Source organism: Agrobacterium salinitolerans (genome assembly GCF_027498475.1).
Taxonomy (GTDB): domain Bacteria; phylum Pseudomonadota; class Alphaproteobacteria; order Rhizobiales; family Rhizobiaceae; genus Agrobacterium; species Agrobacterium salinitolerans.
In genome coordinates, this window is the sequence record NZ_JAPZLN010000001.1 from 57,672 (window position 1) to 113,608 (window position 55,937).

General features: G+C 60.3%; 58 protein-coding genes and 1 pseudogene (2 of these 59 cut by a window edge). 30 read left to right on the forward strand and 29 right to left on the reverse strand.

The genetic code is table 11. The features are described 5' to 3' along the window. From O9X91_RS00250 to coxB, 6 genes are all read right to left on the reverse strand, one after another. Positions 1-659, reverse strand: partial view of a cytochrome c oxidase subunit 3 gene (locus O9X91_RS00250; RefSeq protein WP_077982808.1) — the 5' portion only. Its footprint begins 217 nt before the window's first position; only the first 659 of its 876 coding nucleotides appear in the window; it begins with the start codon at positions 657-659; its stop codon lies off the left edge, out of view. Positions 660-720: 61 nt separating this feature from the next. Beyond that, complete coding sequence (locus tag O9X91_RS00255) at positions 721-1,338, reverse strand: cytochrome c oxidase assembly protein (RefSeq protein ID WP_137409883.1); 618 nt, start codon at positions 1,336-1,338, stop codon at positions 721-723. A gap of 29 nt (positions 1,339-1,367) precedes the next feature. Further along, the gene (locus O9X91_RS00260) at positions 1,368-1,499 is read right to left on the reverse strand and encodes a hypothetical protein (protein ID WP_077982810.1); all 132 of its coding nucleotides are present in this window, start codon (positions 1,497-1,499) and stop codon (positions 1,368-1,370) included. Beyond that, positions 1,499-2,452 (reverse strand): heme o synthase, encoded by a 954-nt coding sequence (locus O9X91_RS00265; RefSeq protein WP_077982811.1) that lies wholly within the window; start codon positions 2,450-2,452, stop codon positions 1,499-1,501. Before O9X91_RS00265 ends, O9X91_RS00260 begins: the two co-directional genes overlap by 1 nt. A gap of 498 nt (positions 2,453-2,950) precedes the next feature. After that, positions 2,951-4,651: a cytochrome c oxidase subunit I gene (ctaD, locus tag O9X91_RS00270; RefSeq protein WP_142914139.1), complete on the reverse strand. Its 1,701-nt coding sequence runs from the start codon at positions 4,649-4,651 to the stop codon at positions 2,951-2,953. A gap of 14 nt (positions 4,652-4,665) precedes the next feature. After that, positions 4,666-5,529 carry a cytochrome c oxidase subunit II gene (gene coxB, locus O9X91_RS00275; RefSeq protein WP_278002264.1) on the reverse strand — a complete coding sequence of 288 codons (864 nt, stop codon included), beginning with the start codon at positions 5,527-5,529 and terminating at the stop codon, positions 4,666-4,668. Positions 5,530-5,961: 432 nt separating this feature from the next. On the opposite strand from coxB, the gene O9X91_RS00280 reads away from it, so the two are divergent. The 4 genes from O9X91_RS00280 (at position 5,962) to O9X91_RS00295 (ending at position 9,302) form a co-directional block, all read left to right on the forward strand. After that, positions 5,962-6,486, forward strand: a complete 525-nt coding sequence (locus O9X91_RS00280) for an invasion associated locus B family protein (protein WP_003521101.1) — start codon at positions 5,962-5,964, stop codon at positions 6,484-6,486. Between the two features lie 82 nt (positions 6,487-6,568). Beyond that, positions 6,569-7,984 carry a metalloprotease TldD gene (gene tldD / locus O9X91_RS00285; protein ID WP_269834127.1) on the forward strand — a complete coding sequence of 472 codons (1,416 nt, stop codon included), beginning with the start codon at positions 6,569-6,571 and terminating at the stop codon, positions 7,982-7,984. 199 nt (positions 7,985-8,183) lie between these two features. Next, positions 8,184-8,621 carry a bleomycin resistance protein gene (locus O9X91_RS00290; protein WP_077982815.1) on the forward strand — a complete coding sequence of 146 codons (438 nt, stop codon included), beginning with the start codon at positions 8,184-8,186 and terminating at the stop codon, positions 8,619-8,621. Between the two features lie 6 nt (positions 8,622-8,627). Then, positions 8,628-9,302, forward strand: coding sequence for an HAD family hydrolase (locus O9X91_RS00295; protein WP_142914137.1), 675 nt, complete (start codon positions 8,628-8,630; stop codon positions 9,300-9,302). Here the strand turns inward: O9X91_RS00295 and O9X91_RS00300 are convergent. Further along, positions 9,291-9,599, reverse strand: coding sequence for a pyrophosphohydrolase domain-containing protein (locus tag O9X91_RS00300; protein WP_137409880.1), 309 nt, complete (start codon positions 9,597-9,599; stop codon positions 9,291-9,293). The two genes, O9X91_RS00295 and O9X91_RS00300, sit on opposite strands and share 12 nt — an antisense overlap. A 154-nt stretch (positions 9,600-9,753) precedes the next feature. On the opposite strand from O9X91_RS00300, the gene O9X91_RS00305 reads away from it, so the two are divergent. Further along, entirely contained in the window at positions 9,754-10,533 is a 780-nt protein-coding gene (locus O9X91_RS00305; RefSeq protein WP_162520616.1) for a sulfite exporter TauE/SafE family protein, read from the forward strand. A 29-nt stretch (positions 10,534-10,562) separates the two neighbouring features. On the opposite strand, the gene pdxH is transcribed toward O9X91_RS00305, so the two are convergent. Continuing rightward, the gene (gene pdxH / locus O9X91_RS00310; protein WP_142914136.1) at positions 10,563-11,183 is read right to left on the reverse strand and encodes a pyridoxamine 5'-phosphate oxidase; all 621 of its coding nucleotides are present in this window, start codon (positions 11,181-11,183) and stop codon (positions 10,563-10,565) included. Positions 11,184-11,239: 56 nt separating this feature from the next. On the opposite strand from pdxH, the gene O9X91_RS00315 reads away from it, so the two are divergent. The 4 genes from O9X91_RS00315 (at position 11,240) to O9X91_RS00330 (ending at position 14,576) form a co-directional block, all read left to right on the forward strand. Beyond that, positions 11,240-11,689, forward strand: a complete 450-nt coding sequence (locus O9X91_RS00315; RefSeq protein ID WP_077982819.1) for an RT0821/Lpp0805 family surface protein — start codon at positions 11,240-11,242, stop codon at positions 11,687-11,689. 212 nt (positions 11,690-11,901) lie between these two features. Beyond that, positions 11,902-13,002, forward strand: coding sequence for a DnaJ C-terminal domain-containing protein (locus O9X91_RS00320; protein ID WP_269823266.1), 1,101 nt, complete (start codon positions 11,902-11,904; stop codon positions 13,000-13,002). A 131-nt stretch (positions 13,003-13,133) separates the two neighbouring features. Continuing rightward, the gene (gene fabI, locus O9X91_RS00325) at positions 13,134-13,952 is read left to right on the forward strand and encodes an enoyl-ACP reductase FabI (protein ID WP_077982821.1); all 819 of its coding nucleotides are present in this window, start codon (positions 13,134-13,136) and stop codon (positions 13,950-13,952) included. 30 nt (positions 13,953-13,982) lie between these two features. Further along, positions 13,983-14,576, forward strand: coding sequence for a histidine phosphatase family protein (locus O9X91_RS00330; protein ID WP_269834126.1), 594 nt, complete (start codon positions 13,983-13,985; stop codon positions 14,574-14,576). Positions 14,577-14,794: 218 nt separating this feature from the next. On the opposite strand, the gene O9X91_RS00335 is transcribed toward O9X91_RS00330, so the two are convergent. Continuing rightward, the gene (locus tag O9X91_RS00335) at positions 14,795-15,055 is read right to left on the reverse strand and encodes a DUF1344 domain-containing protein (RefSeq protein WP_162520615.1); all 261 of its coding nucleotides are present in this window, start codon (positions 15,053-15,055) and stop codon (positions 14,795-14,797) included. 436 nt (positions 15,056-15,491) lie between these two features. Here O9X91_RS00335 and aroC point away from each other — a divergent pair, with 436 nt between their 5' ends. Continuing rightward, positions 15,492-16,589, forward strand: coding sequence for a chorismate synthase (aroC, locus tag O9X91_RS00340; protein WP_269834125.1), 1,098 nt, complete (start codon positions 15,492-15,494; stop codon positions 16,587-16,589). A gap of 11 nt (positions 16,590-16,600) precedes the next feature. Further along, positions 16,601-17,701, forward strand: coding sequence for a 3,4-dihydroxy-2-butanone-4-phosphate synthase (ribB, locus tag O9X91_RS00345; RefSeq protein ID WP_077982825.1), 1,101 nt, complete (start codon positions 16,601-16,603; stop codon positions 17,699-17,701). A 275-nt stretch (positions 17,702-17,976) separates the two neighbouring features. Here ribB and O9X91_RS00350 read toward each other — a convergent pair whose 3' ends face one another. Continuing rightward, positions 17,977-19,170 carry a winged helix-turn-helix domain-containing protein gene (locus O9X91_RS00350; protein WP_269834124.1) on the reverse strand — a complete coding sequence of 398 codons (1,194 nt, stop codon included), beginning with the start codon at positions 19,168-19,170 and terminating at the stop codon, positions 17,977-17,979. Between the two features lie 112 nt (positions 19,171-19,282). On the opposite strand from O9X91_RS00350, the gene O9X91_RS00355 reads away from it, so the two are divergent. The 7 genes from O9X91_RS00355 (at position 19,283) to dxs (ending at position 25,568) form a co-directional block, all read left to right on the forward strand. Beyond that, positions 19,283-19,963: an energy-coupling factor ABC transporter ATP-binding protein gene (locus O9X91_RS00355; RefSeq protein ID WP_269834123.1), complete on the forward strand. Its 681-nt coding sequence runs from the start codon at positions 19,283-19,285 to the stop codon at positions 19,961-19,963. Further along, positions 19,960-20,565, forward strand: coding sequence for an energy-coupling factor transporter transmembrane component T family protein (locus O9X91_RS00360; RefSeq protein ID WP_269834122.1), 606 nt, complete (start codon positions 19,960-19,962; stop codon positions 20,563-20,565). Before O9X91_RS00355 ends, O9X91_RS00360 begins: the two co-directional genes overlap by 4 nt. Before the next feature lie 31 nt (positions 20,566-20,596). After that, on the forward strand, positions 20,597-21,160 hold the full coding sequence (locus O9X91_RS00365; RefSeq protein ID WP_020010590.1) for a biotin transporter BioY: 564 nt from the start codon (positions 20,597-20,599) through the stop codon (positions 21,158-21,160). A 22-nt stretch (positions 21,161-21,182) separates the two neighbouring features. Beyond that, positions 21,183-22,118: a histone deacetylase family protein gene (locus tag O9X91_RS00370; protein ID WP_077982829.1), complete on the forward strand. Its 936-nt coding sequence runs from the start codon at positions 21,183-21,185 to the stop codon at positions 22,116-22,118. Positions 22,119-22,120: 2 nt separating this feature from the next. Next, entirely contained in the window at positions 22,121-22,375 is a 255-nt protein-coding gene (locus tag O9X91_RS00375; RefSeq protein ID WP_003503059.1) for an exodeoxyribonuclease VII small subunit, read from the forward strand. A 250-nt stretch (positions 22,376-22,625) separates the two neighbouring features. Further along, positions 22,626-23,549 carry a pirin family protein gene (locus O9X91_RS00380; RefSeq protein WP_269834121.1) on the forward strand — a complete coding sequence of 308 codons (924 nt, stop codon included), beginning with the start codon at positions 22,626-22,628 and terminating at the stop codon, positions 23,547-23,549. A 99-nt stretch (positions 23,550-23,648) separates the two neighbouring features. Then, complete coding sequence (dxs, locus tag O9X91_RS00385; protein WP_077982831.1) at positions 23,649-25,568, forward strand: 1-deoxy-D-xylulose-5-phosphate synthase; 1,920 nt, start codon at positions 23,649-23,651, stop codon at positions 25,566-25,568. Positions 25,569-25,623: 55 nt separating this feature from the next. Here the strand turns inward: dxs and O9X91_RS00390 are convergent, their stop codons facing one another. Beyond that, positions 25,624-25,986: a nuclear transport factor 2 family protein gene (locus O9X91_RS00390; protein WP_137409873.1), complete on the reverse strand. Its 363-nt coding sequence runs from the start codon at positions 25,984-25,986 to the stop codon at positions 25,624-25,626. Positions 25,987-26,093: 107 nt separating this feature from the next. Between O9X91_RS00390 and O9X91_RS00395 the strand changes: the two genes are divergently transcribed. Together O9X91_RS00395 and O9X91_RS00400 are read left to right on the forward strand one after the other, a co-directional pair. After that, complete coding sequence (locus tag O9X91_RS00395) at positions 26,094-26,888, forward strand: helix-turn-helix domain-containing protein (protein WP_142914127.1); 795 nt, start codon at positions 26,094-26,096, stop codon at positions 26,886-26,888. Positions 26,889-26,893: 5 nt separating this feature from the next. Then, positions 26,894-27,203, forward strand: a pseudogene (locus O9X91_RS00400) (putative quinol monooxygenase). A 20-nt stretch (positions 27,204-27,223) separates the two neighbouring features. On the opposite strand, the gene O9X91_RS00405 reads toward O9X91_RS00400, so the two are convergent. Further along, entirely contained in the window at positions 27,224-27,676 is a 453-nt protein-coding gene (locus O9X91_RS00405) for an Lrp/AsnC family transcriptional regulator (RefSeq protein ID WP_269834138.1), read from the reverse strand. A 121-nt stretch (positions 27,677-27,797) separates the two neighbouring features. On the opposite strand from O9X91_RS00405, the gene O9X91_RS00410 reads away from it, so the two are divergent. Next, positions 27,798-28,760, forward strand: coding sequence for a nucleoside recognition domain-containing protein (locus O9X91_RS00410; RefSeq protein ID WP_142914125.1), 963 nt, complete (start codon positions 27,798-27,800; stop codon positions 28,758-28,760). Between the two features lie 163 nt (positions 28,761-28,923). Here the strand turns inward: O9X91_RS00410 and O9X91_RS00415 are convergent, their stop codons facing one another. Both O9X91_RS00415 and O9X91_RS00420 read right to left on the reverse strand, forming a co-directional pair. Next, complete coding sequence (locus tag O9X91_RS00415) at positions 28,924-30,294, reverse strand: IS1182 family transposase (protein ID WP_269834264.1); 1,371 nt, start codon at positions 30,292-30,294, stop codon at positions 28,924-28,926. A 101-nt stretch (positions 30,295-30,395) separates the two neighbouring features. Beyond that, positions 30,396-32,417 (reverse strand): methyl-accepting chemotaxis protein, encoded by a 2,022-nt coding sequence (locus O9X91_RS00420; protein WP_142912842.1) that lies wholly within the window; start codon positions 32,415-32,417, stop codon positions 30,396-30,398. A gap of 268 nt (positions 32,418-32,685) precedes the next feature. Here O9X91_RS00420 and O9X91_RS00425 point away from each other — a divergent pair, with 268 nt between their 5' ends. After that, complete coding sequence (locus O9X91_RS00425; RefSeq protein WP_137409868.1) at positions 32,686-33,438, forward strand: TlyA family RNA methyltransferase; 753 nt, start codon at positions 32,686-32,688, stop codon at positions 33,436-33,438. Next, positions 33,435-34,685: a class I SAM-dependent RNA methyltransferase gene (locus O9X91_RS00430; protein ID WP_142912841.1), complete on the forward strand. Its 1,251-nt coding sequence runs from the start codon at positions 33,435-33,437 to the stop codon at positions 34,683-34,685. The genes O9X91_RS00425 and O9X91_RS00430 overlap by 4 nt, the downstream gene beginning before the upstream one ends. On the opposite strand, the gene O9X91_RS00435 is transcribed toward O9X91_RS00430, so the two are convergent. The 3 genes from O9X91_RS00435 to O9X91_RS00445 form a co-directional block, all read right to left on the reverse strand. Next, positions 34,686-35,009, reverse strand: a complete 324-nt coding sequence (locus tag O9X91_RS00435; RefSeq protein ID WP_142912840.1) for a hypothetical protein — start codon at positions 35,007-35,009, stop codon at positions 34,686-34,688. Between the two features lie 274 nt (positions 35,010-35,283). Further along, positions 35,284-36,042 (reverse strand): crotonase/enoyl-CoA hydratase family protein, encoded by a 759-nt coding sequence (locus O9X91_RS00440; protein ID WP_142912839.1) that lies wholly within the window; start codon positions 36,040-36,042, stop codon positions 35,284-35,286. A gap of 10 nt (positions 36,043-36,052) precedes the next feature. Beyond that, entirely contained in the window at positions 36,053-37,837 is a 1,785-nt protein-coding gene (locus O9X91_RS00445; protein ID WP_142912838.1) for an acyl-CoA dehydrogenase, read from the reverse strand. Between the two features lie 220 nt (positions 37,838-38,057). Between O9X91_RS00445 and O9X91_RS00450 the strand changes: the two genes are divergently transcribed. Next, positions 38,058-39,053, forward strand: a complete 996-nt coding sequence (locus tag O9X91_RS00450) for a transporter (protein ID WP_077982842.1) — start codon at positions 38,058-38,060, stop codon at positions 39,051-39,053. A gap of 57 nt (positions 39,054-39,110) precedes the next feature. Here the strand turns inward: O9X91_RS00450 and O9X91_RS00455 are convergent, their stop codons facing one another. The 4 genes from O9X91_RS00455 to O9X91_RS00470 form a co-directional block, all read right to left on the reverse strand. Continuing rightward, a complete protein-coding gene (locus tag O9X91_RS00455; RefSeq protein ID WP_142912837.1) occupies positions 39,111-39,626 on the reverse strand; it encodes a BA14K family protein in 516 nt (171 codons plus the stop codon). Between the two features lie 223 nt (positions 39,627-39,849). Beyond that, the gene (locus tag O9X91_RS00460; protein WP_137409862.1) at positions 39,850-40,311 is read right to left on the reverse strand and encodes a BA14K family protein; all 462 of its coding nucleotides are present in this window, start codon (positions 40,309-40,311) and stop codon (positions 39,850-39,852) included. 185 nt (positions 40,312-40,496) lie between these two features. After that, entirely contained in the window at positions 40,497-41,579 is a 1,083-nt protein-coding gene (locus tag O9X91_RS00465) for an FAD-binding oxidoreductase (protein WP_089153226.1), read from the reverse strand. A 7-nt stretch (positions 41,580-41,586) separates the two neighbouring features. Beyond that, the gene (locus O9X91_RS00470) at positions 41,587-42,831 is read right to left on the reverse strand and encodes an aromatic ring-hydroxylating oxygenase subunit alpha (protein WP_077983039.1); all 1,245 of its coding nucleotides are present in this window, start codon (positions 42,829-42,831) and stop codon (positions 41,587-41,589) included. Positions 42,832-43,162: 331 nt separating this feature from the next. On the opposite strand from O9X91_RS00470, the gene O9X91_RS00475 reads away from it, so the two are divergent. The 3 genes from O9X91_RS00475 to O9X91_RS00485 all read left to right on the forward strand — a co-directional run bounded on the left by O9X91_RS00475 (position 43,163) and on the right by O9X91_RS00485 (position 46,298). Continuing rightward, positions 43,163-43,771 (forward strand): DUF6656 family protein, encoded by a 609-nt coding sequence (locus O9X91_RS00475; protein WP_162520482.1) that lies wholly within the window; start codon positions 43,163-43,165, stop codon positions 43,769-43,771. A 65-nt stretch (positions 43,772-43,836) separates the two neighbouring features. After that, entirely contained in the window at positions 43,837-44,814 is a 978-nt protein-coding gene (locus O9X91_RS00480; protein ID WP_269833369.1) for an L-threonylcarbamoyladenylate synthase, read from the forward strand. A gap of 50 nt (positions 44,815-44,864) precedes the next feature. After that, entirely contained in the window at positions 44,865-46,298 is a 1,434-nt protein-coding gene (locus O9X91_RS00485) for an FAD-binding oxidoreductase (protein ID WP_269833328.1), read from the forward strand. A gap of 13 nt (positions 46,299-46,311) precedes the next feature. Here the strand turns inward: O9X91_RS00485 and O9X91_RS00490 are convergent, their stop codons facing one another. Beyond that, complete coding sequence (locus tag O9X91_RS00490; protein ID WP_191217025.1) at positions 46,312-46,830, reverse strand: glycosyltransferase family protein; 519 nt, start codon at positions 46,828-46,830, stop codon at positions 46,312-46,314. A 274-nt stretch (positions 46,831-47,104) separates the two neighbouring features. Between O9X91_RS00490 and O9X91_RS00495 the strand changes: the two genes are divergently transcribed. From O9X91_RS00495 to O9X91_RS00505, 3 genes are all read left to right on the forward strand, one after another. Then, on the forward strand, positions 47,105-48,262 hold the full coding sequence (locus tag O9X91_RS00495) for a PA0069 family radical SAM protein (protein ID WP_161987664.1): 1,158 nt from the start codon (positions 47,105-47,107) through the stop codon (positions 48,260-48,262). Between the two features lie 336 nt (positions 48,263-48,598). Further along, entirely contained in the window at positions 48,599-49,252 is a 654-nt protein-coding gene (locus O9X91_RS00500) for a ribonuclease HII (RefSeq protein WP_142912835.1), read from the forward strand. 82 nt (positions 49,253-49,334) lie between these two features. Continuing rightward, positions 49,335-50,510, forward strand: coding sequence for a S41 family peptidase (locus O9X91_RS00505; protein WP_142912834.1), 1,176 nt, complete (start codon positions 49,335-49,337; stop codon positions 50,508-50,510). Positions 50,511-50,838: 328 nt separating this feature from the next. Here O9X91_RS00505 and O9X91_RS00510 read toward each other — a convergent pair whose 3' ends face one another. The 7 genes from O9X91_RS00510 to O9X91_RS00540 all read right to left on the reverse strand — a co-directional run. Continuing rightward, positions 50,839-51,324, reverse strand: coding sequence for a F0F1 ATP synthase subunit B (locus O9X91_RS00510; RefSeq protein ID WP_142912833.1), 486 nt, complete (start codon positions 51,322-51,324; stop codon positions 50,839-50,841). Between the two features lies 1 nt (position 51,325). Further along, positions 51,326-51,967: a F0F1 ATP synthase subunit B gene (locus O9X91_RS00515; protein ID WP_077982849.1), complete on the reverse strand. Its 642-nt coding sequence runs from the start codon at positions 51,965-51,967 to the stop codon at positions 51,326-51,328. A gap of 79 nt (positions 51,968-52,046) precedes the next feature. Continuing rightward, a complete protein-coding gene (locus O9X91_RS00520) occupies positions 52,047-52,274 on the reverse strand; it encodes a F0F1 ATP synthase subunit C (RefSeq protein WP_003494147.1) in 228 nt (75 codons plus the stop codon). A 73-nt stretch (positions 52,275-52,347) separates the two neighbouring features. After that, entirely contained in the window at positions 52,348-53,097 is a 750-nt protein-coding gene (locus O9X91_RS00525) for a F0F1 ATP synthase subunit A (RefSeq protein WP_004440258.1), read from the reverse strand. 60 nt (positions 53,098-53,157) lie between these two features. Continuing rightward, complete coding sequence (locus tag O9X91_RS00530) at positions 53,158-53,523, reverse strand: AtpZ/AtpI family protein (protein WP_077982850.1); 366 nt, start codon at positions 53,521-53,523, stop codon at positions 53,158-53,160. 270 nt (positions 53,524-53,793) lie between these two features. Beyond that, a complete protein-coding gene (locus tag O9X91_RS00535; RefSeq protein ID WP_162520480.1) occupies positions 53,794-54,957 on the reverse strand; it encodes a cell wall hydrolase in 1,164 nt (387 codons plus the stop codon). Between the two features lie 146 nt (positions 54,958-55,103). Next, on the reverse strand, positions 55,104-55,937 hold the 3' end of the coding sequence (locus O9X91_RS00540; protein ID WP_269833329.1) for a potassium transporter Kup. 1,086 nt of this gene lie beyond the right edge of the window; only the last 834 of its 1,920 coding nucleotides appear in the window; its start codon lies off the right edge, out of view; its stop codon occupies positions 55,104-55,106.

A 55,937-nucleotide genomic window follows, 5' to 3' on the forward strand; every position in this document is an offset into this window, starting at 1 on the left:
AAGGTCGCGCCATAGATCGAATTCTTGAAGTCGAACGGCGCGTGCATGTATTCGTAAACCTGCACGGTGGAGAACAGGACGCCGAGCGCGACGGTGAGCAGCAGACCGCTGATCAGGCCCTTGCGGTCATTGTGCAGCAGGGCATGGTGCGCCCAGGTGACGCAGGTGCCCGACAAAAGCAGGATGACGGTATTGTAGAGCGGCAGGTGCCAGGGATCGATCACCTCGATGCCCTTGGGCGGCCATTGCCCTCCGGTATATTCGAGGCGCGACGCCTGAATGGCCTCGTGCGGGAAGAGGCTGGCATCGAAATAGGCCCAGAACCACGCCACGAAGAACATCACCTCCGAGGCGATGAACATGATCATGCCGTAACGCAGGTGAAGCGAGACGACGCGGGTGTGGCTGCCCTCATGGGCCTCCTTGATCGTGTCGGACCACCATGCGTACATGGTGTAAAGCACGATGACGAGGCCGATATAGAACAGCCAGGGATTGGCCAGTTCCGCGCCGAATAGCTTGAAAGAGCCGCCCGACAGGTAACGCATGTAACAGACGCCACCGAATGTCAGGATGAAGGCGCCGATCGAGGCCAGAAGCGGCCAGGGGCTTGGATCGATAATGTGGTAGTCGTGGTTCTTCTGATGCGTATCTGCCATTGCGACAATCCCCGAATGTCTCTTCCCTGATCCGGCCTCGGATAAAAGGCCAGATCTCCTCTCACAATTTACTTTCGCCAGATGAAGTCTTTACCGGCAAGGACGCAACCGGTTTTTCGGTTTTCGCCGGATAAAACGTATAGGACAGCGTTAAAGTATGAATGCTCTTGGTTTCGCGCGCCGTGGCGATGTCAGGATCGACGAAGAAAACCACCGGCATCTCCAGCGTTTCACCCGGCTGCAGCGTCGTTTCGGTGAAGCAGAAGCACTCCACCTTGTTGAAATAGGCGCCCGCTTCCATCGGTGTGACATTGAAGACGGCCGTGCCCGTGGTCGCCACGGATGAGCGGTTCGTCGCCTTGAACATGACCTGCACCGTTTCACCGATCTTCGGCGAGACCTTCCTGTCGATCGGCTGGAAATCCCAATTGAGGCCGTTCGAGGTGTTGGCGTCGAAGGTCACGTTGATGGTCTTGTCAAGGATGACGTCGGAATATTGCTCGACGCGCTGGGTGGTGCCGTTATAGCCGGTGACACGGCAAAACAGCGTATAAAGCGGCACGGCGGCATAGGCCATGCCGATCATGGCGCAGAAGAACACGAGACAAAGCACGAGGATAGAGCGATTGCTCACCTTCTGTCTGCCGGTTTCTGCTGTCTGCGCTTCCATATTCGCCATGTCCTCCTCCTCTCCCCTCAATCAGCGCATCAATGCGAGCCGATCTTGATGATGGTGATGATATAGAACAGCACCACCAGACCGGCGAGCAGGACGCCGAGAGCGATGTTGCGCCCGCGTCTCGATTTTTTCTGCGCCGTGCTTAGTTCCACCGTTTCCATCACAGGACTCCCGACATGGCGGCCTTCAGGGCCGGCGCGAAATGATCGGCCAGAAGGCCGGAAAAAATCGCAAAAAGGTAAAGCACCGAGTAGGCGAACATCTTCTTGGCCGGCAGCATCTTCTCGTCGCCTTCAGGCATGCGACGGACATCGAGCGAACAGTAGATGAATATGGCGCTCAGGACGGCGGCGAAAATGCCGTAGCCGGCGCTCGCCAGCCCGGTGAAATAAGGCGCGACGGCCGCCGCCGCGGTCAGCACCGCGTAAACGATCATCTGGTTCTTGGTGGAGCGTTCGCCGGCCACGTTCGGCATCATCGGAATACCGACGGCGCCGTAATCGCGCATCTTGAACAGCGCCAGCGCCCAGAAATGCGCCGGTGTCCACAGGAAGATGATGAGGAACAGGATGATGCTGTCCAGCGAAACGCCGCCGGTGACGCAGGCCCAGCCAAGCATGGGCGGGAAAGCGCCGGCGGCGCCGCCGATGACGATGTTCTGCGGCGTCGAGCGTTTCAGCCACATCGTATAGACGACGGCGTAAAAGAAGATGGTGAAAGCGAGCAGGCCGGCCGAGAACCAGTTGACCGCAAGGCCGAGGATGACCACCGAAAAGGCCGAGAGCGTCAGTCCGAAGGCCAGCGCCTCGCGCGGCGCGATGCGGCCAGACGGGATCGGCCGTCTGGCCGTGCGGCTCATCACGGCATCGATATCGGCATCGTACCACATGTTGAGCGCGCCGGATGCACCGGCGCCAACGGCGATACAGAGAATGGCGATGATGCCGAGGATGGGATTGATTTCACCCGGCGCCAGCACGAGGCCGGCAAAGGCCGTGAAGACGACGAGCGACATGACGCGCGGCTTCAGCAATTCGAAATAATCGCGCGCGCCGGCTTCCGAAAGTTCGGAGCCCTTCACGCCCAGCATGTCGCGATTGTCGATAATGCTCATTTCCTGTCCTGTTTTCCTTCAGGTGCCGCCTGTCGCGACATCCCCTGCACCGGCCCGAAAAACGAATGTGATTTCCGGCATGCGCGATGCGTCAATTCATTGGCCCGAACGTCCCGGCATGGGCGATATCCGGAAGAACCGATACCATTCATTTGCCCGGCCTGTGACCGCGCCCATCCCGCCATTCGTCTGCGCTGCTCATACATAAAGGCCAGACTTGGCATTTATCACGTCCGGGGCATGTATCATGTCGGACGATATGCTTCGCTTGGACAAAATGTCACGCGGCAGCGGGCATTGCCTGCCTAGAGCTTTTTCGCGTTTCTTCGAAACACGAAAACACTCCAACTCTTTGTTTCGAGGCATTTCCGGACGGAAAACCGGGTTCCACTTTTCCTGGAAATGCTCCAAGGGAAACGGCGCTGGCCAAGGCCGCACCGTTCCTTGTTCTGAGCGTCCGGAATTCGCGAACCCTGCCCGCGCCTTCCGGCCCGCGCATCAGCGAATGCGCGGCAGCTGTTCCCACTGATGGTAAGGCGGCGGCGAAGACAGCTGCCATTCGAGCGTCGTCGCACCTTCACCCCACGGGTTGTTACCGGCAATCCGCTTCTTGGCGAAGGCTTCCCAGACGCCGAAGAGGAAGATGCCCACGGCAACGGCCGAGATATAGGAACCGTAAGACGATACCATGTTCCAGCCGGCATAGGCATCGGGATAATCGATGTAGCGGCGCGGCATGCCGGCAAGACCGAGGAAGTGCTGCGGGAAGAAGATCAGGTTCACGCCGACGAACATGACCCAGAAATGCAGCTTTCCGACGAACTCGCTGTACATATAGCCGGTGATCTTCGGGAACCAGTAATACCAGCCGGCGAAGATCGCAAAGACGGCGCCGAGCGACAGAACGTAATGGAAATGCGCCACCACGTAATAGGTGTCGTGCAGCGAACGGTCGAGACCGGCATTGGCGAGCTGGACGCCGGTGACACCGCCGACCGTGAACAGGAAGATGAAGCCGATTGCCCACACCATCGGTGTCGAGAAGGTCAGCGAACCGCCCCACATTGTCGCGATCCAGGAGAAGATCTTGATACCCGTCGGCACCGCGATGACCATGGTGGCGAAAACGAAGTAGCGCTGCGCTTCGAGCGAAAGGCCGACCGTGTACATGTGGTGGGCCCAGACGATGAAGCCGACGGCGCCGATGGCGACCATGGCGTAGGCCATGCCGAGATAACCGAAAACCGGCTTCTTGGAGAAGGTGGACACGATGTGGCTGATGATGCCGAAACCGGGCAGGATCAGGATGTACACTTCCGGGTGGCCAAAGAACCAGAACAGATGCTGGTAGAGGATCGGGTCACCGCCGCCTTCCGGCGAGAAGAATGCCGTGCCGAAGTTACGGTCGGTCAGAAGCATGGTGATGCCACCCGCCAGAACCGGCAGCGACAGCAGCAGCAGAAATGCGGTGACCAGAACCGACCAGGCAAAAAGCGGCATCTTGTGCAGCGTCATGCCCGGCGCGCGCATGTTGAGGATCGTGGTGATGAAGTTGATCGCGCCGAGGATCGAGGATGCACCGGCGACGTGCAGCGAGAAGATCGCAAGATCGACCGCCGGCCCAGGCATGCCGCTCGTCGATAGCGGCGGATACATGGTCCAGCCGCCGCCCACGCCATAAGCACCCGCCGGGCCTTCGACGAAGAGCGACAGAAGCAGCAGGATGAAGGCGGGAACGATCAGCCAGAAGGAAATATTGTTGAGGCGCGGGAAAGCCATGTCAGGCGCGCCGATCATGATCGGGATCATCCAGTTGGCAAAACCGCCGATCATCGCGGGCATGACCATAAAGAAGATCATGATCAGCGCGTGCGCCGTGGTGAACACGTTGAACATGTGCTTGCCGCCGTCGATGGCAGCGTCGCCCTCGAAGCCGTAAACCATCGATGCCAGACCGTGGAAAATCTGGATGCCCGGCTCCTGCAGCTCCATGCGCATGACAACCGAAAGCCCGCCACCGATGATGCCCGCCATGATGGCGAAGATCAGATAGAGCGTGCCGATGTCCTTGTGGTTGGTGGACAGGAACCAGCGGGCGAAAAAGCCCGGTGTATGGGAATGATGCGCATCATGCGAATGATCGTCATGAGCGGAATGACCATGCGAGTGATGATCGTCGTGTGCGGAAGGTCCAGCCATTGTCGTCACTCCAGTCAGTTGGTTTCGTTGGCGGCAACGTCAACCGCGCGCGGAGCGCCATCGACGGAGGCCATCAGCGCCCGGTTCGCGCCGTTCAGATCGGAAGCGGCGGCGGCGTGCCAGGCATTGTACTGTTGTTCGGAAACCACCCGAATGGCGATCGGCATGAAGGCGTGGTCCTTGCCGCAAAGCTCGGAACATTGGCCGTAATAAAGGCCTTCCTTTTCCGGCTTGAACCAGGTTTCGTTGAGGCGGCCCGGAACAGCGTCGATCTTGACGCCGAAAGCGGGCATGGCGAAAGCGTGGATGACATCCGTCGGCGCCGCCGTCACCAGAAGGCGAACGGTCTTGCCGACGGGGACGACCATTTCGTTGTCAACCGCGAGAAGACGTGGATAGCGGGCCTTGTCTTCCTTGCCGGCAGCAGCGCGATCCTGATCCTTCAGCAGATAGCTGTCGAAGGAAAGCGGTTCGGCGCCTTCGGCTGCGGCATATTCATAGCTCCACAGCCATTGCGTGGCGGTCGCCTTCAGCGTCAGGTCAGGGTTTTCCGGCTGCGTCAGCTGCGCGTTCAAAAGATTGAACGAGGGGAAAGCGAGGAACAGGAGAATGAGCACCGGCGCCAGCGTCCAGACAACCTCAATCGCCGTGTTGTGGCTGGTCTTGGAAGCCACCGGATTTTTCGCGGCGCGGAATTTCAGGGCGACGACGATGAGCAGCGCGAGAACGAAAAGCGTAACCGGAACAATGAACCAGAGCGTATATTGTTCAAACCAGCGTATTTCGTGCATGATCGGCGTGGCGGCCTCCTGCATGCCCATTTGCCAATGCACCGGCTGATCGGCGTGGGCGCCGACAGCCGTGAGCAGACAGGTCATCCCCGCCAGTGCTGCGTAAATCCTATTCGTCACGGTACCCTCTCCCTCACGCGTCTGATCCAGATCAATCACAGACGCAGAATCCATGCTTATGGTACTAACTTAAAACCACAGTTTGCCCTCTGCCGCAATATGCGTCGGGACACGGATGCGCCCCAATTTTGCCATTGATCAATCCACGACCGACTTTCCCGCACCCTGTGTCCGAGCTGACCCACTGAGCGCGATTTCGAGCAGCCCAAATGCGACAAAGCCCCGTCTTCCAGCCGGTTTGAATGCCGGATAACGAATGACGCGCGGGACAAATCAGACGGCTATGAGCGCCAACAGGTCCTATTTCCGCCCAACTCCGCTGGAATTGAAGTCGCTAGGCTTTTTTTTCCGGATTATGGCGTCAAAATAGCCGCACTGATTCGAATCCCAGAGGTATCCATGCGTCTTTCCCCGCTCGCGCGCACTTTTCTTGCCGCCGCCGGTCTTGCAATCATCGCTCCCGCTGCCGCGGCGCTGGCGCAACAGCAGCCGCCCGGCACGCCGAAGTCGACGCACGGAGCATGGTCGGTCATCTGCGACAAGCCGGCAGGCGCATCCGAAGAACAATGCGCGCTGATGCAGAACGTGATCGCCGACGACCGCCCGGAAGTGGGGCTTTCGGTGGTGGTGCTGAAGACGGCCGACCGCAAGTCGCGCATCCTGCGCATCCTCGCGCCGCTTGGCGTGCTTTTGAAGGATGGCATGGAGCTTTATATCGACAATAATAATATCGGCCGCGCCTATTTCACCCGCTGCTTCTCCGAAGGCTGCTATGTGGAAGTGGATATTGACGACGAGCTGCTGAAGGTTCTGCGCGCCGGCAAGAATGCGGTTTTCGCGCTGCGTGAAGCCGTGGATCAGGATCGCGTCGGTATTCCGATCGAGCTTTCCGGCTTTGCCGAGGGCTACGACGCGCTTCCTTAAAGCCCGCCATTGCCGGACAGCCTTGCGTCCGTCCGCTCCAGTGCCTAAATCGGTCACTGAACGATAATGACTGGAGCCTCCCATGACCGACGATCTTGTAAAACTCTTCGATTGCGACGAGACGCAATTGCGCAAGCTCGTCGGCGAGGCGCTCGCCGGCGCTGACGATGGCGAGCTCTTCATCGAACATGCCCAGGCCGAATCGCTGACATTCGACAATGGCCGGCTCAAGGGCGGCTCCTTCAATACCGACCAAGGTTTCGGCCTGCGCGCCGTTGCCGGGGAGACGGTGGGCTACGCCCATGCGGGCGAGCTTTCGCAAGGCGCGTTGAAGCGCGCTTCGGATGCGGTGGGCGCGGTGACCAAGGGTTATTCCGGCTCCTATGCCGCAGCACCCCAACGCACCAACAAGAAGCTTTACGGCGACGAGAATCCGATCGGCAGCCCAAGCTTCGAGGAGAAGGTGAAGCTCCTCACCGATATCGACGCCTATCTGCGCGATAAGGATCCGAATGTCCGGCAGGTGACGGCGACGATTTCCGCAAGCTGGCAGGTGGTGGATATTCTGCGCGCCGACGGCCACCGTGTCAGCGACGTCAGGCCGATGACGCGCATCAACATTTCGGTGGTGGCGGGTGAAGGCGACCGGCAGGAAAGCGGCTCCTATGGCATCGGCGGCCGCGTCGGCTTTGGCGATTTCATCACCACGGAAAACTGGCAGCGCGGCGCGGATGAGGCGCTGCGCCAGGCGCTCGTCAACCTCACCGCCATCGATGCGCCGGCTGGCACCATGGATGTGGTGCTCGGCTCCGGCTGGCCGGGCGTCATGCTGCATGAGGCTGTGGGGCACGGTCTGGAAGGCGATTTCAACCGCAAGAAGACCTCTGCCTTCGCTGGTCTGATGGGCGAAATGGTCGCAGCACCCGGTGTCACCGTCGTCGATGACGGCACCATCGACAGCCGGCGTGGGTCGCTGACCATCGACGATGAAGGTACGCCTTCCGGCTATAACGTGCTGATCGAGAACGGCAGGCTGGTCGGTTACATGCAGGACCGGCAAAACGCTCGGCTGATGGGTGCGACGCCCACGGGTAATGGCCGTCGGCAGGGTTACGCCTATGTGCCGATGCCGCGCATGACAAATACTTACATGTTCTCGGGCGATAAAACGCCGGAAGAGATCATCGCCTCCGTCAAGAAGGGCATCTACGCCGTTTCCTTCGGTGGCGGCCAGGTGGATATCACCTCCGGCAAATTCGTGTTCGGCTGCACCGAGGCCTATCTCATTGAAAACGGGAAGATCGGCGCGCCGGTGAAGGGCGCGATGCTGATCGGCAACGGGCCGGATGCGATGAAGCGCGTCTCGATGATCGGTAACGATTCCAAGCTCGATACCGGCATCGGCAATTGCGGCAAGGCCGGACAATGGGTGCCTGTCGGCGTCGGTCAGCCGCATCTGCGCATGGATCAGATCACCGTCGGCGGTACCAAGGCCTAGTTCCGCGGCGCATGGTCGGTTGCGGGAAACATCGAACCTGCCGCGACAGTCCTCACCCATAGCGTCGCCATCCCAGCCCATGACCCCGCACATGGCTGCCATGATGAGGTTTCCTCTGGCGTGCGGCCGGGAAGACGTTAAGATCACCCCTTATGGCAGGCCCCTCCTCCCATCCCGGGCCTGCGCGGCAAAGGAGACCATGACCATCATACGAAATGCCCTCGTTCCTGAACTTGCCGTCAGCGACTGGCAGAAAAGCCGCGCTTTTTATTGTGACCTGATCGGTTTTCATGTGGTCTATGAGCGCCCCGAAGAGGGTTTCACCTATCTGGCGCTAGGCGACGCAGAACTGATGATCGACCAGATCGGCGCAACACGGACCTTCGTGGCGGGCAATGCCTCGCTCGATACGCCGTTTGGCCGCGGCATGAACCTGCAGCTCGCCGTTCCTTCCCTGCAACCCATTCTTTCCCGGCTGGAGCGATCCTCGATTGACCTCGTCATGCCGCTGGAGGAAAAATGGTACAGGCGCGGCACGGTCGAAGTAGGCAACCGGCAATTTATCGTCGCAGATCCCGATGGCTATCTGATCCGCCCGTTCGAAAGCCTTGGCGAGCGCCCCTTCCGGTTCGGCTGAGCGACCATGCTGCCTTTTCTGCCGCACGCCGTGGTTTTCGACATGGACGGATTGCTGATCGAAAGCGAGGCGCTCTATCGCGATTCGTTTCTGGCGGCCTCGGATGAAGGCGGCCATGGCATGAAGGTCGAGACCTATCAAAAGGTCTGCGGCAGCCCCTGGGATGTCATCACCGGCACCATCTTTGCCGATTATGGTGCCGATTTTCCGATGGCGACCTTCCGTGATGCCTGGCTCCGGCATCTCGGCCTGATGATGGCGGAGGGAGTGGCGCTGAAACCCGGCGTCATCGAAATCCTCGATCTTCTCGACCGGCTCGATATCCGCCGCGCCATCGCCACCTCGTCGCGGCACGATTCAGTGACGCGCCATCTCGGTCCTTACGATCTTCTCGGACGTTTCGACACCATCGTCGCACGCGGCGACTATACCGAGCCGAAGCCCGCGCCCATGCCCTATCTCACCGCAGCACGACGGCTTTCTCTCGATCCGGGCCGTTGCCTTGCGCTCGAGGATTCCTATTCCGGCGTCCGCTCGGCGACATCGGCGGGCATGATGACGATCATGGTGCCCGATGTCGCGCCACCGACTGAGGAAATGCGGGAAAGATGCATCGCCGTCGCAATCGACCTTCACGACGTGGCGGCCATGTTGGAAAAGCTGGAGCCTTCAGGGTTTTGACGGCGTAAAGCGCCACTTACGCTCGATCGCTCCTTCAACATCGAGACCGTTATAATGGGCCAGCAACAGCACATGGCCGAGGAGATCGGCGGTTTCGTCGGCCAGATCCCGCTTCATCTCCTCTTTGCTCCTGCCCTTAACGCGTGCCCGTCCCGTCAGCCGGTTCCAGGCCTGCGTCATCTCGCCAACCTCTTCCTGAAGCTTCAGCATGTACCAGTCCGGGTCGCGGAATATTCCGTTTTCAGCGGCATATTTTTGCGACGCCTCTTCAAACCGACGCATCATGTCAGCAAACATTTGTTCATCCTTTGTTCACGCACCACAACTCTAATCATGATTCTCTGACCGCGTCGACCCGTCAGTGCGTCATGCAGCCATGAACGGAAATTTCCGAGACATGCGCATGCAAGCGAGATAGAGAAAAGATATTCGAACAAACGTGCCATCGCCCATGCCCCATCTCGACTTCCTGTCGTCACTCGTCACCGCGCACAGCCCGGCGCTGCTCGCCATGTTTGCGGGTGCCGCCTTTCTTGCCGGCCTTGCGCGCGGATTTTCCGGCTTCGGTGCGGCGCTCATCTTCGTTCCCCTGGCCAGCGCCATCGTCGGGCCGCGTATCGCTTCGGCGGTATTGCTGGTGGTGGACGGCGTGCTGACGCTCGGCATGATACCGCCCGCCTTTCGCATGGCGGACCGGCGCGAAGTCTTCACCATGGCGGCCGGCGCCTTTGTCGGCGTGCCCGTCGGCACAATGCTGCTTTCCAAGGGTGATCCACTGACGCTACGCTGGCTCATCTCGGGCGTGGTCGTGGTGCTGCTTGTTTTTCTGGTGTCCGGCTGGCGTTACAGCGGCCGGCCAAAGACGCCGCTCACCCTTTTTACAGGGCTGCTGGCCGGGCTGTTTTCAGGGGCCGCGCAGCTGGGTGGCCCGCCCGTCGTCGCCTATTGGCTGGGCGGCGCGCTGAAAGGCGCTTTCGTGCGCGCCAATGTCATTCTTTATTTCGCGGTTTCAACGGTATTCTCCATCGCCAGCTACTTTCTTGGCGGCCTGTTTACCGTCGATGTCTTCGTGTTTTTCCTGCTGGCCCTGCCCTTTTATGGGCTCGGTCTTTATGCCGGTGCGCGACTGCACGGGCTTGCCGATGAGGCGGCGTTCCGGCGCATCTGCTACGGCCTGATCGCGATTTCCGCCGTCATCGGCCTGCCGCTGTTTGACCAGTTGCTGAAATAGGCAGGCCGAGACGGCCTGCCCGGATGGCGTTACGGATACATGCGTACCTTGGACCAGTCACCGTCAGGGGTGTCGCGGCGGAATTCGATGCGATCATGCAGGCGGAACTTGCGGTCGTGCCAGAATTCGATGCTGAGTGGCCGGATGCGGAAGCCGGACCAGTGGGACGGGCGCGGAATATCGCCAATCGCATATCTGGCGGTATATTCGGCTACCGCTTTTTCCAGCGCAAAACGGCCTTCCAAAGGCCGCGACTGCTTGGATGCCCAGGCACCGATGCGGCTGCCGCGCGGGCGAGAGGCGTAGTAGATATCCGCCTCCTCGTCGCTCACGATCTCCACCTCGCCGCGCAGACGCACCTGCCGCCGCAGGCTTTTCCAGTGGAAGCACATGGCCGCTTTTTTCTGGCCGAGGATCTCCTGACCCTTCTGGCTTTCGAAATTCGTATAGAAAACGAAACCGCGATCATCGACGCCTTTCAGAAGCACCATGCGCACGTTCGGCAGGCCATTTTCGTCCACGGTGGCGAGCGCCACCGCGTTCGGATCGTTGATTTCGGAAGCCGTCGCGTCCTTCAGCCATTCGGCAAAAAGCGTGAACGGTTCATTTTCTTCCGTGAAGTCACTGGATGTTAACCCCGTTTCCGACATATTGAATAAAATGCTCCCGAGCTGATTTGGACACCAGAGATGATCTCCGGTGAAAGATGGTGACCGTCATAGCAAAGTCGAACAGTCGAACAAAGAGCCTCCTTTCGTCGATAGCGGAAGTTTCCGCCGTCGTGTCAATGCTCGCGGTGCTGAGCGGCTGCGTCAGCCTCGACCTGTTCGGCGGAGACAAGGTTGACCGCTCGCTTTCCACGGCCTCCGTTCCCAACCAGCCGAACAATGCGCCGCAGACGGACGATGCGACGATCCGCAATGCGGTCACATCGGCCGACCTCGCCAAGCTCGCCGACCAGCCTCTGCCCTGGGCCAATGCCGCCACCGGCAGCGCCGGCGTCGTCACCGCCATTCACGAAGACAAGTCCAGCGGCTTCGTCTGCCGCAATTTCAGGACGACACGCCATTCCTTCGAGGGTGTGGCGAGCTATTCGGGACAGGCCTGCCTGTCGGAAACCGGCGAATGGCTGCTGACGCGCTTCGAGCAGAAATAATCTGTTTACCCTTAAATATGGAATAGAGCCCGCCCGGGTGCGGCACGTCTCCTCCGTAAAGGAGTGATTAGCAACTTATTGCAACAGTCGACGTTGATTAAACCGAGGGCGTGCTGGCGAATGATCGCGGGCATCCCTTTTCGGAGGGGTTAGTTTCAGGATTGCGCCATGAGCGGCAGCACGTGCCTGAGCCAACGTAACTGGTGTTTCGCATGCGCGATCCATATTCCATCCTCGGCGTGAAACGTGACGCCCGCCACGAGGACATCAAGGCCGCCTGGCGCACGAAGGCGAAAACCGTCCATCCGGACGCCAATCGCGACGATCCCGACGCCTCGGCGCGCTTTGCCGAGATCGGGCAGGCTTACGATCTTCTCAAAGACCCGAAAAAGCGCGATCTCTACGATCAAGCCCGCAAGGCGGCCGAAAAGAAACAGCGCGGCGAAACCATCATGCAGCAGCGAGAAGCCGCGCGCGAGGCTGCCGAGCGCGCCAAGGCCGCCGAAAAGCTGATGGAGGAACTGGCCCGTGCGGACGCCCGCAACCGGGCGCAGACCGGCCAGAAAGCCGATAGCAAACCGGAAAGCGCCGAAGACATCGTCGAGCGCATTTTTGGCGCCGATGCCCAGAACGATCCCAAGGTGCAGCAGGCGGCGGAAGCCGCAAAGGCGGCCGCGAGCGCTGCAAAAGGCGATATACCCGCAGCCACCGCCACCGGCGATGACAAGACGTCACCCGCCTCGCTTGCCGCCAATCTTTTCAGCGCGCTGGTGCGGCGGTTCCGTGCGCCGCAGCCGACTCCGGAAAAAGCGCCTGACATCACCGCTGAGGCCACCGTCACGGTCGCCGATCTGCTGGAGAAAAAATGGATTACCATTTCTCTTGCCGATGAGCGGGAAGTTCGGTTCCAGCTCGAGCCCGGCATGACCGACGGACATGTGGTGCGGCTGAAGGGACAGGGGCTGAAGCTTCCCAACATCGCGCGCGGCGATCTTGCCGTGACATTGCTGACCGACCGAGAGGACGCTTTCTCCCTTCGTGGCTTCGATATTCACACGACCCTGCCGATATCGCTCAGCGACGCGGTTCTGGGGTGTGAAACGAAAGTCAAGACACCGCTCGGCGAAGAAAACATCACCATTCCGGCCTGGTCCGGCTCAGACCGTGTGCTGAGGCTTGCCGGCAAGGGCCTTGCCGACGGCAAGGGCGGCTCCGGCGATCTCGTCGTCGAATTGCGCATCGTCCTCTTGGAAAAGCCCGATGAAAAGGTAACCGACCTGATGCGGCACATGCGCGAAGGCCTTTATTTGTGAAAGTTTTGCGAATAGCCGGGACAACGCACCCTTTGTTACGCTCCCTAACAGTTGATGATCTTTGGCAATCTTGAACAGGATTGCAGCCTATGCCATAGGCAGGACCGATCATAAGTACTAGGGAGCACAAAATGGCTCAGGCATCCGGCCTCATGGCTGGCAAACGCGGCCTCATCATGGGTGTCGCCAATAATCGTTCCATCGCTTGGGGCATCGCCAAGGCCTGTGCCGACGCGGGCGCGGAAGTTGCGTTGACCTGGCAGGGCGATGCGCTGAAGAAGCGCGTAGAGCCGCTGGCGCAGGAACTCGGCGCCTTCATGGCCGGTCATTGCGATGTGACCGATCTCGAGACGATCGACGCCGTTTTTGCCTCGCTGGAAAAGCATTGGGGCAAGATCGACTTCGTCGTGCACGCTATTGCGTTCTCCGACAAGGACGAGCTGACCGGCCGTTACCTCGACACCAGCCGCGACAACTTCAACCGCACCATGGATATTTCCGTGTTCTCGCTGGCCGCCATTGCCAAGCGCGCCGAGCCGGTCATGAATGACGGCGGCTCGATCATCACGCTGACCTATTACGGCGCCGAAAAGGTCATGCCGAATTACAACGTCATGGGTGTGGCCAAGGCTGCTCTCGAGGCCAGCGTGCGTTATCTCGCCGTCGACCTCGGCAATCGCGGCATCCGTGTCAACGCCGTTTCCGCCGGCCCGATCAAGACGCTTGCAGCTTCCGGCATCGGCGACTTCCGCTATATTCTGAAGTGGAACGAATACAATGCGCCGCTGAAGCGCACCGTTTCCATCGAGGAAGTCGGCAAGTCGGCGCTGTACCTGCTGTCCGACCTTTCGACCGGCGTGACCGGCGAAATCCACCATGTCGATTCCGGTTACCACACCATCGGCATGAAGGCCGTGGATGCGCCTGACATCTCGGTGGTGAAGGACTAAGCCTGAAAAGTGTAAGAACGGGGTATCGCCTTGCTCGTCTATGTGATCCGGCACGGACAAACGGACTGGAATGCGATACGCCGGCTTCAGGGCCAGAAAGACATTCCGCTCAACGATTTCGGCCGCCAGCAGGCGGTCGGAAACGGCAAGCTCCTCGCGCAGCTGCTGGGAGAACAGGCCACGGATTTCGACTATGTGGCGAGCCCGCTCGGGCGCACGCGCGAGACCATGGAACTGATGCGCGGCGCGATGGGCCTCGATCCCAAGGCCTATCGCACTGACGATCGCCTGATCGAAGTTTCTTTCGGCGACTGGGAGGGACAGACCCTGCCGGAGCTGAAGAAAGAGTTTCCGGACCGGGTGAAGGCGCGCAAGGCCAATAAATGGGATTTCATTCCCCCCGGTCAGGACGCGGAAAGTTACGAAATCCTCTCCTGGCGCATCGGCGCATGGCTTTCTTCGGTTGAGAGGCAAACCGTCTGCGTCTGCCACGGCGGTGTGATCCGCTCGATCTTCCGGCTGGTTTCTGGCATGGACAAGGACGAGGCGTCGAGAACGCAGATCCCGCAGGACCAGATCTTGAAGGTTCAGATCGACAGTAATAGTGCGGAGTGGATTTCTTGAGGGCTGTCAAGGTTTGCTAAGACTGGCAGGACATCGCGGCTCGTTTCTTCTCCCCGCCGGGGAGAAGGTGGGCCGAAGGGTCGGATGAGGGGGCGACGTCGCCGAATCCCTCTAGCCGTGCCCCCTCATCCCGCTGCCGCGGACTTCTCCCCGGCGGGGAGAAGAAACACGCGACACCCGCTCGTCTCGCAACGAAGGTTTGGCATAAGGCCAGGAGCTTACTCAACGACCTGAAGGTCGTCGACCACGCGTTTTCCATCCACTTCCGTGTAGAAAACCACGACCTTCACGCCCGCTTTCAAACCTTCGAAATTGAACTCCTCCGGCACGCGGTAGGTCTTGCCGTCGTTCAAGGTAATGCTCAGCCCATTGGCATCGATCTTGCTGATCGTGCCTTCCACATCGACGCTCTGGGCGTAGCCGTTAATAGGCATCAGGAGGTTGGCGGTGGCCAGAAGGGCGGCAATCATCATACGCATCGATCTAGCTTTCGTGGATTTGCGTGAAAACCTTACATGCATGAAGAATTGCCTTTCGAATGTGGCGGAAATTGCCCGCAACCATGACATTTTCAGCCCAATTGATGAACGGATTTCAAATCCTGTTCAAGCCGTTAGTGGTTTTTACACCGCATTTTCCGGCAATATTGGAAAACTCCGGTTTAAGGTGGAAAACCTCCGTCCCTTTACAATTTCGTCATCTCGGAAATCCGTTGAAACCGTCGAATCGCTTTGCGCCGCCCATCCCGGGGAGTGTCGTTTTTCGTCATTTCACCAGTCGTGAACGGTACGTCACCTCCATATCCCGTTTGCGATGAAAGAAAGGCTTTTGCCTTGCCCGGATTTTCCACTAAGACAAATCCGCTTGTTTTAAACGGCGCCGTCCACAGGCGCCCTGTTTCCGGTCTTGAGAACGATGTCGCATAACAGTTTCGGTCACCTTTTTCGCGTTACCACCTGGGGAGAAAGCCACGGGCCGTCGCTCGGCTGTGTGGTGGATGGTTGCCCGCCCGGCATCCGCTTTACCCTTGCCGAGCTGCAGCACTGGATGGACAAACGCAAACCGGGCCAAAGCCGTTTCGTGACCCAGCGCCGCGAGGACGACATCGTGAAAGTTCTTTCCGGCGTCATGCTGGATGAGGACGGCGAGACGATGACGACGACAGGCACGCCGATCTCCATGCTGATCGAAAATACCGACCAGCGCTCCAAGGATTACGGCGAGATCGCCAAACGTTTCCGCCCCGGCCATGCGGATTTCACCTATGACCTGAAATACGGCATTCGCGATTATCGTGGCGGCGGTCGCTCCTCCGCACGCGAAACGGCGGCGCGTGTTGCCGCCGGCGCAATCGCCCGCAAGGTGGTGCCCAGCCTCAACGTTCGCGGCGCGCTGGTGCAGATCGGCAAGCACAAGATCAACCGCGACAATTGGGATTGGGATCAGGTCGACCAGAACCCATTCTTCTGCCCCGATGTCGAGATGGTGCCTGTCTGGGAAGAATACCTCGATGGCATCCGCAAGGCTGGCTCTTCCATCGGTGCTGTGGTCGAGGTTGTGGCGGAAGGCGTTCCGGCCGGCATCGGCGCGCCGATCTATGCCAAGCTCGATCAGGATATCGCCTCCAGCCTGATGTCGATCAACGCCGTCAAGGGCGTAGAGATCGGCGAAGGTTTTGCCTCGGCCGAGCTTTCCGGCGAGGAAAATGCCGACGAGATGCGCATGGGCAATGACGGCAAGCCGATCTTCCTGTCCAACCATGCCGGCGGCATTCTGGGCGGCATTGCGACCGGCGAGCCTGTCATCGCCCGCTTCGCCATCAAGCCCACCTCCTCCATTCTGACGGAGCGCCTGTCCATCGATACCGATGGCAACAATGTCGATGTGCGCACCAAGGGCCGCCACGACCCCTGCGTCGGCATCCGCGCCGTTCCGATCGGTGAAGCGATGATCGCCTGCACCGTTGCCGACCATTATCTGCGAGACCGCGGCCAGACCGGCCGCTTGAAATAGAGGGAACCGCCATGGCCTATGACCAGAAACGCGTTGTCGACGCCATCCGCGCTTTCGAAGCCGGCGAAATCGTCGTCGTGACCGATGATGACGACCGTGAGAACGAAGGCGACCTGATCATTTCGGCGGTTCACTGCACGCCGGAAAAAATGGCGCTGATCGTGCGCCACACCTCCGGCATCGTCTGCGCGCCCATGCCGCGCGAGGAGGCCAAGCGGCTGAACCTCAACGCCATGGTGGCGGAAAACGACAGCGCGCATACGACGGCCTTCACCGTCAGCGTCGATTTCAAGCACGGCACCACGACCGGTATTTCAGCGGATGACCGTACCCTGACCGTGCGCAATCTCGCCAACCCGAATGTCGGCGCTTCCGATTTCACGAGGCCAGGCCACATCTTCCCGCTGATTTCCCGCGAAGGCGGCGTGCTGATGCGCTCCGGCCATACCGAAGCGGCCGTCGATCTCTGCCGGCTCGCCGGCCTGCCGCCCATCGGCGTCATCAGCGAGCTGGTGAATGACGATGGCAGCGTGATGCGCGGCCCGCAGGTTCTGGATTTTGCCGAAAAACACGGCATGAAGCACGTATCGGTCGCCGATCTCATCGCCTATCGCCAGCGCAAGGAAACGCTGGTGGAGATGGAATCCTCCTTCACCATCGAGACGCCCTTCGGGCCGGCGAAAGCGCAGACCTATTCGCTGCCCTGGGACCCGATGCAGCATATGGCGGTGATTTTTGGCGATATCCGCGACGGCGTCGACATCCCCGTGCGCCTGCACCCGGAAAACGTTGCCGATGACGTCTTCGGCGACCGCCAGCCGGTGCGGCATTATATGCAGAAAATCGCCGAAGAAGGCCGCGGTGTCATCGTCTATCTGCGCGAAGGCTCCGTTGGCGTCGGCCAGGTGGCTGGACGCCGCAAGGCGCGCGACCCGGATGAAGCGCATGCACAGGCCCGTTCTCGCGAAAACGAATGGCTGGAAATCGGCCTTGGCGCGCAGATTCTCAAAGACCTTGGCATCAGCTCCATCAAGTTGCTGACGACGCGCGAGCGGCATTATGTCGGGCTGGAAGGGTTCGGCATCCAGATTTCGGCGACGGATATCTGCTGATTTTAAGATTCAGTCTAGCTTCACAGCGCAATTGTGAGGCGAGCGTGTTCCGTTTGTTTCTTCTCCCCGCCGGGGAGAAGTCCGCGGCAGCGGGATGAGGGGGCGAGCTCTCCGCATATCGCTAGCGTTGTCCCCTCATCCGACCCTTCGGGCCACCTTCTCCCCGCCGGGGAGAAGAAATATGCCGCAACGCCTTGCTACAATATTGCCCAAAGCGCGAGAATACGTTGCGTTTGAAAACGCACTGGTCTGACAATATTCTCAATCGACCGACTTCATTTCTCCGCCCGCCAGCCCTCCAGATAATTCACGCTCTCCACCCCCGTAAACCGCGCCAGCCTCACCAGTTCCGCATCGAGTTTCTCCAGCCGTCCGGTGGAGGCGCGCACGCCCGGCTCCAGCCACAGGCGGCGTACATCCAGCGAGCTGCGCTTGCGATCCGCCTTCATGTCGATGCGGCCGATAAGCCTGTCACCCTCCAGAAGCGGGAAAACGTAATAGCCGTATTGCCGCTTCGGCTCCGGCACAAAGACCTCGATGCGATAGTAGAATCCGAACAACCGTTCCATACGGTTGCGGTCTCGCAACAGGGGATCGAAGGGGCTCAGCACACGAACGCGGGCGGAGGGTTCCGGCACGTCAGTCAGGTCAGCGGTAAAACCGGCAAAGGCATAGGACGGGCGGGCCGTGCCGTCGCGGGCGAGAAGCGACACCTCGCATAGCTCGTCGCGGTTGCTCTTGACCCAGTCCCTCGCCTCCTGCGGGGTGACGAGATCGAAAAAGGCGGCGATTTCGCCATGGGTGGCGAACCCCAGCCGCTTCAGCGCCTCGCGGCAGGCCCAGTCAACGAATTCGGCGTGCTCCACCTCGGTCTCGTGATGCTCACCGGGAATGACCCGTTCGGCCAGATCATAGACCTTCTGAAAATTCACGCGGCCGGATATGGCAAGCTTGCCGGTGTGCCAGAGATATTCGAGCGCGGTCTTGGAGGGATGCCAGTTCCACCAGCCGCCGGACTGGTGCCCCTCCTCCTTCAACTCCCGCGCCAGAACCGGACCGGTTGCGGCAATGCGCTGAAGCGTCTCGCCGAAGGCGGCATCGAAACCCTCGCCATGCCATTTGCGCCAGCGCTCCTGAATGATCGGCTCGCGGCGGCGGAAGCGATGTTTCCAATAGGGATAAAATTCCGTCGGCACGATGGAGGCGTCATGCGTCCAGTGCTCGAAAAGCGCCCGGTCCTTTTCCAAGAGCGTGGTCAGATGGTCACGCCTGTAAGTCTGGTTGCGGGAGAAGATAATCTGGTGGTGGGCGCGCTCCACCGTGCCGATGCTATCCACCTGCACAAAACCGATATCGGTGATGAGCTGCAACAGGTCGCTCTTGGAAAGCGCCTTGCCGGGCGGCGAGGAAAGCCCCTGCCGCGCCAGAAAAATCCGTCTTGCCGCTTCGTTTGAAACCTTGATCACCATGGTGGCGAAGGTAGAACGGCTTTTTCAGGATTGCAATGTTCTTTTTTTGTTCCTTGTTTCACTTCTGTTGATGACGGGGTATAGAACCGGAAACGAGCGCGAGGATAAAAGCTTGGAAATCCGTTTCGACGCCGCCGGTGTCGCTTTCGAGGGCCGGCAGGCCCTGCAGCCGCTGTCCTTGACATTGATCGAACGACGTATCGGCGTGATCGGCCTCAACGGCTCGGGCAAGACTACCTTTGCGCGGCTGATCAACGGGCTGAACAAGCCAAGCCAAGGCACGGTTTCGGTGAACGGTCTCGATACCGTGACGGACGCCAAAGCGGTCTTGCAGACGGTCGGCTTCATCTTCCAGAATCCGCAGAACCAGATCATCCTGCCGATCGTACGCGACGATGTTGCCTTCGGTCTGAAACGGCTTGGTCTCAATAAGGCCGACACGGAAATCAAGGTGAAGGCCGTTCTCGCCCGGCTTGGTATCGCACATCTCGAGGAACGACGCGCCCATGAGCTTTCCGGCGGGGAATTACAGCTTGCGGCGCTGGCCGCGCTCCTGATTACCGAACCGCAAATCCTCATTCTCGACGAGCCGACCAACCAGCTTGATCTCAAGAACCGGGCTATCGTGGAAAAGACCATGGCGGCGCTGTCGCAGGCGCTTGTTGTCATCACCCACGATCTGCCGCTGGTTGCGGGTTTCGACCGGGTGCTGGTTTTCCATGAAGGCGCACTGGTTGCCGACGCCGCCCCCGAAGAAGCGGTGGCGCGCTATCTGGAGGTGGTATCGCGATGAAATCGCTGCATGTGGAAGGCACCGGCTGGCTCTACCGCGTCTCGCCGCGCCTCAAGCTCCTGACGCTCATGGGTTTCAGCATCGCATTGTTCCTCACCCGCGATCTGCTGGTTCTCGCAGGCGCGACGGTTCTGGCCGCCCTTATTCTGGGCGCTACGCGGCTACCCTTCCGCGAGGTCGCTTTGCGGCTGCGGCCGGTGATGCTGACCATCTTCCTTGTCGCCGCCTTCAGTTTTCTCCTGCTTCCCACACATGATGCGAGCGTCAATCTTTTGCGGCTGACGGCGCTGGCGCTGCTTGCCACCGCCGTCACCATCACCGTCAGTATTTCGCAGTTCATGGACGAGATCACCCTTTCCGCTGCGCCGCTTGAAAGGCTGGGGCTGGTGAAGGCCGCCGATATCGGGCTTGCCGTCGGGCTGGTGGTGCGGTTCGTGCCTGAGATCGTCAATCGTTACCATGCGGTGCGTGATGCGCATCTGGCGCGCGGCCTGCCCGTGCGGATGGCCACCATCATCGTGCCTCTGGTGATTATGACGTTGAAGGATGCGGACGCCATTGCCGACGCCATTGACGCGCGCGGTTTCAGAGGCCAAAGCTGACGGCCAGATAACCATCCGGAGTTTCCGAGCCATGACAACCCGCGACCTCGTGCTGATTTCGCTGTTTTCCGCCATCATCATCGCACTCGGGCTTTTGCCGCCGATCACGCTCGGCTTCATTCCGGTGCCCATCACCGCGCAGTCGCTCGGCGTCATGCTGGCGGGTGTCGTGCTGGGCGCTAAGCGCGGTACGCTTGCGGTGCTGCTGACGATCCTGATTGCCGCCATCGGCCTGCCAGTGCTTTCGGGGGGACGCGGTGGTCTTTCGATTTTCACCACGCCAACGACGGGCTTCCTGATCGGCTGGATTGCAGCCGTTTTCGTGACTGGCACGCTCTCGGAAAAACTCGTCAATCGCGGCCAGTCCGCTCTCACACAGGGCATCGGTTTCTTCGTCGCCAGCCTGATCGGCGGTGTGGTCGTGCTTTATGCTTTCGGCATCACCTATCTGGCGCTGGTCGTCGGGCTTGGTTTCGAAAAGGCCTTCATGGGTTCGCTCGCCTTCATTCCGGGCGATGCGCTGAAGGCCGTGCTCGCAGCCCTTGCCGGCCGCGCCGTGATGGCCGGATATCCGCTTCTGCCGCAGCGCGCCTGAACGTTTTCTCCTGGAGGATAGAATGGCGACACGTCTTTACGAACATCCGATCTTCCTTGAACACATCACGCCCGAAGGTCACCCCGAGCGGCCGGACCGGCTGCGGTCGCTGAACATCGCGCTTGAACATCCGAATTTCGAGCGGCTGGACCGGAAGGAAGCACCGCAGGCCAATGAGGATGCGGTGCTTCTGGCGCATCCGGAAGAGCATCTGCTTGCCGTCATGCGGCAGGTGCCCGAAGAGGATGGCGAGATCAACCGGATCGAGTCCGACACCTATCTCTCGCCAAAAAGCCTGCAGGCGGCGCTGACCGGCATTGGCGCTGCCATGGCGGCCGTGGATGACGTGTTTACCGGCTCGGCCGACAATGTCTTCGTCGCGGCCCGTCCGCCCGGCCACCATGCCGAAACAGCCAAGGCCATGGGTTTCTGTCTTTTCAACAATGTGGCGATTGCCGCCCGCCACGCGCAGAAGGCGCACGGCGCGGAGCGCGTGGCCATCATCGACTGGGACGTGCACCACGGCAACGGCACCCAGGACATCTTCTGGAACGACACGTCAGTGCTGTTCTGCTCCACCCACCAGATGCCGCTTTACCCGTGGAGCGGCGATAAAAACGAAACCGGCGTGAAGAACAATATCGTCAACGCCCCGCTTTCTCCCAACACCGGCAGCGAATATTTCCGCGAGGCGTTCAAGTCGCGCGTGTTGCCGGCCATTGCCGATTTTTCGCCAGACCTCATCCTCATCTCCGCCGGTTTCGATGCGCATCATCGCGATCCGCTGGCGCAGATCAATCTGGTGGGCGAAGATTTCGACTGGGCGACCGGGCGACTTCTGGAAATGGCTGACAAATACGCCTCCAACCGGGTCGTCAGCCTGCTGGAAGGCGGTTATGATCTGGAAGGGCTGGCGGAATCGGCAGCCATGCATATTTTGAGAATGATGAAGGGTTGAACATGACGGAAAATGCCAACACAGCCGATGTCAGCGGTTATTCTTTCGAAAAAGCCGTCGCTGAGCTGGAAAGCATTGTCGCCCGCCTGGAACGCGGCGACGTGGCGCTGGACGAATCCATCGCCATCTACGAGCGCGGCGAAGCCCTTAAGAAACATTGCGAGACGCTGCTGAATGCCGCCGAAAAGCGCATCGAGAAAATCCGTCTCGACCGCGCGGGCAAGCCGCAAGGTGTGGAGCCGCTGGACGGGGAGTGATTGTCCATGGCGGCAGCGTTTGGACGTGATTTCACAGGCTGCTCCGTCCCCAATCAGCATACTCGACGTCATCCTCGGGCTTGACCCGAGGATCCATTGATTTCAACGGGTTGCGGATCCTCGGGTCAAGCCCGAGGATGACGGCAGGGATGTTTCCATAACCGCAGTTAACGCAGCGTTCGATATCCCGACCCTCCCCCTCCCCATCCGTTATGCTAAACTCCGCCAATGACGATACGAGGAGCAAGCGATGTCCTTCTTTCCCGGTAACGATCCCGTCGCGGGTGATGCTTTTGCCTGCGACGCCATCGAGAACCTCATCATTCCCCGCACCAGCGATATTGGCGGCTTTGCGGTGCGGCGTGCGCTGCCGACCCGGCAGCGGCGGCTTGTCGGCCCGTTCATCTTTTTTGACCGCATGGGCCCGGCGATCCTGAAGGCCGGTGAGGCGCTCGACGTCAAGCCGCATCCGCATATCGGCCTTTCCACCGTTACCTATCTGTTCGACGGCGAAATCAAGCACCGCGACAGTCTCGGCACCGAGCTTGTCATCCGTCCGGGAGACATCAACCTGATGACGGCCGGGCGTGGCATCGTGCATTCGGAACGCACGCCGGAAAATCTACGCGGCCATCCGCTGTCCATGTCCGGCCTGCAGACATGGCTTGCCCTGCCAGACCATATGGAAGAAATCGCACCCGCCTTTGCCCATACGGCCAAGGAAGACATGCCGCTGATCGATATCAAGGGCGCGTCCGGCCGGGTGGTGATCGGTGAATTCGAGGGGCTCACCTCCCCTGTTTCGGCCTTTACCGATACGCTTTATGTCGACCTGACTCTGGAACCGGGTGTAAAGTTTCCCTTTTCCGCCGACCATGAAGAACGGGCGATCTATATTCTCTCCGGCTCGCTGGATGTGGCCGGGGATATCTTCGCCGCCGACCAGCTCCTCGTTTTCCGGCCGGGCGACGACATCACTCTTCAGGCCGGCAGCAATGGCTGTCACATCATGATCTTCGGCGGGGCGGCGCTGAATGAGCGCCGTTACATCTGGTGGAACTTCGTTTCGTCATCAAAAGAACGCATAGAACAGGCCAAACAGGAGTGGAGAACCGGACGCTTCGATATTGTTCCCGGCGACGAAGAAGAGTTTGTCCCTTTGCCGGAAGGTTGAAATTCTATAGAAGTGTACGACATGCAAGGCCGAACCGTTGGCTTTCACCATGAAAGCCGCTCTGGCGCGCCCTGCTGACGACAAGAAAAGGCCGAACGATTGACCGGAATGCCACAGACACCATTGCTCGACCGGGTGAATTTTCCCTCCGATCTCAAGGAGATCGACGATCGCGACCTGCCGGAACTGGCGCGGGAACTGCGCGACGAGATGATTGACGCCGTGTCGAAAACCGGTGGCCATCTGGGGGCCGGCCTCGGCGTGGTGGAATTGACGATTGCCATCCACAAGGTCTTCAACACGCCGGAAGACCGACTGATCTTCGATGTCGGCCACCAATGTTATCCGCACAAGATCCTGACCGGCCGTCGTGACCGCATCCGCACGCTGCGCCAGGAAAACGGGCTTTCCGGCTTCACCCGCCGTGCGGAAAGCGACTATGACGATTTCGGCGCCGGCCATTCCTCCACCTCCATTTCCGCCGGTCTCGGCATGGCGGTGGCGGCAGGTCTCGAAGGCAGCGACCGCAAGGTGATCGCCGTCATCGGCGACGGCTCGATGTCGGCGGGCATGGCGTTTGAGGCGCTCAACAATGCCGGCGCGCTCGATGCGCGGCTGATCGTCATTCTTAACGATAACGATATGTCTATTGCGCCGCCGACGGGCGCGATGAGCGCCTATCTGGCGCGTCTTGCCTCCGGCCGCACCTATATGGGTTTCCGCGATTTCGGCAAGAAACTGACGGCCTATCTCGGCAAGACCATCGACCGCGCCATTACCCGCGCAGTGACACATGCGCGCGGTTACGTAACCGGCGGCACGCTGTTCGAGGAGCTTGGTTTCTATCACATCGGCCCGATCGACGGTCATTCCTTCGATCACCTTTTGCCGGTGCTGCGCAATGTGCGCGACAATCAGAAAGGCCCCGTCCTCATCCATGTGGTGACGCAGAAGGGCAAGGGTTACGCGCCGGCGGAGGCTGCCGCGGACAAATATCACGGCGTCAACAAGTTCGACGTCATCACCGGCGCGCAGGCGAAAGCCAAGCCGAATGCGCCGAGCTATACCAGCGTCTTTGCCGAAGCCCTGATCCAGGAAGCGACGCTCGACGACAAGATCATCGGTGTGACGGCCGCCATGCCGAATGGTACCGGGCTGGACAAGATGGCCGAGCTTTTCCCAGCCCGCACCTTCGATGTCGGCATTGCCGAACAGCACGCCGTCACCTTCGCGGCGGGACTTGCGGCCGATGGTTACAAGCCGTTCTGTGCGCTTTATTCCACCTTCCTGCAACGCGGTTACGACCAGCTGGTGCATGATGTGGCGATCCAGAGCCTGCCCGTGCGTTTCCCCATCGACCGCGCCGGTTTCGTCGGTGCCGATGGACCGACCCATGCCGGCTCCTTCGACACGACGTTCCTTGCCACCCTGCCCGGCATGGTGGTTATGGCTGCATCGGACGAAGCGGAGCTGAAACATATGGTCCGCACGGCTGCAGCTTACGATGAAGGCCCGATTTCATTCCGTTATCCGCGCGGCGAAGGTGTGGGCGTCGAAATGCCTGTACGCGGCGAGATTTTGCAGATCGGCAAGGGCCGCATCATCAAGGAAGGCACCAAGGTTGCGCTGCTCTCCTTCGGCACACGCCTTGCGGAGTGCCTGGCGGCTGCCGAAGACTTGGATGCTGCCGGACTTTCGACCACGGTTGCCGATGCGCGCTTCGCCAAGCCGCTCGATCTCGATCTCATCCGCCAGCTTGCCAGCCATCACGAGGTGCTGGTGACTATTGAGGAAGGCTCCGTCGGCGGTTTCGGCGCGCATGTGCTGCATTTCATGGCCAGCGCCGGTTTGCTCGACCACGGCCCGAAGGTTCGCACATTAACCCTGCCCGACCAGTGGGTGGAACAGGCAAAGCCCGAGACCATGTATGCCAATGCCGGCCTCGACCGGGCCGGCATCGTTTCCACCGTGTTCAATGCGCTTGGCCAGCGTCAGGCCGGCGTGGGATTTGCGGGCTGAATCACGCTTCCCAAGGTGAAGGAGGCGGGCAGATGATCCCGCCCCCCTCACGGTGTTATCCCGCCGCGCCATCAAGAAAGCCGACGACATTATCGATCCGCCCGTCGGCATCGCGGCTGACAACATCGGTGCCGCCGGCAACATCGTCTCCGTCAGGCGAAATCAGACGCCATGAGAAACGGGTGAAATCGCCGTGTCCGTCAGGGGTTCCCGTCAGCACGAAGCGATATCCGGGAAACTTCTGCCGCGCCGCCTCGATCATCGCGGCGATCCCCTTCTGGCCCTCGCCCTGCATCAGGGGATCGATATAACGGGCGGTTTCGGCCCATGCCTTGTTTACCAACTGCTTGCGGCGTTCGCCGTCTTCCTCGTTCCAGACCGCGAGATAGGTTTCGGCGATTGCGAGATGCTGTGTCATGATTGTTCTCCTGTGGGTTGACGGCCCAAACATGCCGGGGTCTGGGAAGCGGAACAATTACCTGCGAGGTAATCGCATTGGCGATATCTTCTGCTAGGCTGCGGGGCATGACACATCATCGAGAACATGTCGGCCAGGTGCTGAAAGAATGGCGAGCTCGCCGCAGATTGAGCCAGCTCGATCTGGCGGTAGAGGCTGACATATCCACGCGCCATCTGAGTTTTGTGGAAAGCGGGCGCTCATCTCCCAGCCGTGACATGCTGGTGAGGCTGGCGGAGCAGCTTTCAATGCCCGCCCGCGCCGCCAACCGGCTGATGCTGGCGGCAGGTTATGCGCCTGTTCATTCCGAACGATCGCTGGATGCACCTGACATGACAGCAGCCCGGCAAGCCGCCGAAACCGTGGTGCATGGCCACATGCCCTTCCCCGCCCTTGCGGTCGACCGGCACTGGAACGTGGTTCTTGCCAATGATGCGATCACATCGCTGCTTGCCGGCGTTTCCGCCGAACTGCTTCAGTCGCCGCTCAATGCGTTGCGGCTGAGCCTGCATCCCGATGGCTTGAGTTCCCGCATCGTCAACCTTGCCGAATGGCGGCACCACCTGCTGGAACGGCTGAAACGTCAGGTGGAGGAAACGGGAGACGACGTACTTTCCCGCCTGCAAGCAGAGCTTGCGGCCTATCCCGCACCGAAGCTTTCTGCCTATACCGCCGGTGCCGATCTGCTGGCGATACCTCTCCAGCTTCGTGATCCGTCCTCGGGCGCTATCCTGAGCTTCATTTCAACCACCACGGTTTTCGGCACTGCCACCGACGTGACACTGTCCGAGCTGGTGCTGGAATGTTTCTACCCCGCCGATGCGGCAACCCGCGAAGCACTGATGCCCAGCACCAAGGAGTAAGGCCCATGCACACCACCTATCTTATCGGCTTTCAGGTGCGCCCCGGCCAGCGCGAGCGTTTTCTCGAATTGCTGAACGCGCTGCTCGACGCCATGCGACACGAAAAAACCTTCGTGAACGCAACCCTGCACCGGGATGGCGAGAACGAGAACCGCTTCCTGCTGCATGAGACCTGGAGCGACCATCAGGACGTCATCGACGTTCAGATCCACCGGCCCTATCGCCAGGCATGGCACGACGCCCTGCCAGAGCTTCTCGACGCCCCGCGCGATATTTCCGTCTGGCGGCCCCATGCGGGCAGATCACGCAGCATAGATCGACGAGCGGGACAATAATCAAAGCCGAATGGCCGTATCCTCTTTCGCCGTCTTGATGACGACCATGGTGAAAAAGCGCGCCACATTGTGCTGGTCGCGGAACAATCGGTCACACAGGGCGTCGAATTCTTCCATATCCCGCAGGCGCAACATCAGCACCACATCTGTTGCGCCTGTGACGGCATAAGCCTGTGACACGGCCTCTTCGGCGCTGGCAATATCCAGAAAGCGGCGCATCTGCTGCTCACCGTGCAGTTTCAGCTCAACCGTCACCAGAGCCTTGAGGACGCGTCCCGCCTTTGCCGGGTTGAGGATCGCCACGATGCGGTCGATCACGCCGGACTTGCGCAACCGCTGCAGGCGGCGCAGGCAGCTGGATGGAGACAGCCCCACCTCGTCGGCCATATCCAAATTGGTGCGCGAGGCATCGTTCTGCAAAAGGTTCAGAAGTTTCCGGTCGATCCTGTCCATGCCGGCAGCATAATGCCCACCGATATCTTTGCAATAAAATTGCATGAAACTGCAATCTTTGATCGCAAATGCGAATGGGCCGGCAGTAGTGATTGGGAACCATCTTCAGGAGAGCCTTCACATGTCAGTTCTTCAGTCCATCTGGCAAAAAACGCGGGAAACGCTTGCAATCTACTGGGTGCTGGTGCGGATTACGGTTCCGATCGCAATACTGACCGAGCTGTTGTCGAGGATGGGCGCGATCGAGGCGGTGGCGCCTGCCTTTGCGCCGGTCATGAACCTCGTGGGGCTGCCGCCGGAGCTCGGTCTTGCCTGGCTGACCGCAATGCTGGTCGGCATATGGGGGGCCGTACCGCTCATCTTCACGCTTGTTCCCGCATCGTCGCTGACCGTTGCGGATATCACCGTTTTTTCGGCGCTCATCCTGTTCGCCCATGGCCTGCCCATCGAGCAGAAGATCATTGAAAAGGCGGGGCCCGGCATGATCGTCACCACGGCGCTGCGAATTGGAGGCGGATTGCTCTATGCCTTCATGTTGCATCACGTTCTGGAGGCGACGGGGTGGCTTTCCGCGCCGGTCAACCCTGCCTGGATTGCGATGAGCGCCACGCCCGAATGGTCCGCCTACTTCCTCGGCCTCGGGGAAACCATGGTCTGGATGTTCGTGATCCTCTTGACACTTTCTCTTTGCCTTGAAATCCTCAGACTGACGCGCCTGCTGGCGCTGATGATGAAAGCGCTCTCGCCCCTGCTGCGTCTCGCGGGCATTCGCGGCGAGGCCGAACATCTCACCGCCATCGGGTTGTTTCTCGGCATTTCCTACGGCGCCGGCTTCCTGATCCGCGAGGCGCGATCGGGCACGATATCGCCCCGGCAGGTATTTCTGTCCTGCGTGTTCATGGGTTTTGCCCATAGCGTGATTGAAGACACGCTCGTGGTGATGTCGCTCGGCGCGGATGTCTATGGCGTACTGGCCGGACGGCTTGTTTTCGCCATTGCCGCGACCGCCGGCATTGCCGCCCTGCTTGACCGCCTGTCGGACGAACTGTTCTTTGCGCGAATGTTCCGGCTACAGGGCGCATAGAGCATGTTCAGGAAAAGCGCCAAAATAAAAAGGGGGCCTTTGGGCCCCCTCAGACCGCTGACAAACCCGTCGATATTTTCGGCGGGTTTTTTCTTTTTCGGGATGATGACGTTTTGTTGTCGTCTTTTGCGGGTGAACGGGAGATAAGATGAGCCTCGTTTCCTCATCCCCAGGCGGGTTTGGGTGCTTTCGTGAGCGCCATCGCTATTTTCTTGATGTTCTGGGCGCTCGCGGCGAGCAGGCACTGCCATCTAACCTTGATCAAGCCGCGGAAGCGGGCATAGCGGTGCCCGTGGAGCTGCTTGGCATCGGCGAAGGAGCGCTCCACCGTTTCCTTGCGCCGCTTGTAGATCGCCTTGCCCCACGCCGTCTTTCGATGAACATCCGTGCGTTCGCGTGCATCTTGCCAGACATGCCGGGTGATGGTTCGTATCGAGCCGGCATTGGACGTGCAGGAGGCAAGAAGCGGGCAGTCACGGCAGATGGAGGGGTCTGAGCGATAGTGCCTGTAACCGCTGCGGTCGGTCGTCGCATAGGTCAACAGTTGTCCTTCAGGGCAGTGGTAGCCATCGGTCTCTGGTTCGTAGACGAACTTCGACTTGCGCATCATCCCGTCTTTGGGCGGGGTCGGGTTGCGATAGCCGGTCACGCCGAGGATATCTCTGTCCTCCAGACCCTTGGCAATGCCTGCCGTGGCATAGCCTGCGTCCAGCCCGACCGCCCCGACATGAAAGTCGAAGCGTTGGCGCTGCCGGTCGAGCCGCTCCAGGTAGACGATACTGTCATGCACATTGGCCGGCGTTACATGCGTATCGGTGATGATCGCATGGCGGCCGTCAACAGTGCGGTGATCGAGATAGAAGAAGCCCTTGGGCTTGCCGTCGCGCACCATATAACCGCTATCGGGATCGGTACGGCTGACCTTCGTCTCCTTCACCTCCGGCTCGCGCTGTTTCTCCCTCAACGGCTTCTGCCCATGGGATATGCGCTCCGCCTCGATCGCTCGATCCAGATCGGCCCAATAATCGGCCCGCGACTTCTGGAGCATGGCCAGATCGTATTTGCCCTTGTTGGCATTGGCCTTCAGATGGGTCGAATCCGTATAGAGCACGGTCCCATCCACCAGACCATGCCGGATCGCCTGCTCCACGATGGCATCGAAGATATCCTGGGCAACCTCCGTCCCGTTGAAGCGACGGCGGCGGTTCTGCGACAGCGTCGAGGCATCGAAGACAGGATCGGTCAGCTTCAGGCGCAGAAACCAGCGATAGGCGACGTTCACCTCGATCTCGCGCATCAACTGCCGCTCCGAGCGAACACCGAACAGGTAGCCGATGAACAGCGCCTTGAACATGCGTGTGGGATCGAGCGGCGGACGGCCGTTGTCGGCACAGTAAAGACCGGCAACACGATCATGGATAAATGAGAAGTCGATCACCGCGTCGATCTTGCGAAGCAGGTGATCTTTCGGGACCAGACTATCGAGCGTCACCATCTCGAGAGCGGTCTGTTCAGGAGCAGGTTTCTTCAACATGTCCCAATGAATCATAAACCCCCAGCTCACGCCAGAGGTTTGTCAGCAGTCTGAGGGGGCCTTTGGGCCCCCAATCCCTAGGTTCGGTCTGAAAACCCGTCTCAGAACTCCGTCCAGTCCTGATCCTTGGCGGCCGGCGCTTCGGCCGCACCGCCGAAGGCGCGGGCGAGGCTCTGGCCAAGTGCACGGGCTGGCGATGCTACCGGCCGTGCGGTTGCGGAAGCCGGCTTGACCGGAGCCTTGCGGACCGGTGCGGCGGGCGCGGGCTGGAAGGCGGGCTTGGCGGAGGACTGGCGCGGCGCGGAATATCCTCCGGCACTGGCAACGGCAGCGCGCGCGCCGCCCATCCTGAACTGGCCGAGCAGGCCGTTCAGCGCTTCCGCCTCGCGCGCCAGCGAATGGCTAGCGGCGGTCTGCTGTTCCACCATGGCGGCGTTCTGCTGCGTGCCCTGATCCATCGTGTTCACAGCCGTGTTGATCTCCTGCAGGCCGGTTGCCTGTTCGCGGGAAGCGACGACGATGGCGCTGACATGGACGTTGATCTCTTCGACTTCCGCCACGATGAGTTCCAGGGCCTTGCCGGTTTCATCGACCAGATTGACGCCATTTTCCACCTGCTGGCTGGAGGCGCTAATAAGTGTCTTGATTTCCTTGGCGGCGTTGGCCGAACGCTGCGCAAGTTCGCGGACTTCCTGCGCAACCACGGCGAAACCCTTGCCGGCGTCACCGGCGCGGGCGGCTTCCACTCCGGCGTTCAAGGCCAGCAGGTTGGTCTGGAAAGCGATATCGTCGATGACGCCGATGATGTTACCGATTTCGCCCGAGGATTTCTCGATTTCGCGCATGGCGGCAACCGCCTTGCGGACCACGACGCCGGATTTCTCCGCACCGGCGCGGGCGCGCTGAACCAGATTGCCGGCATCTTCTGCGCCGCGGGCGCTGTCGCGCACCGTGGTGGTGACTTCTTCGAGCGCTGCGGCGGTTTCCTCGATGGATGCCGCCTGTTGTTCGGTACGGCGCGAAAGATCGTCGGCGGCGGAGAGCATTTCCGCAGCACCGGCATTGATCGCGGCTGCATTCTCACCGACGGTGCGCAGCGCCTGCTGGAGTTTTTCGACGGCGCTGTTGAAATTCACGCGAACGGGATCGATGGCGGGCGCAAAAGGCGTCTCGATGCGATAGGAAAGATCGCCATCTGCCAGAGCGGCAAGGCCCTTGCCAAGCTCGGCGCTGGCAAAAGCGCTGGCGGCTTCGTCCTTGGCCTTTTCTTCCTCGTTGCGGCGGCGTTCAGCCTCTGTCGCGGAGCGCATGCGATCGGTCTCGCCGGCAAGGCGGGACTTTTCGAGACCGGCTTCCTTGAAGACAAGAACCGCCTTCGCCATCTTGCCCACTTCGTCTCCCCGATCCGTGGCGGGTACTTCCGTCGTCAGATCGCCATCGGCAAGCCGGCTCATGGCCGCCGTCATGCCGACAATCGGCGTAACGATGGAGCGCGACAGCGCCCAGATAAGGGCGACAGCCAGAAGACCGGCAACCGCGCCGCCGCCCAGAAGCGCATATTTGAGGTGGAGCGCGGCTGCCTGCTGTTCTGCGGCGTAAGCGGCGGACAGACCGTTCAGCTGCTCCTTGATCTTGGCGGCGGAGGCGCGGAAGCCGTCGAGCTGGCCCTTGGCCTGATTGCGGCCGATCTCGATGATGTCGGAAATCGGCGCTTCGGTCGTCTTGCGCGCGGCAATCTGCGGTTCCGCCAGTTCCTTGAAGAAGACGGTCGCCGATTTTTCCATATCGTCAATGGATTTCAGAATTTCGGGCTCACCGGCGGCCAAAGTGCGCGCCTCATTCAGCTTCTTCAGCATGATGTCGCGCTGAGCGAAAACATCACTATAGGTGCTATCGCTGCGAAACAACAGAAAGCCGCGCTGGTTAACGGCCTGCTCCAGCATGGCGGCCGTCGCACCATCCACGGCGTGCATGATGTTGTTGGTGCGATTGTTCTCAATCGCGACTCGCTCGCTCCCCAGCGTCTGCCAGAATACGACCGCGGAAGCGAGCAGGCACACGCTCATCAAGGCACAGAAGGTGGCAATAAGCTTCAGGTTAATGGGGAGGTTTTTCAGCGACATCGCAAACTCTCTCGGCGACCCGATGCCTCGAAGCAAGCGTCTGCGCTGCAACGGCCGCAATTTTGTGAATGGGAGGAGACGCCGTCATGGCAGGTTCCGGCGGCCGCACGGGCCGTGGGCACAAAGTGCAATACAAGCCTTTATATTGGATTAATCGAACATTCGGACTTTGCGGTGCAACATCCATGGACGGCGACGGGCATCGCCGGTCCCTTTTCGCGATAAATCGCTTGCATCGGCGGGGTTTGGCGGTCATTGACACGGGACCATGTCCAAAACATCTGAAAATGAACGGCTTGACCAGCTTCTTGTGTCGCTCGGCCACTTTGCCAGCCGCTCGCGTGCGCGCGACGCGGTTGCGCGCGGCACCGTCAGCGTCAACGGCAAAATCGTCACCAAACCGAGCCAGACGGTCGCCGGCGATGCCGAAATCGCCATCAGCGACCCGGCACAGGCCTATGTTTCCCGCGCGGCGCTGAAACTCGTGGCCGCGCTCGATCATTTCCGGCTCGATCCTTCGGGCCATGACTGTCTCGACGTCGGCGCTTCGACGGGCGGTTTCACCGAGGTGCTGCTGGAACGTGGCGCCGGACACGTCACCGCCATCGATGTCGGCCACGGACAGATGCATGCAAGGATCGAGAACGATCCGCGTGTCACCAATCTGGAGGGGCTGAATGCCCGCTTCCTGACGGCGGAAGATATCGATGACCGGCCCATCGGCTTCATTGTCTCCGACGTGTCCTTCATTTCGCTGAAGCTCGCGCTTGCTCCGGCGCTCGAACTTGCTGAGCATGGTGCTCTCGCGGTTCTGCTGGTGAAACCGCAATTCGAGGCGGGGCGTGATGCCATCAGCAAGGCCGGGCTTCTGAAAGAGCCGGAAACGGCGCCTGCCGTGGCCGCCGAGCTGGAGCGCTGGCTGACGGAAGACATGGGCTGGAAAAGCCTCGGCCTCATTCCTTCGCCAATTTCCGGCGGCGACGGCAATATCGAATTTCTTCTCGGAGGCGAAAAGCCATGAGCACACAGACCGTCACCATCAAGAGCCTCGGCGCGCAGGGCGACGGCATCGCGCACTGTCCCGACGGCCCGGTCTATGTGCCCTTCGCACTGCCTGGAGAAACGGTGGCCATCGCCAAGGTGAAGGATCACGGCACCGTCATGTCGATAACGGCAGCCTCGGCGGAGCGCCGTGAACCGGCCTGCCGCCACTTCGGTCCCGATGGCAAGAACGGCACCTGCGGCGGCTGTTCGCTGCAGCATCTTTCCGATCAGCCTTACCACGCCTACAAGCGGGAGCTGGTGGTTACGGCACTGAAATCGAAGGGCCTGACTCCTGATGTCGACGATCTCGTCATCTGTCGTCCCGGCGAGCGCCGCCGCGCGGTGTTTGCCGCCCGCAAGACGGAAAAGGGCCTGCTGCTCGGTTTCAGCCAGGCGAACAGCCATCACATCGTCGCCATCGAGGAGTGTCCGGTCACATCGCCCGGCATCGCTTCGCGGCTGGATGCTATCAGAGCCATCGGCCTTTCCATGGTGGCGAATGCCGAACCGTTCCGCATCACCGTTCTCGAAACGCTCTCGGGTCTCGATATTTCGGTCGAAGGCATCAAGTCGGTCAGCGACAAGCAGCGGCGCACACTCACGGAAACGGTGCTTGCCATGCGCGGCATTGCCCGTGTTTCGCTCTCAGGTGAAATTCTGATCGAACCGCAAAAGCCGATCATCGAATTCGGCGGCGTTGCGGTTTCCCCGCCAGCCGGTAGTTTCACGCAGGCGACGAAGCAGGCGGAAGACGCCATGGCCGAGCTGGTGCTGGCCCATGTCGGCAAGTCCAAACGTATTGCCGATCTTTTCTGCGGTTCCGGCACTTTCGCGCTGAGGCTCGCACGCATCGGCAAGGTGCATGCGGTGGAAGCGGAAGACAAGCCATTGAAGGCGCTGGATTTCGCCGCCCGCAACACACAGGGCCTGAAACCGGTGAGCGTCGAGAAACGCGACCTCTTCCGCCGGCCGCTGATGACAAGCGAACTGAAGAATTACGATGCCGTCGTGTTCGATCCGCCGCGCGCCGGTGCGGAATTCCAGTGCAAGGAACTGGCCCGCAGCACGGTGAAGAAGATCGTTGCGGTAAGCTGCAACCCGCTGACACTTGCGCGTGATCTCACCATCCTCACGGAAGGCGGCTATCGCATCACCCGTGTCACGCCGGTCGACCAGTTCCTGTGGTCGCCGCATGTGGAAGCGGTGGCGACGCTGGAGAAATAATCACCAGGCCGTATCGACCGTGCCGTTACCGACCACGCCCGAGCACCGGCAGGCGCCGCCCACGCGGCCCCGCTCGATTGGGCAGACATAGGGCCGGCGGCGATTGGCGCTCTCCGGCGGGGTGATGACGCAGACGAAACGGGCGCGGCGCTGGCGGTCGCGGTTGCTGCCGGAGTAATAGTCCGAGCCATCGTCTTCGGTAATGACGGATTGCGCCAGAATGACATTGCCGGCGGAAGCCGCCGGAGGGCGCGTTATCGCCGCCGCTTCGGTGACAGTGGCGGCGCAGAGGAAGACGGACAGGGCGAAAACGACGTGACGCATGCGGGTGGCTTTCGGGCGTAGAGCTTGTACGATCCGGTCTTGGTCGGACCGATTTGATCGACCATACATAATCCACCTTCGCAAGCACAGTGGCTTCAAACTTCCGACGATGCCGCCGGCTTCTTCTCCCCGCCGGGGAGAAGGTGGCCCGAAGGGTCGGATGAGGGGGCTAGCTCTCCGTATATCTCCACCGTCGCCCCCTCATCCCGCTGCCGCGGACTTCTCCCCGGCGGGGAGAAGAAACAAGCGGCGGGCTTCCCGATTCCCGCGGCACTCAGCGACGCATGAATGCCTCGAAGGCGGCGCGCGCTTCCGCACTCTGCAGCTGCGCGATGAAATGGCGGCCTTCCTCTTCGATGCGGGTGAGAAGATCGTCCGGGTTGCCCCGAACCAGATCGCGGGCGATCTTCAGCGCCTGCTGCGGTTTGGCCGCAAGCCGGGTGGCGAGCGCCAGCGTTTCGCTTTCCACATGTTCAGGGGCGACGACTTTCCAGATCATTCCGGCCTGCAATGCCTGCTCGGCGGAAAAACCTTCGCCCATGGCAAGCAGCGCAAAGGCGCGCTGGTGTCCCATGAGTTTCGGCACGAGTAGGCTGGAGGCCGCTTCCGGCACCAGAGCGAGGTCCACGAATGGGGTTTTGAACAGGCTGCGACTGGAGGCGACCGTCAGGTCGCAATGCAGGTTCAGCGTCGTGCCGATGCCGATGGCGAGTCCGTCGACGCCGGATACCATCGGCTTTTCGAAGGCGACGAGCGCTTTCAGAAGCTCAAGCGCGGCGAGTTTGCCCTTGCCGCCCGACATGGCGAAGGCGAGGAAATCGGCCATGTCGTTGCCGGCGGAAAAGCAGCCTTCCGTGCCGAGAAAGGCAACGACCCGAATTTCGGGGTTCGCATTGGCGGCATGCAGGGCTTCAGCCATGCGCAGATACATGGCATCAGTGATGGCGTTTTTCTTGTCCGGCCGGTTGAAGCGGATGGTCGAGACTTCCGGCGCATGGCCGACGCGCTCGACGAGAATGTGTTCGTCCGACATCTGAGCCTCCTCAAGCCAATACGGTGCGGGCGGCGGCAAGGCTTGCCGCACCTGATATAACGCGATCCTTCAGCGCCGTCGTTTCCGCCAGCAGGTTTTCCGCCGCAAAACGGCAAAGTGCTGCGCGATGTCCGCCCCTGCCATCATCGACGGAGACCAAGGCGCCTTTGGCGAGATAGGCACCTGTCAGCGCCAGGCCGAAGAGCCGCTGATAGGCCGTTGCACCGGCAAGCGCGGTTTCGGTTTCGCCAGCCTTGATGCGCTCCAGCAACCAGTCGGTCGTCGTTTCCAGATCGTTGAGGCTCGCTTCGAGATAACGGGCGGTCTCGCCAAGGTCATCGCGGTTAGACGCGGCCGTCCGGGCAGCAATCTCACGCAGCTCAGCGATGAAACCGCGCACCTGCGCACCCTCGGAGAGCGGCAGCTTGCGCAGCACCAGATCGATGGCCTGAATGCCGTTGGTGCCCTCGTAGATCGGCGCGATACGGGCATCGCGTAGATAACGCGCAGCACCTGTTTCTTCAATGAAGCCCATGCCGCCATGCACCTGAATGCCCATGGAGGCGACATCGACACCGGCATCGGTGGAGAAGGACTTGGCGATCGGTGTGAGAAGAGCAGCGCGCTCCTGCCAGTGAGCGCGCTGCGAGGCGTCTTCAGTCGCATGCGCCATGTCGATGGCATGCGCGCAGCTGAAAGAAATCGCCCGTGATCCCTGCGTTAGCGCCTTCATGGTCAGAAGTGTTCTGGCGATATCAGGATGTTCGATGATCGGGCTCATGCCGGAACCCTGCCAGCCGGGCGCCTTGCCCTGCGTACGCTCCCTGGCATATTCGATGGCCTTCTGAGTCGCCGCTTCGCAGATCGCCACGCCCTGCATGCCGACGGCAAGGCGGGCGTTGTTCATCATGGTGAACATGCAGGCGAGACCTTTGTTCTCCTCGCCGATCAGCCAGCCGAGCGCGCCCTTTTCGTCACCGAATTTGCCATCGCCGAAGATCATCGTGCAGGTGGGCGAGCCGTGAATGCCGAGCTTGTGTTCCAGCGAATGGCAGAAAAGATCGTTGCGACTGCCCGGTGCGCCATTTTCATCGGGCAGGAACTTCGGCACGAGGAACAGCGAGATGCCGCGCGTTCCGGTCGGCGCATCCGGCAGGCGGGCGAGAACGAGGTGGATGATATTGTCCGCCGCGTCGTGTTCGCCCCAGGTGATGAAAATCTTCTGGCCGAAGATGCGGTAGGTGCCGTCGCCGTTGCGTTCCGCCCGGGTCTTCAGGACGCCGAGGTCCGAACCCGCATGCGGCTCGGTGAGGTTCATGGTGCCGGTCCATTCGCCGGAGACGAGTTTTGGTAGATAGGTGCGCTTCAACGCATCGCTGCCGTGGGCGACAAGGGCCTCCACCGCGCCCATGGTCAGCGTCGGGGCCAGCGCAAAGGCCATGGAGCCGGAATTCCACATTTCGAGTGCTGCGACATTCAGCATATGCGGCAGGTTCTGGCCGCCGAATTCTTCAGGCGCCGTGAGGCTATTCCAGCCCGCTTCCGCCCAGCGGCGGTAAAGATCGGCCCAGCCATCCGGTGTCGTCACCTTACCATCGGTTAGCTTTGCGCCCTGGCGATCGCCGATTTCGGCGAGAGGTGCGACCTCTGCGGTGGCGAAACGGCCGGCTTCGTGCAGAATGGCATCGACCAGATCTTCCCCAAGGTCTCCCAGCGCACCCGTCGCAAGCGCGTCTTCAAGACCTGCCACATGTTTGAGTGTAAAGGCGATATCGTCCACCGGCGCGCTATACATGCTGCCTCCTCCCGAAGCTCTGGCATCTTGCTACTGCCCTCGGGCTAAATGATTTTTACGTAAACGTCAATTTGAAAATTCCGGTCTATTCACCGGGATTGTTATAAAACTGTCATGTGAATTTGTTCAGCATGCGCTGAAAGGCGCCTCGCCGCCGCCGCTCCCACACCGGAACGACGGACGCCTCCTTCCTCCCATCCAGCCGGTCAGGACTGCCACGATGGATCTCGTTACACCCGTTATTCCGGGCCTTGTCTGGGCCTATCAATTCCACCCCGGCACAGCCCCGTGCCGCCGGCTTGCGCCCGATGCCGGCTTTGATGAAATGGCCGGATGCGCCGGGTTCTTCTGGTTGCACCTCAACCTTGCGGATCAGCGTGTGGCGGGTTTTCTCGAGACCATCGACGGCCTCGACCCGGCGGCGCGCGCAAGCCTCACCACCCATGAGACGCACCCTTCCATCGTGGTCGATGAGAAATCGCTCTATGGCACGTTGGTCGATTTCCAGCGGGAATTCGACAAGGAAACGCGCGATTTCGGCTGGCTGCATTTTGCGGTGAGTGACCGTTTCATCATCACCACCCGCCTGCAACCGCTGCATTCGGTGGACCGGCTGAAGGCCGCGGTGGACAAGAATTCCAACCGGTATCTGACGCCATCGCATGTCTTCGAAGGTCTCGTTGCCGAATTCCAGCGCTCGCTCATCAATCTGGTGATGGAGACGACGGAGGAGCTGAACACCATCGAAGATCTGGTCTATGACAGCGAGACACGCGACGAACGGCGGCGTCTTGCCCCGCTGCGCCGCACGGTGGTTCGCCTGCACCGGCATCTGCGCACTGTGCTGACCCTGATGCGGCGCGCTTCGGCCGCCGATGATGACGAGATGCCGGATGGTTTCGAGGATGTCGCCTCACGCCTGATGGGCCGTCTGGAGGCTGTCGATCACGACGTCTACGCCCTGCAGGAGCGGGCAAGGCTGCTGCATGAGGAAATCGATTCCAAGCTCTCCTCCGAAACCAACCGACATCTTTATATCCTGTCGTTGATGACGGCGTTCCTGCTGCCGCCCTCGCTGGTGACCGGTTTTTTCGGTATGAACACGGATGAACTGCCGTTTACCGTCGGCACCGGCGGCACGCTGTCGGCCAGTATCTTCATCGTTATTTCGGTGGCGCTTGCCTGGTTCGTGCTGAAGCGCGCACGAATCCTGTAACGCAAAGAGCCGCCCGGTATGATCGGACGGCTCTGTCAATTTCAGCCTGGCAAGCCATCAGCTATAAGGCGAATAGCAAAGCTGGCGCGGGCCGTGATAGGGCTGGAAGGTGTTGGTGCGGGCATCGTAGGAACGATAGCGACCATAGCACCAATTCACATGCGCCTGGCTCAGACCGCCACGATAGATCGGGCGGTATTCCCGATAGACCGGGCGCGGACGATATTCTGGAACCGGGCGGTAGACTTCACGCGGCTGCGACAATGCGCCGCCGATGATGGCGCCCGTCGCAAAGGCTGCGAGCGGGAACCAATAGCCGTCGTGGTGGCGGTAACCCGGACGATATTCGCGATAGCCGCGATGACCGCGATACCAGCCGCGGCGATCACCCCAGCGGTCGCGATCGCGCCAATATTGCACGTTCACGATATTGTTGCCGGCGTCACTGCCGGCGGTCTCGACGCTCTTCGGCGCGGTCGGCAATGGCATTGCCGCTTCCGCCGGAACGATCGCTCCTGCAACCACGATTGCAGAAAGACCGGCAGCCAGGATATTTTTCATATAGCTTTTCATCTGACTTCCTCCATCCACGACGGTCAACAGGCCGTTGTCCGTGAATAATAACACTTTTTTCTTCCCATTGGGCCAGTTTGTTTCATCTGGCTGCAACTTACGAAATAAAAGCTAGGCGTTTGCGCCTGAACCCAGCATTAACGGCGTCATCACGCTTCGTTTATCGACAGCGGCGCTGCAAAAGCAAAAGCCCGGATTAATCCGGGCTTTCAAAAAAAAGTCATCAGCGGCTGTAAGGCGACACGCATATGCGGCGCGGACCGTTATACGGCTGGTAGGTGTTGTCATAGGCGCGATACGAGCGCCAGCGGTTCTGACACCAAGCCACATGGCTGCCGCCATAGGCCGGACGCGGCTGCTGCATGGCGCCGCTGATAATCGCACCTGCCGCAAAGGCTGCCAGCGGGAACCAGTAACCGTTGTGGTAACGGTAACCCGGCCGACGATCGCGATAACCACGGTGACCGTTGTACCAGCCGTTTCGATGCGGTGGCGGGCGGCGCATGTGTCGCCCATCCCAATGGCGGCGACGATCCCATTCACGGTACTGCACCGGCACCACATTTTCAGTCGCCACAGCCGGCTTCGTCACCGGAACAGGAACCTGAAACGCCTGCGATGGGGTAAAGCTGGTCAGGAACACGACAATCGCTGTCGCGACACTCGTTCTCCGGAAATTCATCATGACCTTCCTCCATTTGCTTCAGCGCGTTGACCGCGCCTTTTTCACTCACTCGCTCTTGTCGGAGATCAAGGTTAGCCCCCGCTCTATGCCCGAAAAGAATTCGATGACGTGCAAACGAATTTAGGAAAATTTGGTTCCATGACAACCATCCGGTGAATGAAGGAGGTTTGAAACGCCTGCTGGCGTCAGGCCTCCACCTTCACATCTGTCAACGGGCGCGAGCAGCAGGCGAGAATATAGCCTTCCTCGATTTCCTCGTCGAGAATGCCGCCATTGTGGTTCATCTCCACCTCGCCGGAAAGCTTCAGTACCCGGCAGGTGCCGCAGATGCCGGATTCGCAGGCCGCCCCGATACGGACGCCGGCGGCGCGCGCCGTCATCAGGACCGTCTGGCCGGGCTGGCAGGCCATCTCTTTTCCGGAAAGGGTGAAACCCACCATCGACAGCGTTTCGCCATCCGCACCAGTAAGTACGGTTTCACCAACGGTGACCGGCGCAGCCGGCGCGAAGCTTTCCTGATGATAGCGCCCCATGTCGAAACCGGACGCGTCGAGCATCGAACGGACCGCTGCCATGAACGGTTCCGGGCCGCAGCAGAAGACGGTTCGCTCCATGAAATCGGAAGCCAGCAGCGCGATCTTGGCCTTGTCGACCATGCCTTTCAGCCCCGACCACAGATCGGTGCGTCCGCATTTTTCGACAATGAAGCCGAGCGACAGGTTCGGCATGAACCGGGCGAGATATTCCAGTTCGTGACGGAAGACGATATCGCCGGGCGTGCGCGAACAATTGATGAAAGCAATATCGCTCTGCGGGGCGCGGTCGCTCATGTCGCGCACCATCGACATCATCGGCGTGACGCCGGAGCCTGCCGAAATGAACAGATATTTGTCGCCGGGATGCTTGACGTAGGAAAAGTCGCCGAGCGGGCCGAGCGCCCGGATTTTCATGCCGGGTTTCAGATTGTCGAACATCCAGCGCGTGCCGATGCTGTTGGCCTGCGCCTTGACCGTGACCGACAGCGCATAGGGCCGCGACGGGCTGGAGGACAATGTGTAGGTGCGGTAAAGCGGCTCCTTGCCCACCGGCAGTTCCAGCGTGACGAACTGGCCCGGCAGATAACGGAACCAGTTCTGATCCTCCGAACGGAACAGAAACGTCATCACATCCGCCGTCTCGGGCGTCACCGAGATGCATTCCAGAAGCTGGAGCTTGTCGCTCCAGGGCTTCATCTCATCAATATGTTTATAGGTCACAACCATATTCATCTTCGCATCACGCTACAGCCGAAAGCCGGGACTTGTCGCCCGAGAGCCGGTCGATCATGAAATCGGAATACCAGTTGACGAACTGCATCACGCCACCTTCGTCCTCCATGGAATAGGGGCCGGGCTCATAGGCGGGGGAACGGATGCCGAAGGCATTTTCCTCGACGATGCGGCGATCCTGATCGTTGGTCTCGTTCCAGACGTGGGTGAGGTCTTCGAGATCGTAGTCCACGCCTTCGACGGCATCCTTGTGCACCAGCCATTTGGTGGTGACCATGGTCTCCGTGGCGCTGAGCGGCAGCACACGGAAGGAAATGGTGTGGTCGCCGAGGAAGTGGTTCCAGGTCGTCGGGTAATGGAACAGCAACAGCGCGCCGATATGGCTGATGCTCACATCATCAGACAGCGGCCGACGCACGGCGGGCTTGCCGGACATGGTGTAGCTTTCCGCCTCACCGATCAGCGGCATACGGGCGACGCGGAACTGTCCGTTCTTGTCGATCTTGAAACGGCTCGGCAGGCCGGCGGCCTCGCAGCGCGCCCAGTGGCCGCCGATCTCGGGATCGCTCGCACCGCCGTCCGTTCCCGTCACGCTCGGGTTTTCGGGATAGGTGCGGCACAGTTCCGGGTGGTTTGCGGCGCAATGGTAGCACTCGCGGTTATTTTCCCAGACGAGCTTCCAGTTGCCCTTTTCGATGATCGTGCTCTCATGCGCGACCTTCGCCTCCCAGATACGGTGCGGGGCCATGTAGCTCTCGACTTCCTTGCGCATCGGCTCGAAATCGGCCGGCTGATCGGCGAGGCAGATAAAGACGTAACCGGCGACGGTTTCGCAGGCGACCGGCTTCAGGCCAAAATCGCCCTTGTCGAACTCTTCGCCCATATGGCGCGCAAACAGCAGCTTGCCGTCGAGATCATAGGTCCACTGATGATAGGGACAGACAAGGCGGGCCGACTGGCCCTTCTGCGTGGTGCAGACGCGGGAGCCGCGATGGCGGCAGGAATTGTGGAAAGCGCGGATTTGCCCGTCACGGCCGCGAACGATGACCACAGAATAAGCGCCGACCTGCACAGTGAAATAGCTGCCGGACTTCTGGACTTCGCAATCATGGCCGACAAACAGCCAGTCGCGATACCAGATGGTTTCCATGTCCAGTTTGAAATAATCCGGGTCCGTGTAGAAGGGCTGCTCCAGGCTGAAGCCTTCGCGGCGGTTTTTCAGCTGGCGCAATACGGTATCACGCAATTCCATGGCCAAATCCTCGATCAAACCGCCCTGCCCGACACCATTTGCGGGGTTGCGGAAGCATGTACTCATCTAAACACCGGCGGTCATTTGCGGCAGCACAGACAGCGACATCGGCTTCCGCATTGGCGACAAATTGCGACATGCGCAATCCGCCGCCACAAGCCATTCCACTGCTAAATCCGACAGCTATTTAGCGCCTGCAACGACGTCGCAATATGACGCATAATACTGCACTCTTTACTCCCCACCCGTAAGAAAACGGGGGATGCGGCGCAACGGAGTATTAACGCACCCCAATTTATCTTGCCGGACCGCAGCAACGAGGGTGTTCCTGGTGGAGAAGGCGACACGCATACGCTATTTCGATGCGAGCAGGCATTCGGTCGCACCGATACGCTCGAAGACCGCGCATTCCGATTTTCTGCGGACAGGGCGCATCAGCCGTTATGAAGAGCGATGGCTGCCGAAAGAACGTGCCTATTACAGCCATGACGAAGTGGCTGCTCTGACGGGGCGAAAGCTGGAAGCTGCCGCCGACGCCACCCACAGCCGTCTGAACGGCTTTCACCAGTCCATCCGTTTTCCGAAGATGGTTTTTCACCATCTGCTCAATGACCGGCCGCATCTCGGCTATTGTCACGTCACGGCGGCGAAAACCAGCTTCGATGCCGAGCGCCATGTGCTCTGGTCCTTTTATTTCGCGAATTTCTTCGCCGAGCTGAGCGGGGCTGAAAACTTCTTCGAAAATATCGATGCGCGCTACTCGCGGATGTATTTCGCCGTCGCCATCAACGCGCTTCCCGACCAGGAGGTCGCCGTCGATACCTCCGTGCATCGCGGCGGCCTGCTGTTCCAGACCCACGATCCGCGCGTGGCGTTGAAAAACGTACTGATGCTTGGCGCGCGGTCCGAGGAGATGCGCAGGATCATCAAGGCGATATAAAAGCCGCGATAGCGATTTCCATTCCAGCCTGAAATACGCTATTGACCGCCCTGAAAGGCAGCATCATGGCGCGTCACATCAACATTGAACATGAGCGGGAAACAGCCCTGCAAGCATCCGTGGCGGAGCTTGCCGCCGGCCAACCCATCGCCCTGCCGACGGAAACCGTCTACGGCCTTGCCGCCGACGCCACCAATCCGGCGGCGATCACCCGCATTTACGAGACGAAAGGCCGGCCGCAGTTCAACCCCCTGATCTGCCACATGGCCGATATCGCCATGGCCGAACGTTACGCCGTCTTCGATCCCATATCGCTGAAGCTCGCAAAGGCCTTCTGGCCCGGCCCGCTGACGCTGGTGCTGCCGCTGAAGGCGGGAAGCGACATTCATTCGCTGGCGACGGCCGGGCTCGATACGGTCGGTATTCGTGTGCCGCAGGGTTTTGCCGGTGATCTGATCCGCCGATTCGACAGGCCGCTCGCCGCCCCCAGCGCCAATAGTTCCGGCAAAATCAGCCCGACAAGTGCAGCCCATGTGGAGGCGGATCTTGGCCAGAAGATCAATCTCATTCTCGATGGCGGCGCGGCCACCGTCGGCGTCGAATCCACCATCGTCAAGGTGGAGGAGGATGGCCGGGTGCGGCTGCTTCGTCCCGGCGGCGTCATCACCGAGGATATAGAACGCGTTGCGGGAAAAAACCTCGAACGGCCGAAAAATGCCGCCGCCGCCATTGAGGCGCCGGGAATGCTGGCATCACATTATGCGCCGGGTGCGGCCGTGCGCCTTCACGCCACATCGGTTCGGCCAGATGAAGCGCTGATCCGATTCGGCAGCGTCGCCATTGCCGGCGAAGAGATGGCGCGCGCCGTGCTCGATCTCAGCCCTTCCGGCGATCTTGCCGAGGCCGCCGCCAATCTGTTCGACTATCTGAAAGCCGCCGATGCAAGCGGCGCAGACATGATCGCCATCACCGCCATTCCCACCCATGGCCTCGGAGAGGCGATCAACGACCGCCTGTCCCGCGCCGCCGCGCCGCGAGGCTAACGGCGCCCAATCCTTTCGCCCATGTTTCAAAAGCCAGCGAGACGCCGCCCATGACGACCACCGCCATCCCCTCCTCCGACATTCTCGACCGCTTTGCCGTCATTGTCGGCGAAAAGAACGCGGTCCGCGACGCGGCGGAAATGGCGCCGCGCCTCGTGGAAAATCGCGGGCTTTATCGCGGCGCCTCGCCGCTGCTCATCAAGCCCGGTTCGGTCGAAGAGGTTGCCGCCATCCTCAAGCTCGCCAGCGAAACCGGCACCGCCATCGTGCCGCAGACCGGCAACACCGGCCTCGTGGGCGGACAGACACCGCGCGCTGATGGCACCGACATCATCCTGTCGCTGGAGCGCATGAACCGCGTTCGCGATATCGATCCGGTCGCCAATATCATCGTGGCGGATGCCGGCTGCATTCTCGATGACATTCACAAGGCTGCTGATTCCGTGGAGCGGATGTTCCCGCTGTCGCTCGGCTCTCAAGGGTCCTGCCGCATCGGCGGCAATCTCGCCACCAATGCCGGCGGCACGGCGGTGCTCGCTTATGGCAATATGCGCCAGCTCTGCCTCGGGCTGGAAGTCGTGCTGCCGACCGGCGAAATCTGGAACGGGCTGCGCCGGCTGAAAAAGGATAATACGGGTTACGATCTGCGCGATCTCTTCATCGGTTCCGAAGGCACGCTTGGCATCATCACCGGCGCGGTGCTGAAGCTCTTCCCGAAGCCACTCGGCCATCAGGTGGCCTTTGCGGGGCTCACCTCCACCGAAGACGCGCTGAAACTGTTCGAAATGGCTTCCAATCTCTGCGGCACGGCGCTGACCGGCTTCGAACTCATGCCGCGAATCGGCGTCGAATTCACCGCCCGGCATATTCCCGGCGTGCGCGATCCGCTGGAACAGCCGCACAATTGGTACGCGCTCATCGATATCTCCACCTCCGATTCGGCCGAGACGGCGGATAGCATGATGCAATCGCTGCTGGAGCGCGGTTTTGAGGCCGGGCTGGTTCAGGATGCGGTGATCGCCGCGTCCGAAGCGCAGCGGCAGGCGCTCTGGCATATGCGCGAAAGCATGTCGGAGGCGCAGAAACCCGAAGGCGGCTCGATCAAGCACGATGTTTCCGTTCCGGTGTCGAAAATACCGGAATTCATGGCGACGGCGGAAAAGGCGGTTCTTGCCACCATCCCGGGCGCCCGCGTCTGCGCCTTCGGACACCTGGGCGACGGCAATATTCACTACAATATTTCCCAGCCTGTGGGAGCCGACAAGGCCGAATTCATTGGCCGCTGGCGGGACATGAACGAGATCGTACATGGCATCGTGCTGTCGCTCGGCGGCTCCATTTCGGCCGAACACGGCATCGGGCAATTGAAGCGCGACGAGCTGGCGGCCATCCGCCCCGGCATCGAAATGGAACTGATGCGGCGCATCAAGCACGCTTTCGATCCCGCCGGCATCATGAACCCCGGCAAGGTTCTGGCCGGCTAAAGCGGCCTCAAGCTTACGCCGAGGCCCGCAGCGCCCAGGCGGGCACCATTTCCGCATTCAGCCGGCGCGGCTTCTGCGTGCCGACAAATTGCGTCAGGCTCATGCCCGATTTCGCAATCGACACCGCATGCTTCTTTGGCAGAAGATATCCATGTTCCAATGGCGGAATACGCCGCAGCATACGGCTGAGGACATTGCGCCGGTGATAGCGCGAGGGCGAAAAGCGGGCCGGCTGCGCGCAGATCGCCACATATTCGAGAATCTCGTCGATCCAGCCCGCCTGCGGGCGCGCGCCGGGCTCAATCAGAAGCAGCCAGCCGCCGCGTGCAGACTTCACCACGTCTTCGATGTCCCACTGCCCATAAAAACGGCAGCCGGCGGCATCGGCGACGCGCGACGATCCATCGCGCGAGCCGTGATCGAGAATCACAACATCGCTTACAAGCCCTTCCACGGCCCCGGTGACGAGCGCAGACAATGTGTGCGCCAGTTCCGGCTCGTGATCCCGGCATTCCATTATGACTGTCAACATCTGCATAGCTCTAACGCATCGCACAATAAATTGCCACTACGCTCGTCGCGGTAAAAATCCAAGGCTGTCCTTGCCCACCTGGCGCACAGTCTCCGGACGGGGCCGCGCCCACCTCTGGAGAACGAGCCGAATTTGCAATTTTGTTCTTGTATTGTTCTCATTCCTGATGTAGGAATTTAATCATTCGGAAGGCGGTTGAAAGCCTGCCCGGATGGAAACGGTTTAGGGCGTTGAGCGTGCCTCGAAAGGCGTGCGGCGTCCTGGGAGCATCCAGATGAGAAACCATACGCTTTCGGGGCAGGCTGCATTCCAGCCAAGCCATATGCCGGATATTGCCAATGCGCTGGCCGATGCATCCGGCCTGCGCATCGAGATCGACCGCCGTCGCGGCCGTGGCGCCGGGCTGAACCCGGATGGACGCTTCGAGACCCTGCAGCACGAGGTTTTCGACGATGGCTGGCAGACTCTCGAGGACATGCCGGAATTCCGCACCGAGGTGCAGGTGGAAAAGCCGCGCAGCATCATCACCCGCAATGAATCGCCCGACATCCCCTTCGACCGCTCCATCAATCCCTATCGCGGCTGCGAACATGGCTGCATCTATTGCTTTGCGCGCCCTACGCACAGCTATATGGGGCTTTCGGCCGGGCTGGATTTCGAGGCCAAGCTCTTCGCCAAGCCGGATGCGGCAAAGCTGCTGGAACGGGAACTGGCGAAGCCGGGCTACAAGCCGCGGGTGATCGCCATCGGCACCAATACCGATCCCTATCAGCCGATCGAGCGCGAATGGCGCATCATGCGGCAGATACTGGAAGTGCTCGCCAAGGCCGATCATCCCGTCGCCATCGTCACCAAATCGGCGCTGATCAAGCGGGATATCGATATTCTCGCGCCCATGGCCAAGAAGGGGCTCGCCAAGGTCGGTATTTCCGTCACCACGCTGGACCGGAAGCTCGCGCGCAACATGGAACCGCGCGCCGCCACGCCGGAGAAGCGGCTGGAAGCCGTCAAGGCGCTGACCGATGCCGGCATTCCCGTGGCCGTGATGATGGCGCCCGTCATTCCGGCGCTCAACGATCATGAGATCGAACGTATTCTCGAGGCCGGCAAGGCCGCCGGTGCGACCGAGGCGTCTTATGTGCTTTTGCGGTTGCCGCTGGAGGTGAGCCCGCTCTTCCGCGATTGGCTGCTGCGCAACTATCCGGACCGCTACCGTCATGTCATGTCGCTGGTGCGCTCCATGCGTGACGGCAAAGACTATGACGCGGAATTCGGGAAACGCATGAAGGGTGCCGGCCCCTATGCCTGGCAGATAGGCAGGCGTTTCGAGATGGCGACAAAAAGGCTCGGCCTCATCCGCCGTGGCATCCACCTGCGCGACGATCTCTTCGTGCCGCCGGGCGGTGCAGGCGTGCAATTGTCGCTGCTTTGAAAGACCGATGCTGAAAAGAACTCCGCCTGATCGAAGCACCATACGGAACGTGCGGCGATATCAGGCAGACTATGACAGGGAGCGGTGGCCTCTTTTATAGACCCGCCACACTCCCACGAAATGCCCGGTGGGTTTTCCCTGGCCTGCCGGACATTGCCCCCGGAACCGCCGCCTCGCGTGCGATCGTTTTTCCTCCGCCGCCCCGTTGGAGGATCAAAGGTCATGATGACCTCAGGGGCACGGTGAGCCACGCCCCTTGACCCCGGCTCACCGCGCCTGTCATCGCCCGCTTCCGGGGGCTTGCAGGAGATCGGGTGTGTATGCGAGTTTCGCCGCATGAAACGCACGGCCACACCCGATTCTCCTGCTCTTTTCGACCTTGCCGATACCGGCCCGGATTTTTCCTTCGAACTGGAAGCGAAAAAGAAGGGCCTCTGGCCCGTGGCCGGCACGGATGAGGCAGGCCGGGGACCTCTAGCCGGACCGGTGGTTGCGGCAGCCGTCATTCTCGATCCGGACAATATTCCCAAGGGTATGGACGATTCCAAGAAGCTGACGAAGCAGAAACGGGAAAGCTTGTTCGTCCAGATCATGGAAAGCTCGATCGTATCCGTCGCCTCCTCCGGCCCCGGCCTGATCGACAGCATGAATATCCTGCGCGCCAGCCTCGACGCCATGCGCCGCGCCGTGCTGGGCCTCGAAATCTCCCCTGCCCTCGTTTTGGCCGACGGCCGCGACCGCCCGCCCGGCATCGCCTGCGAAGCCAAGGCCGTCATCAAGGGCGATTCCCGCTCCCTCTCCATCGCCGCCGCCTCGATCGTCGCCAAGGTGACCCGCGACCGGATGATGGAACGTGCCGGCGTGGTGCACACCTCTTACGGCTTCGAAGGCCATGCCGGTTACGGCACGCCGGCCCACCTGCGCGCTATCGAAAGCCACGGGCCTTGCGCGCTGCACCGGATGAGTTTCAGGCCACTGAAGCGGGATTGATGACAACTAATGGAGTTCCAACCAGAACAACCGCTATCGACCCGATCTGGACATCGACGAGCAACTATGCGCACCGTAAATCATGTCCCTGACGCAAGATCTCGAGAAAATTCTGGACACCGTCCTGCCAATCGATCCCAGCTTTCGACGGATCGAACAGGCGGCGATAGACAGCTGCATTTGTGACACTCGACGATATGCTTTGGAGGGCTCCAAAGAGGCCTTTCTGTTTTCTGCGATGCGCCTGCTCGCACTTCCTCAAAACGGACATACACGGCTGATCCCGAACGATTGCATCTCGGTGCTGCCGCTGAGGTTCGTGAGCGTCGGGACGGCGGTGCAGTTAACTGAAACGGCACTGGAAACGACTGCACCAAGAGGAGAGCTGATAGCAGTCAACGGCACACCGTTGGGCCAAATTGAAGCCGCGGCAGAAAAATTTCTGGCAGGAACACGTCAGAGGAAAAGGGTCATCGGACCGATTCTTCTCGCATGGCCGTATGCATTGACCCGCCTCGGTTTCTCTTCAAAAGAGAATACGACCGAATATTGCGTGAAAGACGATAATGGGCGGATATCCAATTTCAAACTGGAGAACGGACAGACAGTTCCTGCACCGATGCTTTACACGAGAAACGAGCATGGCAAGGCTGATCCAGCCTGGAAACCCGAGCGATTTGTGGAGATCGAGGACTGGCAGGGGCTTGGGCTTTCAATATCATTGCCAAGTTTCTTCGATCCAAGCGAAACTGCGCTGCCGAAAGCCATCTCCGGTGCAGCGGAGCATGTAAGCGCCTGCCCGAACAAAAAACTCTTGATTGACGTTCGCGGAAACACCGGTGGCGACTTTCTTCAAACGATGCCCTTGATCGACGCCATCTCAGAAAACGCAGGCGGGCAGGTCGCTGTGCTTGTCGACAAATTCACGTTTTCCGCAGCGATAGTATTTGTAGCCATTCTCAAACATCGTCTGGGACGCAGGCTCAAACTCATCGGCGAAGAAATGGGCGACGGGTTAAGTTTTTTTGCCGAGGGAGGGTTACTCGATTTGCCTGTCAGCGGAGCGGTCGTTCGATACTCATCGGCCTTTCACGACTGGGAGAACGGAACCAGCAACGAAACCACACCGACTGAAATCGCGCAGCAAATGGTCCCGGCAGGAAAACTGAATTTGGATTGGGAATGGGTCGTAAGGTCTACTGCTGAGAACGCACAAGGCGCATTCTACCAACAAATTCTAAAGAGTCTGAACGATTAGACGAACGGCGCTTAAGCCCACACTGCTGACGGTCGACCCTCGGAAAATGCTGCGCCAGGTATGGAATGGCCGCCTTCGCTTTCGGCGCCACGGCAATCAGCGATGCACACTTCATCCGTTCGCTTCTGGCGCAAAGCGGAAGCGCAATCCGACATTCAGTATCAAAAACAATAAAGCCAATCACCGCCCCTCCGAGGGAGGCCTGCTGGAGCGCATACCGCATTTCCATAGTACAGGCGGCACCATATCCCGAACCAGCTTTTCCACCTCAAACAAAAAACCCCTCACGGCTTGCGCCGGAGGGGTTTTGAACAATACCGCGATGAACTCAGTTCAGCTTAGACTTCACTTCGCCGATCGTGGCGGCGAAAAGTTTGGCCTTTGCGGCAGCCGTTGTCTTTTCCGCCAGCAGCTTCTCGGAAGCGGCGATGGCGATGTCCACGGCGGCGGAACGGACGGCGCCGATGGCGTCTTCTTCGGCCTGGTTGATCTTCTGTTCCGAAAGCGCCGTACGGCGGGCGACGAATTCTTCCGTCTTCTGCCTGGCTTCTTCCGTCAGCGCTGCTGCTTCGCGTTCAGCGGCAGCAACGATACCGGCGGCTTCGGCTTCGGCTTCCTTGCGCTTGCGCTGGTATTCGGCCAGCAGGTGCTGAGCCTCTTCGCGCAGGCGCTTGGCTTCGGCCAGCTCGTCCTGGATGTTCTGGGCGCGCTCGTCCAGAGACTTGGCGAACATGCCGGGAACCTTGAGATAGGCGATCAGAACGAAGAAAAGGACGAGACCGACGAGAGCGAAAAATGATGCATCAAATGCCATATCAGGCTCCCTTCACGGCAGAAGCGGCAGCGATGGCGGCCTTGACGTCGGCATCCTTGACCTTGGCGCCGACCAGCTGGTCAACGATTGCGGTCGCGGTTTCCTCGGCGATGGCGCCGACATCGGCGAATGCCTGATCCCTGATGCCTGCAATGCGCTTTTCGGCGGCGGCAAGCTTCTCAGCAAGTCCTGCCTCGATTGCGGCGCGGTCGGCATCAGCCTTGGCCTTGGCGGCGTCACGAGCCGCGGAGCCTATCGAGCTTGCCTTGGCGCGGGCTGCCGCGAGTTCTTTTTCATAGGTCTCGACGGCTGCGTCGGCTTCGCTTTTCAGCCGTGCCGCTTCGTCGAGATCCTGTGCGATGCGTCCATGACGGTTCTCGAGAATGCCGCCGACGCGCGGAACGATGACCTTCTGCATGAGCAGGTAGAAAAGGCCAAAGGTGATCGCCAGCCAGAGAACCTGCGATGCATAAGTGGACTGATCGAACGGCGGGAATACGCCGGAAGCGCCGTGTTCGGCGCCGTGCGCCACACCGGTTTCCGTGTGCGTGGCTTCCGGTTGCGGCTGGCCGACAGCCGGAGTTTCCGTATGCGTTTCACCTACGGTCGGTGCTGACTGGGCATAAGCCTCGGTCACGAACATGCTCACCTCCAGGGGTACTGCAAATGCGAAGGATCACGGCACGCCATTCGCGGGCCGTGATCCAGACCTGATGCCGGTATTAAACAGCGAACAGGAGAAGGAGAGCAACGAGCAGCGAGAAGATGCCCAGAGCTTCCGTAACGGCGAAGCCGAATACCAGACGGCCGAACTGGCTGTCGGCAGCAGAGGGGTTGCGCAGTGCGCCGGACAGGTAATCACCGAAGATACGGCCGAGTGCGAGGGACGTACCAGCCATGCCGAGGCATGCGAGACCTGCGCCGATGTACTTTGCTGCTTCCGCTTCCATGTGAGACTCCTTGAGATATAGGTTGTTGCGGCTATCTTTTGGCGCCCGTTGCCGGGGCCAGCGACTTTACTTCTCAGTGACCACCATGCACGGCGTCGTTCAGGTACATGCAAGTCAGTACCGCGAACACATAAGCCTGCAGGAAGGCAACGAGAAATTCGAGAGCGGTCATGGCGACCGTCATGATGAGAGGCAGGACAGCACCGCCGACGCCGAGCGCGCCGAGCGCGCTCATGGAGGCGACGAAGCCTGCGAAAACCTTGAGCGTGATATGGCCGGCCAGCATGTTCGCGAAAAGACGAACGGAAAGGCTGATCGGGCGTGACAGGAACGAGATCATTTCAATCGACGCGACCAGCGGCAAAAGCGCTTTCGGAACGCCCGAAGGGGCAAAGATGCCGAAGAAATGCAGACCGTGCTTGTAGAAACCGTAAACGACGACCGTGCCGATAACGAGGCAGGCGAGCGCGAAGGTGACGATGATCTGGCTGGTAACCGTGAAGAAATACGGGAACATGCCGAGAAGGTTGGCCGTCAGCACGAACATGAAGAGCGAGAACACGAACGGGAAGAACACCATGCCCTTCTTGCCGGCGCCTTCGCGCAGCATGGAGGCGATGAATTCATAGGACATTTCGGCAACGGACTGCATGCGCGTCGGGATCAGACCGCGGTTCGACGTTGCGAAATAAAGGAAACCGGAAGCCGCAGCCACGGTCGCGACCATGAAGAGCGACGCATTGGTGAAGGAAAAATCGACGCCGCCAATTTCGATCGGAATGATCGGCTGCACCAAGAACTGATGGGTCGGATCGTTTGCCACCGGCTGCCCTCTTTACCTGTCGCCGCCTGTCGCGGCATCTCAACTGTAAGGAAAAACAGCCTAAAGGCCGCCTTTTCCACCCTCATCCTGTCTGTCCGCCTTCTCAAGTAGCGGCGGCTTGGCCACCGCGCCCGTGGAGCGCAACACATTCAATACGCCTGCGCAGAAACCGAGAAGAAGAAGAACGATCATCCCCCACGGCGTCGTGCCGGCAAAATAGTCCAGAAGATAACCCAGCATAGCGCCGACCACGATGGCAGAAATGAACTCCGATGAGAGCTTGACCGCCATCGCAAAACCTTTCCGGTTTTCCGCAGCGTTGGTCTCCGCCCTCACTTCCGCCTCATCCTCCGCCTTCACCTTCGCCAACTCATCGGCTAGGCGCTTGCGGCGCTCGTCCAGACTATCGTCACGGTTGCCAGTCATCTTAAAATCCCACCCATTTTCTCCGTTCCAGCCATGCCAGAACCCTTTGGAGTTGTAAACGGTGACGGATTAAGCCTGTTCCAGCCCGCTCTGAAGTCGCGCGCAACATAGTTTTAGGGGCTTCTCTAGTCAAGGCACTGTCGACGGTTGTTTCGACACAAATTAATCATGCAAAAACAACGGCTTGACATCAAGTCGCGGTTTGGCGGCGATGTTTCCCCAGGGAATCGGCATTTTTGACACGCAAAATGCGACAAATTGGCGGTGGTATCAGCTCCAGCCGCCGCCATAGGTACGGTAAAACACGTGCAAACCTATCCTGCCGACCTTTTTCATCGTGCGACCCCAGGCGGGACGCACATAAACGGCGTGATAGTGGGTTGCCGATCCCACTTCCTTCAACCAGATTTTGCCAGCCGTTGTGGCCATTGCCACTTCGCGCGCCATTTTCCAGTGGCGTTCGGAATTCACGCGATCCTTGATATTGTCGCAGGCGAAGGAAAACTGGCAGCGGTTGCGCCAGTCCTTGTTCTGGTAAACGACACCGCAGATGGTTTTCGGATAGGCGGGATTGCGCACGCGGTTGAGGATGACCTGTGCGACCGCCGCCTGTCCCTTCACCGATTCTCCGCGCGCCTCGAAATAGATGCCGGAGGCGAGGCATTGTTGTTCGGCTGCCGAAAATACGGCGGCGGGCAAAGGGGTGGCCGCCCAGGCGTGGTCGCCCTCGGCGATTTGCGGCACGAAACGGCCGGCGTCGGGCTTCTTGAGAATGGCGTCGAAGGGTGACTCGCGGGCGAAATCCGGTTCGGCCGGCGCATAGGCCGTGGCAAGAATATCCGGCGTACGATTGTTGATGAGTTCGGCCAGCATCGGCGATACGCTTCTGTCCGCCTTCTTTTCCTCGCGACGGAAATAGAAGGAGGCGAGTTCCACGTCCTTGCCACGCTTCGGTTTGACGAAAGCGGTGCGGTCCTTACGCTTCAGCGGCTCAATGTCCAGCATGCTGGTGCGCTGCAAGACGGAACCGGCGGTGAAAGCCTTGGGCGGCTGCATGATTTCGGTGGCGACGACACGACCCTTCTTGGCGGCGCGGTTGACGCGCTCGCTGTCGGGCGTCGTTGCCTCGCCCTTCTTATTGGTGACGAAAGCGACCTTGCTGCCATTGGGCAGGGTCATGCCGCCGCCGTGCAGCGCCGCCTCCCCTGCGGCATCGTTGAAGGTGAGCGAGGCATTGTGCACCGAGCCCGCCGGAGAGGCCGTCAGCACCATGCGCCATTGCTCGCCGCCATTATCCAGACCGGCCAGAAGCGAGGCCAGATCCGCGCGCGCAGCGAGGGAGGGAAAAACGAGCCAGGCGGCAAGGCCGAAGACGACGGGCGAGGTCCATTTTGACGCCCACGCCTCACGGGACACGGGGGACCGACGACGCATTACTCTTTTCGAACGCAAAACCAGCACTCCGAACACCGACAACCAAATTTGCTACAGGTGTTCGAGAATCTCTTATTAACCTTGATGCTTGGTTAACGCCGCGCGCGGACGCGGATTCACGTTAATGTGTAACCATCTTCTAATAGTCACACGACGACGTGCGAACCCAGCTCCACCACGCGGTTGGCCGGAAGGCGGAAATAATCCGAGGGATCGGCGGCGGTTTCGGCGAGCGCGATGAACAGGCGGTTCTGCCAGCCCGGCATGCCGGATTTCGGATCCGGCACCAGCTTGCGGCGGCCGAGATAAAACGAGGTCGACATGATGTCGAACTTGTAGCCGGTGCGTCTCAGATAGCCCAGCGCCTGGGTGACATTCTGCGTCTCCATAAAGCCGAAATGCAATTCGACCACGGCAAAACGGTCGCTCAGCTTCGTCAGCGTATAACGCTCTTCGGGGTGGACGCGCGGCTGGTCCTCGGTGCGGATCGTCAGGATGACGTTCTTGTCGTGAAGGACGTGGTTATGTTTGAGATTGTGCAACAGCGCCGCCGGCGCCGTCTCGGGATCGCCGGTAAGGAAGATTGCCGTGCCGGGCACACGCACCGGCGCATGGGCGCTCTCCTTTTCCACCGAGGCGACGAAGGCCTTCAGCGGCACATCGATGCGGCGGGTCTTGGCAAAGAGTATCTTTGAGCCGCGCTGCCATGTGGTCATGATGATGGTGAAGGCGATGGCCAACAGCACCGGCACATAACCGCCGTCGTGGATCTTCAGGAGGTTCGCTCCGAGGAAGATCAGTTCCAGCAACAGAAGCGGCGTCAGCACCGCAAGCGCCAGCCAGATCGACCATTTCCAGCGCTTGCGCACGAATTCGAAGAACATCAGGCTGGTGACGACCATCGCGCCGGTCACGGAAATACCGTAGGCGGTGGCAAGCGCATCCGAACTCTTGAAGGTGATGACCAGTGCGACGACGCC

Coding starts and splice junctions, on each gene's coding strand:
- O9X91_RS00450 (WP_077982842.1), top strand. CDS start 38,058: ATGGATCTCGTTACACCCGTTATTCCGGGCCTTGTCTGGGCCTATCAA.
- O9X91_RS00260 (WP_077982810.1), bottom strand. CDS start 1,499: ATGGAAACGGTGGAACTAAGCACGGCGCAGAAAAAATCGAGACGCGGG.
- tldD (WP_269834127.1), top strand. CDS start 6,569: ATGACCGACGATCTTGTAAAACTCTTCGATTGCGACGAGACGCAATTG.
- O9X91_RS00465 (WP_089153226.1), bottom strand. CDS start 41,579: ATGAATATGGTTGTGACCTATAAACATATTGATGAGATGAAGCCCTGG.
- O9X91_RS00480 (WP_269833369.1), top strand. CDS start 43,837: ATGGCGCGTCACATCAACATTGAACATGAGCGGGAAACAGCCCTGCAA.
- O9X91_RS00365 (WP_020010590.1), top strand. CDS start 20,597: ATGACAACCCGCGACCTCGTGCTGATTTCGCTGTTTTCCGCCATCATC.
- O9X91_RS00505 (WP_142912834.1), top strand. CDS start 49,335: ATGTCCCTGACGCAAGATCTCGAGAAAATTCTGGACACCGTCCTGCCA.
- O9X91_RS00290 (WP_077982815.1), top strand. CDS start 8,184: ATGACCATCATACGAAATGCCCTCGTTCCTGAACTTGCCGTCAGCGAC.
- O9X91_RS00500 (WP_142912835.1), top strand. CDS start 48,599: ATGAAACGCACGGCCACACCCGATTCTCCTGCTCTTTTCGACCTTGCC.
- O9X91_RS00430 (WP_142912841.1), top strand. CDS start 33,435: ATGAGCACACAGACCGTCACCATCAAGAGCCTCGGCGCGCAGGGCGAC.
- O9X91_RS00445 (WP_142912838.1), bottom strand. CDS start 37,837: ATGTATAGCGCGCCGGTGGACGATATCGCCTTTACACTCAAACATGTG.
- O9X91_RS00425 (WP_137409868.1), top strand. CDS start 32,686: ATGTCCAAAACATCTGAAAATGAACGGCTTGACCAGCTTCTTGTGTCG.
- O9X91_RS00530 (WP_077982850.1), bottom strand. CDS start 53,523: ATGACTGGCAACCGTGACGATAGTCTGGACGAGCGCCGCAAGCGCCTA.
- O9X91_RS00420 (WP_142912842.1), bottom strand. CDS start 32,417: ATGTCGCTGAAAAACCTCCCCATTAACCTGAAGCTTATTGCCACCTTC.
- pdxH (WP_142914136.1), bottom strand. CDS start 11,183: ATGTCGGAAACGGGGTTAACATCCAGTGACTTCACGGAAGAAAATGAA.
- O9X91_RS00435 (WP_142912840.1), bottom strand. CDS start 35,009: ATGCGTCACGTCGTTTTCGCCCTGTCCGTCTTCCTCTGCGCCGCCACT.
- O9X91_RS00395 (WP_142914127.1), top strand. CDS start 26,094: ATGACACATCATCGAGAACATGTCGGCCAGGTGCTGAAAGAATGGCGA.
- aroC (WP_269834125.1), top strand. CDS start 15,492: ATGTCGCATAACAGTTTCGGTCACCTTTTTCGCGTTACCACCTGGGGA.
- O9X91_RS00535 (WP_162520480.1), bottom strand. CDS start 54,957: ATGCGTCGTCGGTCCCCCGTGTCCCGTGAGGCGTGGGCGTCAAAATGG.
- O9X91_RS00335 (WP_162520615.1), bottom strand. CDS start 15,055: ATGCGTATGATGATTGCCGCCCTTCTGGCCACCGCCAACCTCCTGATG.
- O9X91_RS00370 (WP_077982829.1), top strand. CDS start 21,183: ATGGCGACACGTCTTTACGAACATCCGATCTTCCTTGAACACATCACG.
- ribB (WP_077982825.1), top strand. CDS start 16,601: ATGGCCTATGACCAGAAACGCGTTGTCGACGCCATCCGCGCTTTCGAA.
- O9X91_RS00380 (WP_269834121.1), top strand. CDS start 22,626: ATGTCCTTCTTTCCCGGTAACGATCCCGTCGCGGGTGATGCTTTTGCC.
- O9X91_RS00280 (WP_003521101.1), top strand. CDS start 5,962: ATGCGTCTTTCCCCGCTCGCGCGCACTTTTCTTGCCGCCGCCGGTCTT.
- O9X91_RS00305 (WP_162520616.1), top strand. CDS start 9,754: ATGCCCCATCTCGACTTCCTGTCGTCACTCGTCACCGCGCACAGCCCG.
- O9X91_RS00320 (WP_269823266.1), top strand. CDS start 11,902: ATGCGCGATCCATATTCCATCCTCGGCGTGAAACGTGACGCCCGCCAC.
- fabI (WP_077982821.1), top strand. CDS start 13,134: ATGGCTCAGGCATCCGGCCTCATGGCTGGCAAACGCGGCCTCATCATG.
- O9X91_RS00315 (WP_077982819.1), top strand. CDS start 11,240: ATGGTGACCGTCATAGCAAAGTCGAACAGTCGAACAAAGAGCCTCCTT.
- O9X91_RS00255 (WP_137409883.1), bottom strand. CDS start 1,338: ATGGCGAATATGGAAGCGCAGACAGCAGAAACCGGCAGACAGAAGGTG.
- O9X91_RS00390 (WP_137409873.1), bottom strand. CDS start 25,986: ATGACACAGCATCTCGCAATCGCCGAAACCTATCTCGCGGTCTGGAAC.
- O9X91_RS00295 (WP_142914137.1), top strand. CDS start 8,628: ATGCTGCCTTTTCTGCCGCACGCCGTGGTTTTCGACATGGACGGATTG.
- O9X91_RS00360 (WP_269834122.1), top strand. CDS start 19,960: ATGAAATCGCTGCATGTGGAAGGCACCGGCTGGCTCTACCGCGTCTCG.
- O9X91_RS00440 (WP_142912839.1), bottom strand. CDS start 36,042: ATGTCGGACGAACACATTCTCGTCGAGCGCGTCGGCCATGCGCCGGAA.
- O9X91_RS00520 (WP_003494147.1), bottom strand. CDS start 52,274: ATGGAAGCGGAAGCAGCAAAGTACATCGGCGCAGGTCTCGCATGCCTC.
- O9X91_RS00405 (WP_269834138.1), bottom strand. CDS start 27,676: ATGGACAGGATCGACCGGAAACTTCTGAACCTTTTGCAGAACGATGCC.
- ctaD (WP_142914139.1), bottom strand. CDS start 4,651: ATGGCTGGACCTTCCGCACACGACGATCATCACTCGCATGGTCATTCC.
- O9X91_RS00510 (WP_142912833.1), bottom strand. CDS start 51,324: ATGGCATTTGATGCATCATTTTTCGCTCTCGTCGGTCTCGTCCTTTTC.
- O9X91_RS00490 (WP_191217025.1), bottom strand. CDS start 46,830: ATGTTGACAGTCATAATGGAATGCCGGGATCACGAGCCGGAACTGGCG.
- O9X91_RS00470 (WP_077983039.1), bottom strand. CDS start 42,831: ATGGAATTGCGTGATACCGTATTGCGCCAGCTGAAAAACCGCCGCGAA.
- O9X91_RS00375 (WP_003503059.1), top strand. CDS start 22,121: ATGACGGAAAATGCCAACACAGCCGATGTCAGCGGTTATTCTTTCGAA.
- O9X91_RS00265 (WP_077982811.1), bottom strand. CDS start 2,452: ATGAGCATTATCGACAATCGCGACATGCTGGGCGTGAAGGGCTCCGAA.
- O9X91_RS00485 (WP_269833328.1), top strand. CDS start 44,865: ATGACGACCACCGCCATCCCCTCCTCCGACATTCTCGACCGCTTTGCC.
- O9X91_RS00415 (WP_269834264.1), bottom strand. CDS start 30,294: ATGTTGAAGAAACCTGCTCCTGAACAGACCGCTCTCGAGATGGTGACG.
- O9X91_RS00515 (WP_077982849.1), bottom strand. CDS start 51,967: ATGTTCGTGACCGAGGCTTATGCCCAGTCAGCACCGACCGTAGGTGAA.
- O9X91_RS00460 (WP_137409862.1), bottom strand. CDS start 40,311: ATGATGAATTTCCGGAGAACGAGTGTCGCGACAGCGATTGTCGTGTTC.
- O9X91_RS00410 (WP_142914125.1), top strand. CDS start 27,798: ATGTCAGTTCTTCAGTCCATCTGGCAAAAAACGCGGGAAACGCTTGCA.
- O9X91_RS00495 (WP_161987664.1), top strand. CDS start 47,105: ATGAGAAACCATACGCTTTCGGGGCAGGCTGCATTCCAGCCAAGCCAT.
- O9X91_RS00300 (WP_137409880.1), bottom strand. CDS start 9,599: ATGTTTGCTGACATGATGCGTCGGTTTGAAGAGGCGTCGCAAAAATAT.
- O9X91_RS00350 (WP_269834124.1), bottom strand. CDS start 19,170: ATGGTGATCAAGGTTTCAAACGAAGCGGCAAGACGGATTTTTCTGGCG.
- O9X91_RS00455 (WP_142912837.1), bottom strand. CDS start 39,626: ATGAAAAGCTATATGAAAAATATCCTGGCTGCCGGTCTTTCTGCAATC.
- coxB (WP_278002264.1), bottom strand. CDS start 5,529: ATGACCTGTCTGCTCACGGCTGTCGGCGCCCACGCCGATCAGCCGGTG.